Raw genomic sequence first — 57,671 nt, 5'->3', positions numbered from 1 at the left:
TGGATCTCTTTGTGGAAATTACGTGAAGGCGCGCAACCGCAGGCTGTTCGTCACGACGAAGACCGAAGAGAAGGCCATCGCCGCTCCGGCAATCATAGGGTTGAGCAGCCCAAACGCCGCAAGGGGTAGGGCGGTCACGTTATAGCCGAAAGCCCAGAGGAGATTGCCCCTGATGGTGGTCAGGGTGCGCCTGGACAGCCGGATCGCGTCGGCGGCCACCTTGAGATCTCCACGAACCAGGGTGAGATCGCTCGCCTCGATCGCGGCGTCCGTGCCGGTTCCCATGGCCAGGCCCAGGTCGGCGGTGGCGAGGGCGGCGGCGTCGTTGACCCCGTCCCCGACCATGGCGACCGAGCGGCCCTCGGCCTGAAGACGCTCGATGACGTGCACCTTCTCCTCGGGCAGCACCTCGGCGTACACCTCCTCGACCCCCACGGCGCGGGCCACGGCCTCGGCGGCCGTGCGGTTGTCACCGGTCAGCAGGACGGGGTGGAGGCCGAGCGCGCGCAGCTCGGCGACGGCCTCGGCGCTGGTGTCCTTGATCTTGTCGGCGACCTCCAGGACGGCTCGTGCCTCGCCGTCCCAGGCGACGGTGATGGCGGTCCGGCCGGCGGTCTCGGCGGCTGCCTTGAGTCGGGCGAGTTCCACGGGGAGGTGGATCTCCCACTGGGCGAGGAGTTGTTCGCGGCCGACGAGGACGGCGTGGCCGTCGACGATGCCCTGGACGCCGAGTCCGGGGACGTTGGCGAAGTCCTCGGGGGTGGGGAGGGTGGTGCCGGTGCGGTCGGTGGCTCCGGTGGCGACGGCCTGGGCGATGGGGTGTTCCGAGGAGTGTTCGAGGGCTCCGGCGAGGCGGAGGACCTCGTTCTCGGTGGTGGTGCCGGTGGTGTGGACGTCGAGGAGGGTCATGCGGCCGGTGGTGACGGTGCCGGTCTTGTCGAGGACGATGGTGTCGACGCGGCGGGTGGTCTCCAGGACTTCGGGGCCCTTGATGAGGATGCCGAGCTGGGCGCCGCGTCCGGTGCCGACCATGAGGGCGGTCGGGGTGGCGAGGCCCAGGGCGCAGGGGCAGGCGATGATCAGCACGGCCACGGCGGCGGTGAACGCGGCCGTCACCTCGCCCGTGGTCAGCAGCCACGCGGCCAGGGTGCCCAGCGAGATCACCAGCACCACCGGGACGAAGACCGCGGAGACCCGGTCCGCGAGGCGCTGCACCTCCGCCTTGCCGCTCTGGGCGTCCTCGACGAGCTTGGCCATCCGGGCGAGCCGGGTGTCGGCGCCGACCCGGGTCGCCTCGACGACGAGCCGGCCGGAGGTGTTCACGGTGGCGCCCGTGACGGGGTCGCCGACGCCGGTCTCGACGGGTACGGACTCGCCGGTCAGCATGGAGGTGTCCACGGCCGAGGCGCCCTCGACAACGGTGCCGTCCGTGGCGATCTTCTCGCCGGGCCGGACCACGAAACGGTCGCCCACGGCGAGCCGGGCGACCGGGACGCGTACCTCCGTACCGTCCCGGAGGACCGACACCTCCTTCGCGCCCAGGTGCATCAGCGCCCGGAGCGCGGAACCGGCCTTCCGCTTGGAGCGGGCCTCCAGCCAGCGGCCCAGCAGGAGGAAGGTGACGACCCCGGCCGCGACCTCCAGATAGATGGTGGACGTGTCGCCGGTGTGCCGGACGGTGAAGTCGAAGCCGTGCCGCATGCCCGGCAGGCCCGCGTCCCCGAGGAAGAGGGCCCACAGCGACCAGCCGAAGGCGGCCAGCGTGCCGAGTGAGACCAGGGTGTCCATGGTGGCCGCGCCGTGCCGGAGGTTGGCCCAGGTCGCGCGGTGGAACGGCAGCCCGCCCCAGACCACGACCGGGGCGGCGAGGGTCAGCGAGAGCCACTGCCAGTAGTCGAACTGGAGGGGCGGGACCATCGCCAGCAGGACGACGGGGACCGCCAGCACGGCCGAGACGGTCAGTCGCTGCCGCAGCGCGTCGGCGGAGCCGTCGTCCTGGACGTCCGCCCCCGCCGTGTCGCCCTCGGCCGCGTCCGCCGGGGCGGTGGGGGCCGGGGGAGCGGGCTCCTGCGCGGTGTAGCCGGTCTTCTCGACGGTGGCGATCAGGTCCTGTACGGAGACGTCCTCGCCCCGGTAGCTGACCTTGGCCTTCTCGGTGGCGTAGTTGACGGTGGCGGTGACGCCGTCCATCCGGTTGAGCTTCTTCTCGATCCGGGCCGCGCAGGAGGCGCAGGTCATGCCGCCGATCGCGAGTTCCGTGGTCGAGTCCTCCGGGGCGCGGGTCCCGGCCTCCGTGGTGCTGTGCATGTTCCGTGACTCTCCAGACGCCGACAGTTCCGGGGGCGCCGACAACTCCGAGAACGCCGACCGGGCCGTGCCCTACCAGTATCTGCTGGCGGGTCCGGCCCGGCTGGGGGAGGGGCGTCGCGGACGTGGCGGACGCACCCGTGGCGCGGGGGTGCTCAGGCGAGTCCGACGAGCTCGTAACCGGCCTCGTCGACCGCGGCGCGCACCGCGTCCTCGGCCAGCGGGGCCGCGGAGACGACGGTCACCCGGCCCGTGGAGGCCACGGCCTTCACCGAGGTGACACCCTCGATGCCGGAGATCTCCTCGGAGACGGCGCCCTCGCAGTGGCCGCAGGTCATGCCGGACACCTGGTAGACGGTGGTCACGCCGCCCGACTGCGTACCGGCGTCCGCGTCGCTGTGGCAGGAGCCGTTCGGCGTGCAGCAGGAGCCGTTGGCCTGGGGGAGCTGGGTCTCGGCGGTCATGGTCTTCTCCTCTTCGGCGGGCAGGTAGGTGTGCGTCGCCGGAGCCCCGGGAGACCCGGTGCGTTCCGACGTGCTCCACTGTATACCCCTAGGGGGTATGAATGCGAGTCTCCTGCCGTCCATTTGTTCCGGTGCCGCGCGCGCTGTGTGCCAGCGATCTCAGCCAGGCCAGCGCGATCAGTGTGATGACCACGATCCCGCCCACCGAGAAGAGGGTGAACAGATGCTGCTGCTGGGTGGTGGGGGTCGGGAGGTAGCCCTGTGCGAACAGGTCGCGGCTCAGGTTGGTGTCGGTGAGCCGGAGGACCAGCCAGAGCGCGATCCCGTGCATCGAGTCCCAGAGAGCGTGCAGGACGGAGACGCCGAGGTAGGCGCCGATCACCGGCGCGGCGAGGCGGAACCGCCCGTTCGGCCTCCGGTAGGAGAGCAGCACGCCACCGGCGATCGCGGTCCAGAGCCCGTGCCCGAAGGGGGCCAGCACCCCGCGCAGCACCTCGGTCTCCAGCAGGGCCCGCAGGTCGATGCCCTGCATCGTGACGGCCGCGTTGAAGGCGTACCCCGCGCTCTCGAAGGCGGCGAAGCCGAACCCGACCGCCGCGCCGAGCACCAGCCCGGCCCGCATGCCGCGCACCTCGGGATGGCGGCGGAGCACGAACATCAGGGCCAGGAGCTTCACCGCCTCCTCGATCAGGCCGACCCCCAGGAAGATCCAGACCGAGGGGTGCAGCAGATACGACTCCGCGACCGAGGCGCCCAGCACGCCCAGGATGCCGCCGGTCAGCGAGCAGCCGAGGATCAGCGGGGCGCCCAGGTCCCGGCCGTGCCGCTCGTACGCCCACAGGACGAAGACGGCCGGGACCAGGAAGCTGCCGAGCAGGATGAGCGTCGGCAGCAGATTGGTGTTCCGGGTGGTGTACGTGACGATCGCGGTCAGCAGCCACAGGAGGATGCCGCCCCACAGGCACCGCTTCCACAGGCCGCGACGCGGCTGCGCGGGCCCGGGTGGCCCCCGGTGACCGGCGGGCGGCGGCTGCCGGCCGGGCGCTCCGGTGGGTGGGGACCGCCATCCGGGAGGGGGCTCGGTGGGCGGTGACTGCCATCCGGGGGCTCCGGTGGGCGGTCGGCGGCCGGGGTCGCTGGGCCAGTTCACTCGGACTCCCTCGCGATGGGCGCGTATCCCCCGATTTGTCCGCATCCTATGGCGAGGGCTGCGGTGCGGCATGCGGGGTGAGGGAGACGGTGGCGAAAGGTCCGTCCTCCAGGACAGTCCTCAGCCGCAGGTGCGCAGGAACGCGCGGGTGCGGCGGGCGATGGGGAGGGGCCGGTCGGGCGGACAGGGGTACATGTCCTGTTCGACGATGGCGAAGAGGTCCACGTCCAGCCCCCGGGCGGCGGCCAGCACCGGCTCCAGCGCGGGCACGCCGCCCGGCGGCTCGCACATCACGCCGCGCGCCACGGCCGGTCCGAACGGCACCCCGTCCGCCACCACACCGGCCAGGATCTCCGGGTCGACCTGCTTGAGGTGGAGGTAGCCGATCCGTTCGCCGTACGTCTCGATCAGCTTCACGCTGTCGCCGCCGCAGTAGGCGTAGTGCCCGGTGTCCAGGCAGAGCGAGACCAGGTCGGGGTCGGTGGAGTGGAGGAAGCGGGCGACGTTCTCCTCGGTGTCGATGTGCGTGTCCGCGTGCGGATGGACGACGACGCGCAGTCCGAAGCGGTCCCGCACCTCGCGGGCCAGCCGCTCCGTCTGTGCGGTGAGATCGCGCCACTGCCCGGCGGTGAGCTCCCGATCCTCCAGCACCTCGCCGGTCCTGTCGTCGCGCCAGAACGCGGGGATGACGACCAGGTGCCCGGCCCCCGTCGACCGGGTGAGTGCCGCGATCCGGGCGACATGCGCCCAGGTCCGGTCCCAGACGCCCGGTCCGTGGTGCAATCCGGTGAAGACCGTCCCCGCCGAGACCGAGAGCCCGCGCCGTCCGGTCTCCTCGGCGAGCCGGGCCGGATCGGTCGGGAGATAGCCGTACGGACCCAGCTCGATCCACTCGTAACCCGCCTCCGCGACCTCGTCGAGGAAGCGCCGCCAGGGCACCTGCTTCGGATCGTCGGGGAACCAGACCCCCCAGGAGTCGGGGGCCGAACCGATGCGGATACGGGACGGGGCCGCTGCGGAGGAGGTCATGCGGTCCAGGGTTACGGCACGGTGACCGAGTGTCAATCATTGGTCCGTATGTCCGGACAAAGCATTGACAGGGGGGCGGGGGCGGGCTAGATCTTGGGGCGGTCCGCCGGGACGGTGGACGAGGTGGGGGAGACGAGGGGCGAGGGCCGAGGAACGAGAGGCGGTGTCGGAGGGATGGGCATGTCTGATCGGTACGACGTCATCACCATGGGCCGTATCGGTGTGGATCTCTACCCGCTCCAGACCGGTCTGCCCCTGTCCCGGGTCGAGACCTTCGGGAAGTTCCTCGGCGGTTCACCGTCCAACGTCGCCGTCGCGGCGGCCCGGCTCGGCCGGCGGACGGCGGTGGTGACGCGTACCGGACGCGACCCCTTCGGGAGGTATCTCCACGAACAGCTACGGGAGTTCGGGGTCGACGACCGGTGGGTGACGCCGGTCGACGCGTACCCGACACCGGTCACCTTCTGCGAACTCTTCCCGCCCGACGACTTCCCGCTCTACTTCTACCGGCAGCCCAAGGCCCCCGACCTGGAGATCCACCCCGCCGAGCTGGACCTCGCGGCGATCCGGGCCGCCCGGGTCTTCTGGGCGACCGGCACCGGCCTCTGCGCCGAGCCGAGCCGCTCCGCCACCCTCGCCGCCCTGGCCGCCCGCGACCGCTCCGGCATCACCGTCCTCGACCTGGACTGGCGCCCGATGTTCTGGGACCCCGCGCGGGACGCCGACCCCGGGCCCCTCTACCGCCGCGCCCTCGCCCTGGCCACCGTCGCCGTGGGCAACGTGGACGAGTGCGAGATCGCGACCGGTGAGCGCGAACCGTACGCGGCGGCCCGTGCCCTGCTCGACGCGGGCGCCGAACTCGCCGTCGTCAAACAGGGCCCCGAGGGCGTCCTCGCCGTCCACCGCGACGGCACGGCCACCCGGGTCCCGGCGCTGCCGGTCGAGGTGGTCAACGGCCTCGGCGCGGGCGACGCCTTCGGCGGGGCGCTCTGCCACGGACTCCTCGCGGGCTGGCCCACCGGGCGCGTCATGCGGTACGCGAACGCGGCGGGCGCCCTCGTCGCCGCCCGGCTCGCCTGCTCGTCCGCCATGCCGTTCCCGCACGAGATCGAGGTGGCGCTCCGCGAGAACGAGAAGAGCGCGCAGCGGGGGGAGAGCAACCGGACCGCGACGAACGAGGAGAGCCGGGCATGACGACCGACGGCCGCACCGGCCACCGCCACCACCTGCCCGCCGGGAGCGCGGCGCGCGGCGCGTACGCCCTGGACATCGACCCGGAACGGGCCGGCTGGGACCGCTCCGCCCTGCGCGTACTGGAGCTCGGCCCCGGCGGTGTCCACACCTTCGACACCGGGGACAGCGAGTGGATCGTGCTGCCGCTGACCGGTGGCTGTACGGTGCGTACCTCAGGTGAGATCTTTGAACTACTGGGCCGGGAAAGCGTGTTCAGCGGCGTGTCCGACTTCGCCTATGTACCCCGCGACGCCCATGCACAGATCGCCTCCGGCGCCGGAGGCCGCTTCGCCCTGGCAGGAGCGAAGTGCGAGCGACGACTCCCCGCTCGCTACGGCCCCGCGCCGGAGGTTCCCGTCGAACTGCGCGGCGCCGGGAACTGCTCCCGGCAGGTCAACAACTTCGCCGCCGCCGACACGTTCGCGTGCGACCGGCTGATCGCCGTGGAGGTCCTCACCCCCGGTGGCAATTGGTCGTCCTACCCGCCGCACAAGCACGACGAGCACCGCCCCGGCGCCGAGTCCGTCCTGGAGGAGATCTACTACTTCGAGGTGGAGCACGACGGTCTCGGCTACCACCGGGTCTCGCCCTCCCGGCCCGGCGGAACGGATCTGCTCGCCGAGGTCCGCTCCGGCGACGCGGTCCTGATCCCGGACGGCTGGCACGGCCCCTCCATCGCCTCCCCGGGGCGCACCCTCTACTACCTCAATGTGATGGCCGGACCGGGGGAGCAGCGGGAATGGCTGATCACCGACCACCCGGACCACCGCTGGATCCGCGACACCTGGCCCCACCAGCCGGTCGATCCCCGGCTCCCCCTCCACCGCCCCGAGGCACGCCCATGACGACCGGCACCCGCAGGCTCACCACCGCCCAGGCCCTGGTGGCCTTCCTGGCCCGCCAGTACACCGAGCGCGACGGCCGCCGACAGCGGCTGATCCCCGCCGTCTGGGGCATCTTCGGCCACGGCAACGTCGCCGGGATCGGCCAGGCGCTCGTCGAGTCCGCCGCCGAGATGCCCTACCTCCAGGGCCGCAACGAACAGGCCATGGTGCACGCGGCGGTCGGCTACGCCCGCCAGTCCGGGCGGCTCTCCGCCCACGCCGTCACCACCTCCATCGGCCCCGGCGCCACCAACCTCGTCACCGGCGCCGCCCTCGCCACCGTCAACCACCTCCCGGTCCTCCTGCTGCCCGGCGACACCTTCGCCGCCCGGCCCGCCGACCCGGTGCTCCAGCAGATCGAGGTCCCGGCCGCGGGCGACGTCACCGTCAACGACTGCCTGCGCCCGGTCTCCCGCTACTTCGACCGGATCACCCGCCCCGAGGCGCTCGTCCCGGCCGCCCTCCAGGCCGTACGGACCCTGACCGACCCGGCCCTGACCGGCGCCGTGACCCTCGCGCTGCCGCAGGACGTGCAGGCCCAGGCGTACGACTGGCCGCGGGAGTTCTTCGCCGAACGCGTCTGGTACGTACGCCGACCCGCCCCGGACCCCGGCGAACTCGACCGCGCGGTCCGGGCGGTGCGCGCGGCCCGGCGGCCACTGATCGTGGCGGGCGGCGGCGTCCGGCACAGCGGGGCCGAGGAAGCACTGGCCGCCCTCGCCGACGCCACCGGCATCCCCGTCGCCACCACCCAGGCGGGCAAGGGCGTCCTGTGCCACGACCACCCCGCCGAGGTGGGCGGCATCGGCCACACCGGCACCGCGACCGCCGACGCCCTGGCCCGCACCGCCGACCTGGTCATCGGCGTCGGCACCCGCTACACCGACTTCACCACCGCATCCGGCACCCTCTTCGCCCACCCGGACGTCCGCTTCCTCAACCTCAACATCACCGGCTTCGACGCCCACAAACTCGGCGCGCTCCCGCTGGTCGCCGACGCCCGCACCGCCCTCGAAGCCCTCACCGCAGCCCTGACGGAAACCACCCGCCACCGCGTCGCCCCCGCCCACGTACGCGAGTACACCGCCGCCAAGGAGGCGTGGGAGCGGCGCGTCACCGCCGCGTTCGCCGCCCCCGACCCGGCCGCCCGCCCCACCCAGGCCCAGGTCGTCGGCGCCCTCGACGCCCTGGTCACCGGCGACGACATCCTGATCAACGCGGCCGGATCGCTCCCCGGCGACCTGCACAGGCTGTGGCGGGCCCGCTCCCCGGACCAGTACCACGTGGAGTACGGCTACTCCTGCATGGGCTACGAGATCCCGGCCGCGATCGGCGTCCAGCTCGCCGCCCCCGGCCGCCCCGTCTGGGCGCTGGTCGGCGACGGCACGTACCTCATGAACCCGACCGAGATCGTCACCGCCGTGCAGCGGGAGCTCCCGGTGAAGCTGGTCGTCCTCCAGAACCACGGCTACGCCTCCATCGGCGGGCTGTCCGCGCAGGTCGGAGCCGAACGCCTGGGCACCGCGTACCGGATGCGGGCCCCCGACGGAACGTTCACCGGGGAGCCGCTGCCCATCGATCTCGCGGCCAACGCCGCCTCCCTCGGGATGCGGGTCCTGCGCGCCGAAACCGTGCGTGACCTGCGCGAAGCCCTGGCCGAGGCCCGATCGTCGGACCGCCCCACTTGTGTCTACGTCGAGACCGAAACGGCAGACACTCTGTCGGGCCCCCCTCCGGCACAGGCGTGGTGGGATGTTCCCGTAGCGGAGACGGCCACCCGGCCGTCGGCCCTGAAAGCCCGGGAAGAGTACGACCGCCACGTCGCCGACCGTCGCCACCACCTCTGAAGACGCCATTGAAGGAGTACCTGTCATGAAGACCGTCAACCACTGGATCGGTGGCAAGACCGTCGAGGGCGCGTCGGGCAACTACGGCCCGGTCACCGACCCGGCCACCGGCGAGGTCACCACCCAGGTCGCGCTGGCCTCCGCCGAGGAGGTCGACGCCGCGGTCGCCTCCGCCAAGGCCGCCTACGCCACGTGGGGCACCTCCTCGCTGTCGACGCGTACGGCGATCCTCTTCCGCTACCGCGCGCTGCTGGACGCCCACCGCGACGAGATCGCCGCGCTGATCACCGCCGAGCACGGCAAGGTCCACTCGGACGCGCTGGGCGAGGTCGCCCGCGGCCTGGAGATCGTCGAGCTGGCCTGCGGCATCACCACCCAGCTCAAGGGCGAGCTGTCCACCCAGGTCTCCAGCCGGGTCGACGTCTCCTCGATCCGCCAGTCGCTCGGCGTCGTCGCGGGCATCACCCCGTTCAACTTCCCGGCCATGGTGCCGATGTGGATGTTCCCGCTCGCCGTCGCCTGCGGCAACACCTTCGTCCTCAAGCCCAGCGAGAAGGACCCGTCGGCCGCCAACCTGCTGGCCGAGCTGGCCTCCGAGGCCGGTCTGCCCGACGGTGTGCTCAACGTCCTGCACGGTGACAAGGTCGCCGTCGACGGCCTGCTCGCCCACCCCGACGTGGCCGCGGTCTCCTTCGTCGGCTCCACCCCGATCGCCCGCTACATCCACCAGACCGCCACCGCCAACGGCAAGCGCGTCCAGGCGCTCGGCGGCGCGAAGAACCACATGCTGGTGCTGCCGGACGCGGACCTCGACGCCGCCGCCGACGCCGCCGTCTCCGCCGCGTACGGCTCCGCCGGCGAGCGCTGCATGGCCATCTCCGCGGTCGTCGCGGTCGGCTCCGTCGGGGACGAGCTCGTCGCGAAGATCAAGGAGCGCGCCGAGAAGATCAAGATCGGCCCCGGCAACGACGCCACGTCCGAGATGGGCCCGCTGATCACCGCCGCCCACCGCGACAAGGTCGCCTCCTACGTCACGGGCGCCGCCGCCCAGGGCGCCGACGTCGTCCTGGACGGCACCGGCTTCACCGTCGAGGGCTTCGAGAAGGGCCACTGGATCGGCCTCTCCCTCCTCGACAACGTGTCCACCGACTCGGACGCGTACAAGGACGAGATCTTCGGCCCGGTCCTGTGCGTGCTGCGCGTCGACACGTACGAGGAGGGCGTCGCCCTCATGAACGCCTCGCCGTTCGGCAACGGCACCGCGATCTTCACCCGCGACGGCGGCGCCGCCCGCCGCTTCCAGCTGGAGATCGAGGCCGGCATGGTCGGCGTCAACGTGCCGATCCCGGTGCCGGTGGGCTACCACTCCTTCGGTGGCTGGAAGGACTCGCTCTTCGGCGCCCACCACATCTACGGCAACGACGGCGTGCACTTCTACACCCGCGGCAAGGTCGTCACCACCCGCTGGCCGGACCCGGCCGACGCCCCGGCCGGCGTCGACCTGGGCTTCCCCCGCAACCACTGAGCGGATCGCCCCGTCCGCTCGTCCCCGGCGTCCCTGACCGGCGCCACGCGGAAGGGCCGGAGGAGAGCCCGTGCTCCCCTCCGGCCCTTCGGCCGTTCCGTCAGCGGTCGGAACCGGCCTCCTCGGTGATCATGTAGATCATCGGAACCGCGCCCACCCGGCCCGACACCAGGAACGCGCCCACCATCGTCACCACCATGACGACCGTGCCGAGCCACACCATCGTCTCCACCGGCAGCGTGTACGCGCCCACCACCCGCACCACGCACTCGCCCAGCAGTGCCGCGCCCCACACCATCGAGAACCGGTTCTCCGCCCGCCGGAAGGCCGCCGAGGCCGCCGCCGAACCACCCGCGAGCCGCCGCCAGGCCGCGTCCCGGGCCGGAACACCCTTCACCAGCCAGGGCCGCACCGCGTCGGTCATCATCGGCCGCCCCTTCAACGCCGTCACCAGGACGGCGAGCCCGATGAGGCTGCTCACCCCGCTGTCCTTGGCGAGCATCAGCCGCGGATCACCGGTCAGCAGGCTGGTCACCAGACTCACCGCGTTGACCGCCAGGATCAGCGCCGCCAGCCCGTTGAGCCGCCGCTCGCGCAGCACCCCCCACCCGGTCCGCACCGCCGGCAGCGCGCTGCTCCAGGCCAGCGCGGCGAAGAGGCTCAGCCCCGCCCCCTTCAGCACGTAGTACGAGGCGAGCGGAACGGCGACGTCCACGAGCAGCGGAAGCAGACCGCCCAGCACCGTCCGGCCCCGCGAGGGCGCGGCGGCAACGGCCGGGGCCGCCGCGTACGTCGTGGCGGGGGCGGCGAGGGTGGCGGCCGGGCTGCTCATGACGGGGTCCTCCTCCGTGGCGGCGGGCTCCTCGGCGGCCCCGCTCTCGATACGTACAGACTGGCCCCCGGGCCCCGGTGCCCGGCAGAGCCGCGTGTACCGGACTCCGTATGACGAATGTCAGGTCCCGCGCATGACGGGCCGCGGTAATCCGTTCGCTGTGCCCGGCGCCCCGGTGTTCTGATGAGGCCATGACCGTCCCGACCGGCCCGAACACCACTCACGCCCCGGCTGCCCCGGACACCCCGAGCGCCCCGGACACCTCGTACGTCCCGCCGTACCAGATCCGCGCCCGGCACACCGACACCACCGTCACCGTGTACCAGGCGTACCGGCCGGACCTCGGCCTCCCGGCCGCCCGGGACGGCCGCTTCCCGGAGGCGTGGAAGCGGGACCGGATGACCTGGATCAAGCCGAGCTTCCTGTGGATGATGTACCGCTGCGGCTGGGGCACGAAGGAGGGTCAGGAGACCGTGCTGGCCGTCGAGATCACCCGCGCGGGCTTCGACTGGGCCCTGGACCACGCCGAACTCTCCCACTACGCCAGGGGAGTCCACCCGGACCGCGACACCTGGCGGCGGAACCTGCGCCGCGCACCGGCCCGCGTCCAGTGGGACCCCGAGCGCGACCTCCGCCTGGACCGGCTGCCGCACCGCTCCCTCCAGCTCGGCCTCTCCGGCGAGGCCGCCCGCCGGTACGCCGACGAGTGGACGGTCTCGATCCGTGACGTCACCCCCCTGGCCCGCCGGATCCACGGACTCGTACGCGACGGCCGTCTCGACGAGGCGGCCGCGCTGCTGCCCGTGGAGTCCCCGTACCCGCTGGGCGGCGCCCCGGTACCGGACCGGGCGGCGACACGACCGTAGGCGGCGACACGGCCGTAGGGATGGAAAATCCGGGCAAATCCCCCAGGTTGTTCCCAGGTCCCACTACGCTCCGCGCATGATCCCGCACGCCTTGATGCCCCTTGCCGCGTCCGGTCTGAAGATCGACTGGACCAGGATGCCGACCTACAACACGATCATGTCGGTGGCCGCCGGCGCCGGACTGCTGCTCGTGGTGGCGCTGGGCTACCGGCTGCTCGCCCCCGGGCGGGAGGTCTCCTTCGAAGGCTGGTCGCTCGCTTTCGCGGCACTCGGCTTCACCCTCGTCACCACCGGCCTGCACATGACCCTGACCTGGCCGCTCGCCGGGCAGGGCTTCCCGTTCGACAACGTCATCTTCGGCGAACCGGCCCTGGCCTTCGGCGTCTTCCTGCTCACCGCCTCCTTCTACCTGTGGAAGCGCGGCCCCGAACTCCTCGGCGACGACCGGGTCGTCCGCGCGGCCCGGATCACCGGACCCATCTCGGTGTTCGTCTTCGGCATGGGCCTCGCCTGCTTCGGGATCGCCGCGGCGGGCTGGAAGTACACCCTCTTCGCCGCCCCGCCGGAGGAGCCCATCTCCGGGGAGTTCGCGAAGTGGCCGCTGCTGGAGGCGAGTTTCATGTCCGGGCTGTACGTCCTGGTCGGGATCGGGGCGCTCCTCCTGCCGTTCGCGCTGCGGCGGCCCCGGGGCTGGATGGCCCCGGTCATCGGCGTGGTGTGGGCGATCGCCGGAATCGCCTTCCTGCTCTTCGGAGGGCTGAACTACTTCACCCACATCGGTCTCATCGTCAACACCATGTGAGGCGGAGACGCCCCGCGGGGCGGAGGGGCGGGCCCGGCCCGGCGCTCACCAGCCCGTGGCGCCCACGACCTCGGCCGCGATCTCCGCGACCGTACGCCCGTCCGTGGCCACCCGGACCGTGTCCGCCGGTACGCCCTCCGCCAGGAGCCGGGCCCTGCGCCTGCTGTTCGCGACCTCGTACTCCAGCCCCGAGCCGATCTCCCGCCCCGCGAGCCGCTCGTACGTCGTGGCGTCGGAGGCGGTGAGCAGTACGCGGACCAGGCGCACGTCCGGCCCCATCGCCCGTTCGAACATCACCGCCGATTCCGGCAGGACGCACACGGTGTTGGTGTAGACGAGGCGGTGGTGGCCGAGCGCCGCGTAGTTCGCCCAGAGGGCCGTCAGATTGCGCTCGGTGATCCCGGCCCGGTGCGGATCGCCGGCCGGCGCCGGATGGACCTGGCCCACCAGATCGCCCTCCAGGAGGGCGTGGGCCGTCCCGGTGCCCCGGAGCAGCGCCGAGACCTCCCAGGCGACGGTCGTCTTGCCCACCCCCGCGCGCCCGCCGATGAGCAGTGCCTCGGCCGGCCGGTGGTGGTCCGTGTGCTCCGTGTGTCCCATGCGCGGCAGTGTGCCGGTCGGCCCGGCCGGACGCGACGGACTTTCCGGCGGGGCTTTATGGAGGCTCTTCCGGTGGGCCTTCCGGAGAGTCTTTCGGAGGGTCTTCCGGTGGGCCTTCCGGCGGGGCCGGTTCTGCTGCGCGCCGCCCGGCCCGCCGTGGGGCCGGGCCGGACGGCGCGGGGCTCAGAGCTCCGAGACGTGGTACGGCGAGACGGTCATCCAGCCGTTGCCCGCGGCGCCGTTGCGCTTGCCGCTGCTGGACCTGGCGAGGCTGTACCAGGACTCGACGTAGTCCGGGTCGTCGGTCCACCAGCTGGTGGGGATGGCGTCGAGCACCGCGTCGGCCAGCGGGATGTACGCACCCTGGTCGGTGATGGTCAGCAGGACGGTGGCGATGGCCTTGGCCAGGGCCTGGTAGTTGGTGTCCCCGTCGTCCTCCATCATGACCGCGTCGGCCAGGTCGTACTTGTAGTTGGACCAGTTGACCAGGACCTGGCCCGGGTAGTAGGTGGTGTCCGCCTTGTTCAGGTACGGCATCTCCACGGTGTCCACGCGCGGCTTGCCGTCCTTGCCGAAGCCGGTGACCAGGGTGAAGATCTCGGCGTCGCCCTTGAAGAACGGCTCCTGGACGTCGGCGACCCGCACCGAGTCGACCCGGGTGGTGTCGATGCCCGAGGCGGCGGCCAGGGTGCTCGCGGTGGTGGCGGGCGCGGGGGCGTTGAGGCCCTTGGCGGCCAGGGCCCCGTCGATGACCTTCAGCCCCTCGGCGACCGCCTTCGCCCCGTCGATACCGACGAGGTAGACGGGGCGGGAGGTGGGGGTGTCCAGGGCCAGTCGGTGTGCGGTGCCCCGGCTGTCGTACGCGGTGAAGGTCGTGGCGCCGTCGTCGTCGGACGGGGCGGCGGCGACCAGCGGGGCGGTGCCCGCGGCGAGCCGTCCGCGCATCGAGGCGTTGGCCAGTCCGACCCGCAGCAGCGGACCCGCGCCACTGCCGAGCCCCTTGGCGGCGGCGACGCCCCGGTCCGCCTCGGCGATCCCGGCGGCGAGGTTCCGCCCGGCCGGTGCGGCGGCGCGGCCGGTCAGCCCGCCGAGCCCGACGGTGTCCGCCGCCAGGGCCGCCCGGCGGACCTCGCCGCGCCAGGCCGGATCGGCCAGCGAACGTGCGAGCGCCCGGGCGGTGGCGTCCTCGATGCCGGAGACGGAGGAGGCGGCGGCCGGTGCGGCGGCGGAACCGCCGGACGCCGGGTGCGCCGGGGCGGCCAGGGCGGTGCCCTGGAGCGGAACAAGTGCGGTCGCGGCCAGCGCGACCCCGATCAGGGCCGTGCGCAGCGGTGTGGAAGCACTCAAGACGATGTCTCCTGTGAAGAGATGGAGCACGACGGGGGGTGTCGAAGCGGCCACCGGTGTCCGGCGGTGGGGACGGAGGAGCGGCACATCGATCTATGCGAGTAGACCGTGATTGAGTGTCCATGACAAGACTTGCTTTTCTCTCCGGGTTCCGATCCTCGGACCGGACCCGACAGGCCGAACTCGCCATTCCTGACTGGTCATTCCGTCATATTTCCGGCCGTCGTTGCCGCATCGAGACCCATCCGCAACGGCTTCGTCTGCTTCCGGACGCCCGCCTTGAACGTCACATTCACAGCTGGCCGACAGGGCCACGAAGGCATCGAGGGGGACGAACGACGATGGAACGCCGAGCACCAGAAGACCGGGCAGCGGAACGCGGAACACGGGAACGCGGAACACGGGAACGCCGGGTCGCGGGAAGCCGGGCGGCGGGAAGCCCGGCCACGCACCGGAGGCGGTACGCGCGTACCCGGCAGGGGGCGCTGGGGGCGCTGCTGGCGGGCGGCATGCTGCTCACCGGATGCTCGGCCCCCACGACCACCACCGACCGGGCCGCCTCCTCCGACCGCCGGGACGCCCCCGTCCCCGCGTACGGAGCGCCGGGCGGCGCCGAGAAGCCGGGCGGTGCCCGCGGGAAGGACGGGGCGGCGGAGAAGGACGGGGTGGCCGAGAAGGACGGGTCGCGGGAGTCCGCCCAGCCCGACTACCTGTCCACCTTCGCGCTGGACGTCGACACCGCCTCGTACGGCTACGCCCGCCGCACCCTCGGCAGCGGCCGGCTGCCGGACCCCGCCACCGTGCGGCCCGAGGAGTTCGTCAACAGCTTCCGCCAGGGCTACCGCCGCCCGGCCGGCAAGGGCTTCACCGTGAACGTCGACGGGGCCCGCGTCGGGGACGGCGGCTGGTCCCTGGTGCGGGTGGGCCTCGCCACCAAGGCCGCCCTCACCCGCGACGAACGGCCGCCCGTCGCGCTCACCTTCGTCGTCGACATCTCCGGCTCGATGGCCGAACCCGGCCGCCTCGACCTGGTGAAGAAGTCCCTGGGCATCCTCACCGACGAACTCCGCGACGACGACTCGATCGCGCTGGTCACCTTCAGCAGCAGGGCGACGACCCTGCTGCCGATGACCCGGCTGCGCGACCACCGGGGCAGGATCCGCGACCGGATCGACTCCATGGAGCCCACCGCCTCCACCAACGTCGAGGCCGGTGTCCGCCGAGGCTACGAAGAAGCGGTCGAGGGCCGCGTCGAGGGCGCCGGCAACCGGGTCGTCCTGCTCTCCGACGCCCTCGCGAACACCGGCGGGACCACGGCCGGGGCCATTCTGGAACGCATCGAATCCGCCCGTCGCGCCTACGGCATCACCCTCTTCGGGGTCGGCGTCGGCAGCGAGTACGGCGACGCCCTGATGGAGGAGCTCACCGACAAGGGGGATGGCCACACCACCTACGTCGCCGACGAGGAGCAGGCCCGCAAGGTCTTCGTCGACCAGCTCCCCGCCCACCTCGAACTGACCGCCCGCGACGCCAAGGCACAGGTCGCCTTCGACCCGAAGACCGTCAAGCAGTTCCGGCTCATCGGGTACGAGAACCGCAAGGTCGCAGACGAGGACTTCCGCGACGACCGGGTCGACGGCGGCGAGGTCGGCCCCGGCCACACGGTGACCGCGCTGTACGCCGTACGCCTCAGGCCCGGCGCGGCGGGGCACGTGGCGACGGCCACCGTCCGCTGGCTGGACCCCACCAACCGGGCACCGCACGAGCGGAGCGGCACCGTCACCACCGGAGCGATCGACGTCCCGCTCTGGGGAGGGGCGAGCAAGCGCCTCCAAGTGACGGCCTTGGCCGCCTACTTCGCCGAGACGCTCCGGGGCGGGAGCCTCCCCGGCACCCCCCGGCTCGGCGAACTCGCCACCCGCGCCGCCACCTTGGCCACCGCCACCGAGGACGCCTCGGTGCGCAAGCTGGCGGCGGCGATCGGCCAGGCCGACCGGATCAGGAACGGCGGGACGGACGACAGCGGCTCCGGGGCGGAACGGGAGGGCGAACTGGACTGACCGCCCCGCCCCGGAAACCGAGCGGCCGCGCGGCCGACGAACCCGACCGCGCGGCCGTCCCGTCACCGGGTTCGAACCGGCTGTGCGTTCCGCTCTCCATCGGCCTCGACCGGGCTGCGTGTTCCGCTCTCCACCGGCGTCGATCCGGCCGCGTGTTCCGCTCTCCGCCGGCCTCGATCCGGCCGCGCCGCGTTCCGCGCCCCATCGCCTTCAATCCGGCTGCACGGCCCGCCCGGCACCGCGAGGATGTCCCCCATGCTGCCCTCTCTCCTCCTGATCCTCGCCGTGATCACCACCGGCCTGTACGCCGGGTTCATGCTGACCTTCCTGATCGCGGTCATGCCCGGCCTCGCCGCCCTGCCCGACGAACAGTTCACGGCCGCCATGCGCCGCTTCAACGAGAAGGTGCCGGGCCCGCTCTTCCTCTGCCTCTTCCTCGGGGTGATCGCGTTCCCGGCGGCCGTGGTCGTCGTCGGTGTCGGCGACGACCACGGCGGCGCCGGCTGGGTAGCCGCGATAGCCGCCCTGGTCTGCGCGGTCGTCGGCCACCTGGTCACGATCGCCGGGAACATCCCGCTGAACGCGGCGCTGGCCCGGTCCGAGGGCGGCGACGACAGCGCCGCCCGTACCGCGTTCGAAGCGCCCTGGAACCGCCTCCACCTGCTCCGTACGCTCCTGACGCTCCTCGCGTTCGCCCTGCTGGCCGCCGCGGGAGCCGGATTCTGAACGGCGGCGGGGAGGACCACCGTTCGCCGTCCGTTCGTGTCGTGGAGCTGTAACAGTCGACTCCCGCACACAACCGTCGCGCAGCACGGACGGTCTGAATCTGCGCGGTGCCGAAGCCGGCACGACGGCCCGGCGCCGCCCAGCAGACGACCGAACCCGAACGAAGGAGCCTCCGTGGCATCCCGCGCCCTCGGAACCACCGTGGTCCTCGCCATCACCGTGGCGACCGCCGTGATCACCCTCCCCTCCGCCCAGGCCACGACGCCCGACCGCGCGTCGGCGTCCGTGGGCCGGGCCGCGGCCGCACCGGCCACGAGCCGCGAGGACTTCAACGGCGACGGTTTCCCGGACCTGGCCTTCACCGCGCCCGGCGGGACCGTCGACGGCAAGGCCAAGGCCGGTTACGTGGGTGTGGTGTACGGCTCCGAGAACGGACTGCAGACCTCCACCAAGCAGGTCTTCAGCCAGAACTCGCCCGGCATGCCCGGCGGCGCCAAGGCCGAGGGCGCCTTCGGCAGCTCCATGACCTCCGCCGACCTCGACCACGACGGGTACACGGACCTGGTGGTCGGCGCGAGCGGCGAGCAGAACGGCACGCCCCGGCTGGCCGGTTCGCTCACCGTCATCTGGGGCGGCCCGCAGGGGCTGTCCGGCGGTGCCACCCTTCTCTCCGGCGACGAGGAGTTCGCCCGCATCGGCACGCTCGCCGCGGCCGGCGACTTCGACGGCGACGGCAACATGGACGTCGTCACCCTCCAGGGCAGCGACATCCACCTCCTGTCCGGCCCGTTCGAGCGTGACGGCAGCGCCGCGTCCACCCGGCGCATCCGCGACATGAACGACCTGCGCTACACGGACATCGCCGTGGGCGACTTCAACGGCGACGGCCGCGACGACCTGGCCTCCGCCGTCCACGACGGCGACGAGTACGACGCCCGCCGCGTCCTGATCCACCAGGGCGGCGCGGACGGTCTCGCCGCCACCCCCACCACCGTCAAGCGGGCCAACGGCTACCGCCTCCAGGGCGGCGAGACCATCGCCGCGGGCAACATCAACGGCGACCGGTACGACGACATCGTGGTGGGCCGGATCGTCGAGGGCTACGACAGCGACCTCGACTACCCGCTCGCGCTGGGCGGTATGGTCACCTACGTGCCGGGCAGCCTGGCCGGTCCGCAGGGTGCCAAGGCCCAGGTGTTCAACCAGGACAGCCCCGGCGTCCCGGGCGTCGCCGAGGTGCACGACCAGTTCGGCGCCTCGCTGTCGATCGCCGACGTGAACGGCGACGGCTTCGGCGACATCGCCGTCGGCGTCCCCGGGGAGGACATCGGCAAGACGAAGGACGCGGGCTCCGTCCTCGTCCTCCCCGGCACGGCCACCGGTCCCACCGGGACCGGCACCATCGGCTTCAACCAGGACACCCCGGACGTCCCCGGCGTGGCCGAGGCCGGTGACCTCTTCGGCGGCGCCGCCAAGCTCGTCGACGCCGACCACGACGGCCGCGCCGAACTGGCCGTCGGAGCCCCCGGCGAGAACGACAAGGCCGGCTCCCTGTGGGTCTTCCCGTCCTCGGTGAAGGGCCCGACGGCCAAGGGCTCCTTCACCTTCGGCCACGGCGTCCTCGGCACGGTCGCGAAGGCCGCCGCCCTGGGCTCCTCCTTCAACCGCTGACCACACCCCGGGCGGCCTCCCCGGCAACAACCCCGGGAGGGCCGCCCGGGCTCAGGCGCGCGGCTGCGGCCGTACGGTGAGGATCTGCTCGGCCTGCCCGACCGGCCCGTGGATGTCGTGCAGCACGGTGCTGGTCAGCCCCTGCCCCGTCGGCCCGAAGGTGACGGTGGTGTCCAGACCGGTCCACGGCCCTTCCGGCTGCCGGTGCAGATGGATCGTCAGGTCGACGTTGGGGAACATCCACTCGGCCGGGTCCTGCTGGACGGCGATCCCGTTCGCGGTGTCCACCAGCGTGATGTACGAGGCCAGCGCGCCGCTCTCCTCGCCCGCGACCAGCGCGAGGGGCGTGGAGAGCCAGGCCGCCGTACGCCCCCTGCGGACCGGGGGAGTCCGGCGCACCTCGATGGACGCGATGTACCCCCCGTCCCACTGCCCGTCCATCTCCCACCGGGGCAATTCGTCCGGCGCGGGCATCGGCTCCCGGGGGCTGTCGGCGACGGACGAGGTGTCCAGGGACGCCAGCAGCCAGGCCCGCGCCCGGACCACCGCCCGGCCGCCGATGACGAGGGTCGCTTCGAGGAGCTCGATGGTCCGCCCCGGCCGGACGGTCTCCACGGTGACCTCGCACTCGTCGAGCGCGATCCGCCCCAGGATGTCGTACCCGATCCGCCCGACGACGAGCCCGCCCGCCCCACCCGGACGGCCCGCCAGATACCGCTCGATCTCGTGCGCCATCAGCCCGGCCACCGGACTGAAATGCTGCTCACCCGGACTCCACGCCCCACCCGCATGCGCCGTGGGCTTGAACCGGCCCGCCCCCGTCCGCTCGTAGTAGCTCTCGCGGGCGGCGGCACCTGTGCTCACGGGACGGATCTCCTCGGCCGGGACATACACGGATAGTTGCCTACCCCACGCATCCTAGGGAGCACGAACCCCCCGGGTCACCGTGGGCTGGGCCACAGCCGGGGTACCCCGAGCCGCCCCGACCAGCAAAAAGACCCTCCCGAAGGAGGGTCCTCGATCGTGCGCCCCCGGCAGGACTCGAACCTGCGGACAAGTACTTAGAAGGCACTTGATGGATAGGGGAGTGGGGTGGCTCTGACCTGCACGGACGTCATGTGCGGATGATGGGCGACGAAAACTTCGGCCGTTTTCGGGACGGAGGCAAGCTGGCGCACGCACCCAGAGGTGACAGGCCCCGGACTCGGCTGCGCTGTGTTGGGATGCCCAGGTTGGGGCGCGAGGCCATGCGACTGCTGTTCAGCATCCCGTTGTGCCAGCCCCGTAGGTAGCGGAGGCGGAGAGATGCCCTGGGATCTGCAACGGCCACGTCGGACTCCAATGCGGCCTGGCCGATCGCGGTGTACTCGGCGCGACCCGGATCGCTCCATGTGACGGTCCGCAGTTCGGGTGCCTCTATCCGGAGCAGGTACGCCGGATGCAGACATTGGACTTGGAGGACCCCTGCACCGCAGCCTCACGTGATGCCGGAGGCTGCGATGCGTGAGTTTCCCGCTAATGCTGCCGCTACATGTCCCGTACGTGAACAGGAGAGCCCAGTTCACGGATTCGTTCGGCAAGGCCATCAGCGGCCTGGCTGCTGACGACCATTTGAATGCTGCCCTGCAGGAACGAGACGTCGCCTCGATCGATGACGTCGTACAGCTGCCGGAAGAGCTGGCTCAGTGCCTCGGAGTTGCCTGTGTTGTTGAGCATGCTCTGGGTCACAGAAAAGGCGAGCTGCTTCTCCAGCGGCGCTGGCGCGTCCTCGTCCTCATCGCCGCGGCTCTGACCTCCATGGCTCTCGCCGTCACCTTCAGGGTTGGACTCGGATTCGGGCGCTGTATCCGTCCCGTCAGATGACGGTTCGTCGGCGTGAGGTGACGGAAGCAAGGGCTTGCCTAGCCTGAGTCGCTGGCTTGAGAGGTTGATCTCAGAGAAACCTGTGACCGCTACTTCCTCTCCTTCGCTGTCAACGATGCGTAGCAGGCTTGCCTGGACAGCGTCGAAGAGTGCCTGTCGTAGGTCGTTCTGTCCGCTGTAGAGGAGGGGAAGTCGAGGGGTGTTCCAGAACGAATCCCGCAGTTCGTCTAGCGGACGCCCGTAGTCGGATTCCCGGAGGTTGTGAAGCAGAGCTCTCTCTGTGAACGTCCCTTGGTCGAACGACTTGCCCTTTTCGACGAGCGCCTTCCACACGATGGCACCGTTGAGGGCGGTCTCCGTCTTATCGTCGAACGTCACTTCATCGATGACACGCGGCGCGTCGTCGTCAGGCTGAGCCAGGAACAGCACGTGCTGGAAGGCTCGCTTGATCGTCGTCTCGAGGTTACGCTTCGCCTCGTTGCGCTCAGCCACTGCCTTGGACTTCATATCGCCATCGTCTTGCGTCTCTTGGACACCAAGGACGCGCTCTGCAGCCAGGTATGCGGTCGCGAGACGGCGAGCAGCGTGTCGCTGTTGTGTGTTGGCCACAGCGAAGACCGCCGAGGAGGCCCACCTCGTGGGCAATTTCTCGGCTCCGAGCCCGACTGCCGCTTGGACTGCGTCGCGAGTGGCGCGATCTGCGCCATTGCGCAGGGTGAACTGCGCGGGATCAAGCACGACCAAGCGGGTGACGCGAGCATCATCGATGCTGGCACTCGCCAGTACCTCCCGAGGCGTCTGACCCTCTACAGAAGCCCGGACGAACTGCTTACGGTCGAACGGACCTGTGTCGGTGAGCCGTTCGGCGAAGTCGGCAATTACTGTGTCGCGCTCGGCGTCGGTGATGGTGTCACGCATCGCTCGCTGGAGCATGAGTAGCGTTTGCTCGGTGGACAGGAAGTACCGGGCCTGCTGCCCTTTCTGGCCGGGTGTGGTCTCGATGCTAACCAGGCCGGTCTCGGGGTCAGTGACATCTTTGATGACGGCATCAGCATCGGCGAACATGTAGGCGGGATCGGGGACGGCCGTCGCTGCCTTGACCTCTGCATCGGTAGCGCCACGGCGTCCCTGGCTTCGACCGGACACGATGGAGGTGAGGAAAATGGCCGTGGCCGCCCGCTCGGCGGCTCGTGGGTTGGAACGGTGCCAAAGCACGTCTTCATCGGCACCGCGGTTCGTGTCGAGGAGCCGAGCTGTTCCGCTTGTGTCCTTAACGCCAACGATGTCGTTCTGGGCCAGGGATCGGTAGTTGTTCTGGGTCTTGGTGTCACTGATGAGCCCGGAGCCGATGATGGACTCGCGGACCTGGGTGCTGGACAGGGGAAGGTCGCCCGGCCCGATGAGGAGCGGAGCCCAGGCTCCGGTTTTTCCTCGCTGCTGGAGGGCGAAGACGGTGGCGGCGAAGACCTTTATGGTCGAGCGGACCTTTTGGAAGCCGGTTCGGTTGGCCCATTCGTGTTCAGCCATGTGCATGAGCTGAGGGTGGAACGGATAGGTGCGGCTGACTTCCTCGCCGAAGTTCGCCGTCCATGGGGCGTGGAGGGCGTCATAAACCTTGGCCTTCCAAGGTCCGTTGCTCATTGCCTCGTTGTACTCGCGGACCGTGGCGTCGACGACCTCTTTGGCCGGCGGCTGAGCGAAGATGCGGCGACGGAGGATTGCCGCGAAGTCGTCGTTCTCGTGGACGCCGACGGGCTTGCCGTTCCGGTCGAGCAGCCGCTCGAGGTCGAGGCGTCGGCGCTCTCCTTCCGGACTCAGGGAGATGGAGTCCTTGTCCGAGGCGATCATGACGGCCAGCATCGCTGTGCGCTGGGTCTTCGTGACAGCGTCCAGGAGGGCGCGCATGAACGCCTGGTCCTGAGCCGTAAGGGCTTCGTCGCCGACGCCGTCCAGGCCGTTGCCGAAGTAGTTCATGATCTCATCGACGATTATCAGGACGGGCCTGTCGAGAGACCTGATGGCTTCGGAGATCTTAGAAACGTTGCTGAAGTGTTCGCGATAGGTGATGTAGCGCGAGTAGTCGCCGTCGAAGAGGCGCCAGAGGAAGCGCTCGTAGAGGCTCTTCGCCGGGCCGTCATGCTCCTCTACGGTCGCGCCCGGTGTCATGTTGTCACACGGAAGCACGACGACGTGAGGATTCTCAAGATTCTTCGGAAGCGGTCGGCCGAGGATTGTCTCGGCGTGTTCGAGAACGGCCTTACCAACGTCGGTTTTGCCGAGCTTGAGGGGGGCCTTGGCAAGGTGATACGCGCCGATGCAGGCGTGGGACTTACCGCCGCCCATGCCCTGGTCGAGCCGCAGGAGCGCGGGGGACTTGGTGTGTTCGTCGCCGCCGCCGAGCCTGATCGCGATGCGTGCCAGGAGGTCGGTGAGCGCCCCGGTGGGGTGGGTGATTTCGCCGTAGTACGAGGCATCTGCGTACTGGGGGCGCTGATCTTCTGTTCCATACACAGCGTGGTACAGCGACATCTGCACATCAGCGATGGACCCCGAGGCGTCCAGGATCTCAGGGCGGATCCGAAGCGCCTTCCACCACGGCGTCACACCGCTCTGCTTCACCACAACTCCTCGTTTCCTGATAATGGTCTTGATTGCTGCGTTGATTTGCGCTGCTCACCAAAGGGTGGGATGACCCTTTTCGGCAGCCTCGCGTGATGTGCGGATCTGCGCGCTCGCGATGTTTCGTGCTGCGACGTCGACGCCGCGCCGACTGCGCTGTAGACCGTTCCATGCGGCAACGTCGGCCTCGCCCTCGGGCAGTCTGTTCGCCAGGTAGGCGATCGCGGACCACAAGTACTCGTCGTCGTTGTCTCTGGCGGCGTCCACGAGGACTTCGGCGACAGCGTCCAGTCCATCAGGCCAAGACTTGGCCATGGCGAAGGCTACGTCGATGACGGAGGAGTCCGGCGTAATGGTGCTCTTGAACTCCTTTGTGGTGAGGAGGCGACAGCCCTTATCTCCCTGGTGCAGGAGATTCTTGACGTCACCCATATCCAGGTCGCCGGCCAGGACTTGCCATCGAAGTTCCGACTTGGGTGCCAGCTGTCGGCCGTAGAGGCGTACCCACCACAGGGCGAAGCGCGTGCGCGCGTCGAAGGAGTCCAGCGGCAAGGAGACGACCTTGATGTCTGCGGCGTCCTGGACGGCCTTTCGGGCAACGATCAGGAAGCGCTCCAGCCCCACGACATCGCCCGTTACATCCAGGATCTGCGAGTAGCGTCCTGTCACTTCCATCGCCGGTCCGGCGGATGCCATGAGCATGTCGGTGTGCGCAAGGCCCGACCGGTCCCAGAGTTCGACCCTCGACTTGACCTCGGCTTTTACCTGCGCCTCTACGGCGGCGAGGCGCCCTTCCCGACGGTCCAGGGGCGCAGGGCGGCAGGCCATGGTTAGAGTCGTGACGATGTTGGCGGCCGTCGCAGAAGCCCCTCCGGCCTCGGTCTTGGCGGGCCACGACCCTGTGAGGATCAAACCGGCTGCCGAGATCGCGCTGAGCAGGCGATGCCAGACTTCAAGGTCACCGTGTCCGAAGACGATGGTGACAACGCCGTCGTCGGTGACGACACGGCGAGCCTCTGCGAACGCTCGGGCGATGCTGCTGTCGTAATGCTCACGTGTGCGATGGTCCCCAGCGGGCCCGCCACCCCGCTTGACGATAATCTCCTCTGCCTTGTCCTGGACGCCCCCGGGGTGCGTAGTCATGGACAGCATCGGGTCGGCCGTGTTCATGGCCCGCTTCGCCCAGACGAAGAAGACGTCACTGGAGTCGCTGTAGTCGATCATGTCGTCGTACGGAGGGTCGGTGACGACAGCATCGAGCCAGTTGGGCCGGAACGGCAGCATGGTGGCACTGCCGCGTTGCACGGAGGCCGGCAGGGCTGAGGCTCGCTGCCGAATGTTCCGCAGTGCGGTGACAGTCTGCTTCGAAAGGGATTCCCAGGAACCAGGCCCAGACGACAGCCCGCTTTCGAACCAGTCGTAGGAGAAGGAGACTGCCGACTGATTGACGAAGATGTCGCCAACCTGCGCTCCGCCTGCCTTTTGCAGGCGGGCTCCCCTAGTGGAGCGGCGGATCTTGCGCATCATTGCCGCCGTGGCGTAGCCGGCGAGAGTGCGAGCGTAGTCGGGGGAGACGCCAGCCTTCAAAGTCTCCTGTGTCACATCGTTGATAGCGCGGGCCAGCCGGACCAGTCCCAGCGTTTGGCGCGCTTCGCATAGGTCACCATAAGTGCGGTCCCCGTAATTTACAGACTGAATCGTCCAGGTATTCCCTGAAGGGATAAGTTCGTCCGGGCGTGCTGGCATCAGGCCGAAAGGCGGCTCATGTTCCAGTGCTTCCGCCGCCTGCTTCGCCGCAGAAAACTCTCGATCGGTAGGCTGTCGAAAGACCTTCGTCTTATCTTCCGGGTCAATATCGGCTGCCGCGAGGAGCATGTCCTCACGCATGCCTTCGGCGCTCAGGCGAGTGTGCACTGCCTTGGAGTGGACATGGTCACAGAACGGGCAGACAGCGACGCGACCGTTTGCTGAGTACTTGCTCTTGCCTGCTTGGACACGTGTCGGTGTGCCGACCGGCGGACCGTCGTGGACGAGAGCTTCGCAGACGCCCGTACTAGAGTCTGCATGGATACGGAAGCTCTGGCCGCTGTCTCCCTTTTTAGGGCGTGGGCGCCGCAACTCCAGTTCGCCGACCAGCGGAAAGCGTCTACCGCATTCCTGGCATGGAAGGGTTGAAGCCCAAAGGTAACCCCAGGGATAGGCGCCGGCGGACTTGGGATAGAACTCGTCCATCGACTTGCGGAAGCGGCGGCCGACTTCCTGGAGAAAGGTCTCTACGTCAGTGACGATGCGGTCCCTGTCCCCTTCGAGGGGCAGGGCTCCGTCGGTCTTCTGGAAGGGCAGAGACGGTTCCTGGCTCCAGTCCCGGAAGGGAAGGTCGGCGAGAAGGGAGCCTCCGAGAGCCGCGAACGGGGAGTAGTCGATGCCGAAGGCTTCGGCCTGGAGTCGACTTGCTTCGAGCGGGATCATGGCGCGTCCGGAAAACGGGTCCAGCACCCGAGGGCGCCGACCGTATTCCTGCTCAAGGATGGCCTGGATCTCGTTCGCGCCGTCCGTATGGCCCTTGAGTGCCTTACGGACGAGATTCTGCAGGTCGCGCTGCTCAGCCTCGTCGTCAGGCCAGGGCAGAAGACTGGTGAGTACGGCCGCCTTGGCTTGGGCGACGGGACGCTTCGCGAACCACACCCAGAGGCTCGACTCGGTGTTACCGCTCCCCCAACTCTCGGAGCACGCATCACTGACCTCAGCGCAGGGAAACCAGCGTTCGATCATGCGTGTCATGTGGAGCTCTCCTGAGTACGGTCACGGGCAGTGCGCAGTGAGGACCCGGGGATCCGGAAGACGGCGTCGCCTCGGATGTCACCAGCGAACACGTTAATGGGGTCGCGGAAGCTACCAAAAAGCGCTCCCAGGCTGTCGTTGCACTGATCCACGACGTACAGCCAGTAGTCCCTCCGGTGCTGCATGGCCATGAGCACCTCGTTACCCGTCAGACGGATTCCTCGAGATGCTGCCGAGTCCCATACCCCCTTGACCTCGACCAGTTGCTGGTCACGGCCCCTCACCGCCCGCAGATCGTATCCCCGATTCTCCGTGTGCACGTCCGAGACGACCCACCCCGCCTCCTGGAGGAGGCGCTGCACGTGACGCATGGCGATGCGCTCGGAGTCCTTCTCCTCGACCGTCTTGTCGACCGCACTCGCATAGACCCGCATGCGGCCTACACAGGTAGGTGTGGTGATCTCCACCTTGCTCAGGCGCTCCAGCTCCTCCAGGCGCCGCTGTGCCTGAGCGCGCAAGCGATCACGCAGCGCTAGGCGCTCATCACGGTTCGGGATCTGGTGCGTGAGATCGACGGGTAGGTTCTCCAGGTCACGTCGGGCGGAGGCAAACCAGTCGTCGCGAACCTCCTGGTACTTCTTACGGGTGTCACTGGCGAGCTGGTTGGCACGCTCCTCGGCCAGCTGTCCGCGGGCCGGGTGCGGCACACCCCCCGACTTGGTCGTGGGCACTAGGTTGGCCAACGTCTCCCAGCGGACGGGGTACGCGTCGCCCGTCTCGTCGATGCGGATCAGCCCTGCCCAAGCAGTTCGGCGTTTCCCCCCAACCTCGGTCAGGGTGGCCTCGTAGGCATGCAGCTCGTAGCCGGTGATGCTGGTGGGATCCTCGGCTGCGCCCCCACGGTAGAGGTCGGGGGCAAGCCCATCAGCGACGTACCCGATGAGATCGCCGAACGCGAGGCTGCCGGGACCAAGAGGCAAGGCCCGGGACGTATCCGCGTTTCCTGCGTTGTCCTTCAGAGCCTGGCTGCTGGTGGCCACCAGAGCCTGGTCCCCACCCCCGAGCCCTGCAGGGAGGGCGGCGTCTGAGGTGAGGAGCAGAATGCCGTCACCGGCCGCGGTGTTCTGCACACGCAGAAGGTCGGCGGAATCGAGCCGTTTGAGGAACGCCTCGACGATGGCGGGGTTGATGCGTTCGAGAAGGTCTTGCTGGAGAAGGGTCAGCGCTGCCATGGCTTCGACCTTGCTGGCCAGCTCGGCTTCCTGCGCTCGGGCCTGCTGGGCCCGCCTGCGGAGGTCCGCCACGGTAATCCGGCGGGCGGCTTCTTCCGCGGCCTGCCGCCGCTCCGCGTCATCGCCGTAGAGGGCCTGGAGCCACTCCTCATACCGGATGCCGGCGAGCTCGGCTACGAGGGAGAGGCTGTCGAACATCTGACCGTCGAGCTCGTTGGCAGCAGTGACGAACCGATCGAGAAGGCGATGCAGGGTCGCGCCTTCCCGGGTGTCGACGGCGACGAGGTTGAACAGTTCAACATCTCGGGTCTGGCCGACACGGTGGATGCGGCCCATCCGCTGTTCAAGCCGCACCAGGGACCACGGGATGTCGTAGTTGATCAGGACGTGCGCCACCTGCAGGTCGATGCCTTCGTTGCCTGCGTCGGTGGAAACGATGATCTGGAAGTCGCCGCGCATGAAGGCGGCTCGCACCGCGTCGCGCTCGTTGTTCGGCTGCCGGCCGGAATACATGCGGGCGGTGTAACCCTCACGCTCAAGCCGCTCGGTGATCCACTCCGCAGTGTCCGCGAACTCCGTGAAGATCACTGCCTGCTGGTCGCTGCCGGGGTCGATGCCTTCGGGCGCCAGGCACCCATCGATAAGCACTCGCCACTTTGAGGGAGAGATCATCGGATCCTGGAGGATCTGGTCCACCTGCTCGACAAGATCAGAGATGGCCTTGCGCTCGGCGCGGGATGCGGCCGAGTCCGCGTTGACGACCTGAGCCTCCTCGCGGCCGGCGTCGTCCTCACCGTAGGGATCTGCCTGCACGGAGGCTTCGGCCGCGGCAAGCCGCCCCATATGCTCCTGCCGGCGCCTCAACGTCTCGCGCAGCGCGAAAAGAGAGGAGGCAGCCCGCTTGCCGTAGACCATGCGAGCAAGCGGCTGGGCATTAGGCAGCATGTAGCGGTCCACCATCGCCAGTGCCTGGGTGTAGACCGAGAGCTCCTGGCGGCTCAGCGGAATACGGTGATTCGTGGCCCGGCGGCGCTTGAAGAGACGACTTTGGCCGTCGTAGTCGACCAGGTCCTCCTTCATCCGACGAAGGAAGTGGATCGGTCCGGGCGTGAGCTTGGACAGTTCCTGCGACTGATCGTCGCCGGGATCCGGGTAAATGTCGGGGTCCACCAGATGTAGAAGATGGCGGAACAGCCACTCGGATCCGCGATGCGGCGTCGCTGTCATGAGGAGAGTGCGAGGCGCCCGGGACAGGAGCCGACCCACCCTGTGATACGTCTGCGCCGTGGGGGTCAGCCTGTGAGCTTCGTCGAATACGACGATGTCCCAGCCCGCGCGGTCCGGACGGATGGCCTCCTGTACGGCGCCGTTGACTGCCGCCAGCTCAAGTGACACAACCCACATGTCGTGAGTCACATCGAGGGCGTGCTCACGGACGGTGTCGGCGGTGATCCGGCGAAGCCCCCCATCGAAGAACCGGTCGAAGTCGGCCTGCCACTTGGACACCAGGTTGGCTGGCGCGACGATCAACGCCTTGCGGATGAGCCCGTACCGCTGCATCTCACGGAGATAGAGCCCGGCCATGATCGTCTTACCAGTGCCCGGCTCGTCGGCGAGCATGAAACGCAACCACGGCTGCGGCAACATGGCCCCGTAAACCGCGTTCGCCTGATGCGCATAAGGGTTCAAGGGTGACGACGCGAGGAGGGTGCTGCTCGCATTGGTCGCGGCGGCGCCCATCCACTGAGTCCACATGCCAGCCAAGATTCGAGCGGAGGGAGCACCGCCGTCCCTCACCAGCACCTGCACCCGGGCTGCTTCCTCGGCAGTCAGCTCGGCTTTGTGGAGAGCTTGGTGATCATCGATGACGTACAGAGACCACCCTCCATCAGGCAGCTTTCGCGCCAAGTCGACGGTCACCCAGCCGGGCACAGTTTTCGGCAGGCTGACGCGCTGCCCCTGCTCGAATGCCGTCGCCACGAACCTACTGCTCCCCGCTATGTGTCACGCTTGCTCCGGTCGACCGTCGATGTCGACGGTGCGACTACACCACCCTAGTACCGGGTGTCTGCGACTCGGGTGTGTCGCTTGCCGAGCCCGAAGAAGCAGAACGTAGCCGCAAGGCTCTGAGGGCCTTCCGAGGAAGATCCTTCGATCCGCCCCCGGTCGAAGCCTCCAGGACCTGCGCCCCCTGGCGCAGGTCCTCTCCCGCCCCTTCGGGGGCGGGTACGGCGGAAGCACTGCTTCCGCCCCAACTTGCTCCGCCCGGGGCGGGGCCGGTGGGCACCTGCGGCGGTGCGGGCCAGTCGTTCGGCTGAGGCGGGATTGTCGAGGCAGGGGTGGGGTGCTGCGGGGCGGGTGCCATGTGGGGATCCTTCGGTGGGGCGGCGGGAGGGGAAGTCCGTGCTTCGTGGATGTCTCGACGGGTCTGGAGGCTGTCCGGCAAGGCGGAGGGGACGAGCCGGTCGGTCCGGGTTGGGGCAACCCGGACCGACCGGAATGGGGTTGACCTGCGGTTATTTCCGGTCAGTGGTGCTCGAGGTTTCGGACGGCCCCTTGGGGACCGTTCCGTCGAGGCGGTTTACAAGCTCCGTGAGCCGTCCTAGGAATTCTGAGCAACCCGTCGACGCGCCGTGCCAGCAGGTTCGGTCACTTTAGGGTCGTCCCGGTTGGCGAAATCACCACCGGAAATCTCTACGCGGTCCGCATCGCTCACGGCAGACAGGAATGCCCTTCCGGACCGGTCGGCGCGCAAGCTACAACACCACCCATGCCGCCACGCCCCCTCGCCATCGGACCCGCCGGACACGCCGCCGCCCACGCCATCGAACGCACCCGTACCGCTCGCGGCTACTCCCAGCGCCAGCTCGCAGCCCGCGTCACCGCGCTCGGTCGTCCCATGACCTTCACCGCACTCTCCCGCATCGAACGCACCGTCCGCCGCTGCGACATCGACGATCTCGTTGCCATCGCCACAGCCCTCGGAATCGCCCCACAGATGCTTCTCGTCGACGCCCTCGAGTGCTCAGGGGCGGCCGGGCTGGGCGAAACGTAGCCGACGATCCCCGGTTTCCCTAACCGGGGATTCCCCGGATCATTATGGGTCCCGGAACGCCCGTCGATCCGATCCCTGCCAGAGTCATGCCCATTTACCGAAAGGGAAACCTTGCGTCGATCCCCGATAACCGCCGCCCGTCGCTCCGAAGAAAAGCTCACCGTCGACGAGCTCTGCGAAGAGCTGCGGATTTCCCGGTCTACCTTCTACGACTGGCGCCAGAAGGGACGCGCGCCCCAGTGCGTGAAACTCCCGAACGGCAGCCTGCGCGTCCGCCGCAGCGACCTGGAGAACTGGCTCATCGACTGTGAGGCCGCTGCGTGACCAACCGGTCCTACAAGGTCCGCTTCTACAAGACGGAGGTCTACAAGGGGAAGCGCGGCACCACCCACACCGTCCGCTGGTCGGTCGACGGCCGGCGACACGGCGAGACGTTCAAGAAGAGCGCGCTCGCCGAGTCCTTCCGCGCCACCCTGCTCGTCGCCGCCAACAACGGCGAGCCCTTCGACCTGGACACCGGCCGCCCAGCCTCACACGCCGCGCCCTCCACCGAGATCACCTGGTACGAGTTCGCCCTCCAGTACGTCGACATGAAGTGGTCCCGCATCTCGGCGAACAACCGCATCAGCACCGCCAAAGCCCTGACCAAGGCCACGCTCGCCCTCCTCCGGGCCGAACCTGTCCAGTACGAGGGCGTCGACGTCCGCAAGGCGCTGCGCGAGTACGCCTTCAACAAGAACCGCCGGGACGAGGCCCCGCCCGAGTACCGGGCGATCCTGGCCTGGGTCCGGCGCAACTCGCTCCCGATGAGCGCCTGGGAGGACACCAAGCACGTCGATGCCGTCCTCCATGCACTCGACACCGTCCTCGACGGCACGCCGGCTGCCGCCAGCTCAGCCAAGCGCTACCGCCGCATCCTCAACGTGGCCCTGCGCCACGCAGTCCGCCAGAACGTCCTCCGGACCAACCCCATGCCCAAGGGGAAGGAGGACAACGCTGCCCCGAAAACCTCCGGCGCCGTCGACAAGCGCTCCCTCCTCAACCCCCACCAGGTGGCCGCGCTGCTCATTTGGATCGCCGGCCGCCCTCGCACCGGCCGCCAGCTCACCGTGTTCTTCGCGACCCTGTACTACGCCCCGAGGAAGCGGTCGCCCTGCGGGTCGAGGACGCCGTCCTGCCCGCGGCCGGCTGGGGCGAGCTCCGTGTCCACACGGCAGAGCCCGAGGTCGGCAGCCACTGGACCGACGACGGTGAGGTCCACGAGACCCGTAACCTCAAGGGGCGCGCATCCGGGGACACCCGCACCGTCCCCGTCCACCCCGACCTGGTCGCGAGCCTTCGGGACCTGATCGCCCGCGATCAGCTCAAGCCCGGCGACCTGCTCTTCCCCGGAGAGAAGGGCGGCCTCCTGGCCGGCTCGGTCTACCGGCGCATCTGGGCCAAGGCCCGCGAGGCCGTCCTGCCCGAGCACGAGTACGACTCGCCCGTCGGCAAGCGCGTGTACGACCTCCGCCACACCTGCCTGACCACCTGGCTCAACAACGGCATCCCGCCCGCCCAGGTCGCCGACTGGGCCGGCAACAGCGTCCCGGTCCTGCTCTCCACCTACGCCCGCTGCATCACCGGCCAGATCGCCGAACTCCAGCAGCGCATCGAAGGGCCCCAGTCCTTGCCCGGTCCACGGTTGCCTTCGCGCGTCGGCCCTGTTCGTGCCGCAGTCTCTTCGGCGAGAGATGCTCGCGCACGGTGACGCTTCGGCGCGATGCTTATCGTGCGTTGCCGACCGAGCTGCGCCTTGAAGGCCGTTGGGTCCGATATGCCGTCGCGTGACGCGGCCGGTTACTGCGACCAGCGGGAAAGGTGCCCGAGAAGCCTTGCAGCTGGCTGCGGGAGGCTCTGTCAGGGGCGGATGGCACCATGCCCCGCATGAATCTCGCACACCCGCTCGACGGCCTGGACGCTGTGCCCTGGGCATCTTCCTCCCACGCGTACGGCAGCGCGGAAGACGTTCCCGACCTGCTCCGGGCTCTTACAGGTACGGACGCCGCTGCGGCGTCCGAAGCGCTGTCGGAGCTGTACGGGAGCGTGCTGCATCAGGGGACGGTCTGCGCGGCCAGCATGGAAGCGGTGCCGTTCCTCGCCAGGATCGCGGCGGCGGGCCACCGTACGGTTGACGTCGTCGGGCTGCTCGGCGGCATGGCCGAGAGCGAGGACGAGTACGGGGTGGCGACGGGCGGTGTCCGGGCGGCCGTGGCCGCGCAGTTGGAGCTGCTTCTGCCGTTGCTGGCCGATGCCGAGTCGGACGTCCGGCGGACCGCCGCCTGGGCGGTTTCACACACCCGCGACGGCAGAACCGTCCTGCCCGCCCTGGAGATCCGCTGGGCGGAGGAGACCGAGCCCGCCGTCCGGGCCGAGATCCTGGCCGGGATCGCTCGGCTCGACCCGCAGCGTGGAGCGGCTGAGGCGGCTTCCGTCCTGGACCCGTCCCAGCCTGCCGTGGTGCGGCTGGCCGCCCTCTTCGCCTGCCTCGACTCAGGCGCTCCGTGGTCTGATTCCCTGCACGCGACGATGCTGTCGCTCTTGCCGGCCGACTCCTTGCGCTCCGACTTCGACCTCGAACGCGGCGAGCCGCTGGCCGCTGTCGTCGAGGCTCTCCTGGGGCGGGATCACGGACCGGAGCGGGAGGCGGCGTTCGTCCTGGTCGACGCGGCCCTGCGCGACAGTCGGGCCGAGGTTCGGGCCGAAGGCACCTGGGCAGCCGACCGCGCCTGCATGCTCTCCCGCAGTGCCCCGCAGCAGTTGGCGGAGAGCCTGCGTGCCGCGGCTGTCGACGACAAGGCCGTGGTGGACATAGCCTCTCTCTTGGGGCGGTTGGCCCGCGCCGCCGAACCAGCTGCGGACGCGCTCGCCCCTCTCGCCGGACGGAACCTGGACCGGGAGGACGATCACGCCGACCGCGCTCTGGCCGCACTCGTGCTCGTCGCACCCGAGCAGGCCGCCCCGCTCCTCGCCGCCGGCCTCAAGCACCGCCCGCGCGCCCTCGACGCAGCGACCGGACTGTGGGACGAGGAGAGCGTGGCCTTCCCGTTCGACAGGGAACTCCTCGATGCCGTTCGCTCCCGCCTCTCACAGCCCGCGGCGCTCAGCGGCAACGAACCGTGGCAGCTGACCAGCCTGTTGGCCGGGTGGGGCGCCGAGGCGGCGGCTGCGCTGCCCGAGCTGTGTGCAGCGATCCCCCATATTCCCGGCCAGGCCACCCGTGCCCTTGCTTCCGTCGCGGCAGACTGCGCTCCAGCGGATCGTGACACGGCCGTCACCGCGCTGCGAGCGGCAGCACAGCGGGACGTCCTCCCGGCGGCGAAGGCCCTGTACGACCTCACGGGCAAACCCGCGCCGCTACTGCGATGCCTCGAACAGGAACTCGGCCGGGGTGGCCGCGACCCGCGCGACGCAGCCAGGACCGCTGCCGTACTCGGTTCCTGCGGAGCGGCTCTGGCACCACTCCTGCGTGAGGCGCTCAGTGATCCGGGCAAGGACACCACGCCCGCGCTGGACACGGACACGGCCCTCGCCGAAGCTCTGTGGCGCGTCACAGGAGACCCTGAACCTGTCGTCGCCGTCCTCGCGTCGGTCTTCGACCGTGCCGCGCAGAGCCAGTGGGCCCGCTGGGCGGTGGTGAGGGCCGCCCGGACGACCGCGCTCCTCGGCCCTGCCGGTCGCCCGCTCACCGCCAGGCTGGAAGCGGCCCTCAGCGACCCGGTGCAGGCGTCGGCCGTCGTCCTGGCCCTCGTAGCCGTGGCGAACCCTGCCGCTCTGGACCAGGCCGCACTCGCCTCCGCCGTCCTGGCCTCGGCCGAGTGGGACGCCGATCCGGCAGGGGCCTGCGACGCCCTGGAGGCCCTCGGAGGCGCAGCCCTGAACGGCGACCACCTGCGCCGGCTCGAAGTCCTCGCAGACGGCGACGCCCGGGTCGTCCGCTCGGGAGTCGAGAACCGCATCATCCGCCAGGACGAAGCCTTCCGGGGCCGCGCCCGGGCGCTCCTCGCCACGTTCAGGAACGCCGCGACGTCCTGAGCGGACGACCACGAGTGTCGTGCCGGCGGCGCGGGACGTTCCCCTGCGCCCGGCCTACTCGGGCGCCCCGGTCGACTTGGGTTCCGGCATGTGAACGGGCATGACGCCGAGAACGAGGTTCTCCATGGCCTCGGGCATACGGCCGAATCGGGCTGGCCAGTCGTTGACGACGTACAGTTCACCGTCCTCGTCCAGCCCGAGGAACGCGTGGCCGCCAGCGAGTTCTCCGACCGGGAAGAGGTGGTGGCCGATCTCCTCGCCCCATCCGCCGAACCGGTCGGCCTCGCCCAGCGCCAGGAGCGGGTCCAGGTCGAAAGGCTCCCTGGCGCAGGTGATGCCGGCGCCGCCGTGCCCGACCGTCAGCCCGCCGAACTCGCGCAGGAAGCCCTCGGCCGCGGCATGGGAGCGGAAGCCGTCCTGCTCCAGTCGCTGTTTCCAGCCCGCCGTATCGACGGTCCGTCCGGGGTGCCAGCCCGCTTCCCGCAGGACCCGCTCCACCTCGGACGACCAGGCGTGCGGCTCCGCCGGCCTCGCGGCGCCATTGGTGCGCACTAGGCCCGCCGCGAACACGACGGCCTCCGCCGGTTCGGGCGTCGCCAGCCGGACGACGTCTCCCCGCCTGTCGCGGCCCACGACCTCGTACCTGTCGGGGCGGGCGAACATCGCCGGAAGCGGTGCGCGTCCCCACTCCTCCCATCTGTTCCCCGTGGACACGCTCAGCTGCTGCATCGAGACCCAGGGGTACATCGCGCCGAGCGTGGTGTCGCGGCCGGCCGCCTCGATCAGGCGTCCAAGGGACGGCGGCCCCTGCCGCTCGTCGGCAGGCCGAGGGCGGTACGTCTTCAACAGCTTCGACCAGGCTGCCGCGTGTGCGGGCGACGCGGAGGTGGAATCCATGCGCCGACCTTGACGGCGCCGAACGCTTCCGTCAATGGACGGCCCTGTGGCCACCGACATCAGCCGTGTGACGATCCCGGTGTGAACGCTCCAGAAGATCTCTCCGCCGCCGAGCGCGCATTCATGCTGAATCCCTTTGAGATCGACATCCTGCCGGGCGTCCGCGGCGATCTGGACGAACCCCTCGCATCGGCGCCGCCTGGAGAGCTGGTTCCCATACTCCTTCCCCTGATCGACAAGGGGTGGATCGATGTGTGCCGCGTCATCCCCTGAACGCCCCCGAGCGGAGGCAGCGGCTTCCAGCCCGGCCCGCCCCTCGCCCGCGAGGAACTGCTGAACGCCCTGACCGACGCGGACAGCTGGGAGTACCCGGAAAGCGGTGACTGGATCGGCTGCGTGACGCTCACGCACACACCGGCGGGCCGTCTGATCTCCTGGTGAGCCCCCTCTCCTCTTCAGCGGTCCGGAGAAGAGCCCAGTTCGCCCGAGGCAGACGGGGAAGAGCGCGAAAGGACTGGTCACGGCCCTGGGGCTATGTCAACGTGGACGACCGCCCGAGCCCTCGACCACGTGGAGGCGCCCCTGTACCCCCAACACTCCAGCGATTCCCGTCCTCCCGAACCTCCGTACTGGGTCACTCCTCGCCACTTGGCGGGCGATGACGAGGCCCTGGCTGACCAGGTCGGCGCGGCCCTCGCCGCCGCAGACTGGCGGATGTGGCCGACCGCCCGTGACACCCTCCTCTACACGAGCCCCAACGGGCTGTGCGGCGCCGAGTGGACGCGCGCCGCCTGCTCGTTCGAACTGGGAGACCTTCCGGTTGCCTGGCAGATCTCCGCCCGGTCGCATCCCGGCAGCACCCTGCCGGAATGGAACGCGTACTTCACCGCTGGCGTCCCCCACGAGACCCTGACCGACTTCCTTCTCGCTCTCGACGCCCGCACGGATCCGGCCTTCTGCTTCGACAGCCCAGAGGCTGTCCTGGCGGCGGTCTGCGCCCAGGGCTGGGCCCGCGACATCGACCGTCCGCGCACCGCCGCTCTTGCCTCCGGACTCACGGCCGGAATCTCCCTGGAGGAAGTGCCTTCGCTCGTTCGCGATGCCGACCCGCGGCCCGGGAGACTCGGCTGGCAGGCGTGGGCCGAACCCCGCGTCGGTGATGCCTACCTGTGGTGTGCGGCCTTCAGCGGCAGTACGCCGCATGACCTGGTCGCGATCTTCGCCTCCTCCCTCGCCTCGCCACACCCTGTGCAGCGCTCAAGCCTGCCCGCCGGGGTCGAAGGGCAGCTCACCGTCATCCACCCGGGGACCCAACGGCAGCGAAAAGCACGCGGACCGGAGTGAGGCAGGGCAGCGGGCGGCCCCGAAACTTCGGGAAGTTTTCGGGAAGTCCAGCCGCCAAGGGCCGTCTCTGACCGGATCCAGCCGGACAGATCCAGCCACCGGAGGTGCCCTGGCCGGCACCTCCTCCGCTGACCGAAAACCACCCCTGACCAGCAAAAAGACCCTCCCGAAGGAGGGTCCTCGATCGTGCGCCCCCGGCAGGACTCGAACCTGCGGCCAAGTGCTTAGAAGGCACCTGCTCTATCCACTGAGCTACGGGGGCCGGGTGGTGGCCTCGGCGGCCTGGAGCCCTGGGGCCGGGCCGGTCGGTGACCTGCCGGGACAAGGATAGGGCTCCGATCACCTTGTCCTGGTTGCTTCACCTGCGTGGCACGATGTGGAGGTTCGGTGAAGCGAACCGATAATCGCAGGTGGGTGGGATTCGTGCAGCGCTTTTGACGTCTGGCGCGCCGGGTGTTGTGCACTCGTTATGCCTGCACCCCCACTCGTCCGCTCTGTCCGGACTTATTTCCCGGGCGAACCGGCGCGCAGAGGTGTCTATACGCTTCAAAAAGGCTCCAAAGTTGGGCATTCTTCGCATGTGGTGACCTTGGACGTACGGCCTCAGCTCATCGACGCACTCTCCGCCCTCCGCGACCGTGTCGCTGCCGTGCGTCTTCCCCTTCCGTTGCCGGGGGCCGAGCGCGCCCGGCAGAGCCGGAGCGAACTGCTCGCCCAGCTCGACGACTATCTGCTGCCCCGGCTCAGGGACCCCGAGGCGCCGCTTCTCGCGGTCGTCGGGGGATCGACCGGGGCGGGCAAGTCGACCCTGGTCAACTCGCTGGTGGGACAGTCGGTCAGCCGGGCCGGGGTGCTCCGGCCCACCACCCGGACGCCGGTGCTCGTCTGCCACCCGGACGACCACCACTGGTTCGCGGGGGTGCGCGTACTGCCGCAGCTGACCCGGATCTGGCTGCCGCCCCAGGAGGCGGGGGGCCCCGGCCGGTGCGAGGAGTTCGACGGGGTCGACCCGCTCGACGGGGCCGGGGAGGACGACGCCGGCGCACTGCGGGTCGAGACCGCGCCCGGACTGCCGCGCGGGCTCGCGCTGCTCGACGCGCCCGACATCGACTCCCTGGTGGTCCGCAACCGGATGCTGGCCGCCCAGCTGATCTGCGCCGCCGACGTCTGGGTGATGGTGACCACCGCCTCCCGGTACGCGGACGCCGTGCCCTGGCACCTGCTGCGCACCGCGAAGCAGTACGACGCCTCGCTCGTCACCGTGCTCGACCGGGTGCCCCACCAGGTGATCGGCGAGGTGTCACGGCAGTACGGGGCGCTGCTCACCCGGGCGGGCCTCGGCGAGGTGCCCCGCTTCACCATCCCCGAACTGCCCGAATCGGCCTGCGCCGGCAGTGGACTGCTGCCCGCCACCGCCGTGGCCCCGCTGCGCGCCTGGCTCAGCCACCGCGCCCAGGACCCGGCGGCCCGCCAGCAGGCGGTCGGGCGTACGGCGGCCGGGTTGATCGACTCGCTGGACGTCCGGATGCCCGAGCTGGCCGGGGCCGTCGCCGCCCAGTACGCGGCGGCGGTACGGCTCACCGGGGTGGTGGAGGACGCCTACCGCGCGGAGAGCGCCAAGGTCCGGCGCCGGCTGCGCCGCGGCGGGGTGCTCGCCGGGGACGCCCGCACGAGATGGCGCGGCTACCCCCGGTACAGCACCTCGGCCGAGCTCCTGGACGCACTGGTCGAGAGTCTCTCCGCACTCCTCCAGTGCGCCGTGGCGGCCGCCGACGAGGAGATCCGTACGGCCTGGCAACGCGACCAGGCGGCTCGGGAGTTCGGCTTCGAGGGGGTTCGCCGGGAGGAAGGGGGGTGGGGTCCTGCCGAGGACATCCGGGGCCGGATCGCCCTGTCCGTACGCCGCTGGTGGCGGGTGCTGGAGGAACTGGCCGAGGAGGAGGTGCGCGGCATGGAACGCAACGCGGCGCCCGACACCGAGACGGTGACGGCGCTGCTGGCCGCCGCGCTGCTCGGCGGCCGCCGCACCCGGGGCGCGGGGGAGCAGCTCGCCGAACGGATCGGTGCCCAGGGCGCGCTGCGGCTGCGCGACCGGGGCGGGGCGCTGCTCACCGACTGCCTCGACCGGGTGCTGGACGACGAGCGCGACCGGCGGCTGGCCCCGCTCGACGCCCTCGACGTGACCCCGGAGCCGCAGGCCGAACTGATCGCCGCGCTGTCCGTACTGCAGAAGGAGAGGTGGCAGCATGACTGCCGTCACTGACGAAGGGGCCGGTTCCGCCGGGAACCCGGGGTCCGGCGAGGGGCCGGAGGGGGAGACGAAACCGGGTCCGGAGCGGGAGAAGGAACGGGAGCGGGAGCGGGAGAAGGAGAGCGAGCGGGCCCGGGGGGAGGGGCGGGGCTGGAACGACGGGCTCATCGCGCGGCGGGCCGTGGACCGGGCGGCGGAGACCGGATCCGCGTCCGCCCCCGCATCCGGCCTCGGATCCGCGTCCGTCCCGGACGACGGGGACGCGGCTCCGCCCCAGGTCGAGGCGTACGTACCCACGAGCGGGCCGCTCCGGCCCCGGCTCGACGCGCTCCGTGAACTCGTCGGGCTGTCCCGGGCGCGGCTCGACGGGGACACCCTCGACGAGGCGGGGCGGGTGCTCGACGAGGCGGCGGCCCGGCAGCGGCTCTCCTCCCGGCACACCGTCGTCGCCGTCGCCGGGGCCACCGGCAGCGGGAAGTCGACGCTGTTCAACGCCCTCGCGGGGGCCCCGATCTCCGAGACCGGGCTGCGCCGTCCGACCACCGCCGCCCCGATCGCCTGCTCCTGGACCGACGGCGCCGCCGGGCTGCTCGACCGGCTCGCCGTCCCCGGCCGGCTCCGGCGCAGGCCGCAGCAGACCGGCGGGGGCGCCGACGAGTCCCTGGACGGCCTCGTACTCGTCGACCTGCCCGACCACGACTCGGCGGCGACCGAGCACCGGGAGCAGGTGGACCGGGTGCTCGCGCTGGTGGACGCGGTGATCTGGGTCGTCGACCCGGAGAAGTACGCGGACGCGGCCCTGCACGAGGGCTATCTGCGGCCGCTCGCCGGGCACGCCGAGGTCACCTTCGTCGTCCTCAACCAGATCGACCGGCTGCCCGGCGACGCCGCCGACCAGGTCCTCGACGACCTGCGCCGGCTGCTCGACGAGAACGGCATGGCGCTGGGCGAACACGGCGACCCGGGTGCCGTCGTCATGGCCGTCTCCGCGCTGACCGGCGACGGGATCGACGAACTGCGCGAGGTGCTGGGCCGGTTCGTCCAGGAGCGCAGCGCGGCGGCGCGCAGGCTCTCCGCCGACGTGGACGCCGCGGCGGCCAGGCTCCGACCGGCGTACGTGGCCGAGGGACGCGTCGGGCTCGACGAGCGGGCCCGGGAGGAGTTCGCCGACCGGCTGGCCGAGGCGGTCGGGGCGGCCGCCGCGGGCCAGTTGGCCGAGCGCGAGTGGCGCCGCAACGCCGGACGGGCCTGCGGCACCCCGTGGCTGCGGCTCTGGCGCTGGTACGAGTCGACCCGGCGCCCCGGGAGCCGGGATTCCCCGGCCCGGCCGGAGCCGCCCGAGCAGCGGATCACCGCCCGGCAGCGGGTCGAGCAGGCGGTGCGGACGGTGGCGGACGAGGCCGCGCACGGGCTGCCCGGCCCGTGGGCGCAGGCGGTCCGGGAGGCCGCGGCGCACGGCGCGAAGGAGCTGCCGGAGGCGCTCGACGCACTGGTCGAACGGGCCTGGACCGAACGGGTGTCGGGGGCAGGGGGAGTCGGCAGCTGGGGAGCCTCCGGCGCGCCCCGGGCCCGGGACGGCGCCGCGGGGTCCGGTGCTTCCGGAGCGTCTGGCGCCTCCGGTGCGTCCGGCGCCTCCCTCGCGCAGCGGGCGCTCGGGGCTTCCGGCGCGGTGCGGGGCGGCCGGGTGGGTGGAAGGCCGCCGAGGCCGAGGTGGTGGCCGGTCGCGGTGCTGGCGCAGGTGGTGATGACGCTGCTGCAGTTCACCGGCGCCTTCTGGCTGGTGGGCCAGTTGGTCGGTCTGTTCGCGCCGGGCTATCTCACGCCCGCCCTGGTGATGGTGGCCGGGGTGGTCGGCGGCCCGTTGGTGGAGTGGTCCTGCGCGGCGGCGGCGCGCGGCCCTGCCCGGCGGTACGGGCAGGAGGCCGAGCGGCGGCTGCGGGAGGCGGCGGCGGCCTGCGGCCGGGCCCGGGTGCTCGATCCGGTGGCCGCGGAACTCGTGCGCTACCGCGAGGTACGGGAGAGGTACGCGGCGGTGACGGAGATTTCCACAACCGGCGGGTAGTCCACAGGCCCCGGCAGGATTTCCGCCTTCCCTTCACTCTGGAACAGGTGACCGCGACCACGCGGTGGCCGTTTCGAAGACCGAAGGGAAGGCGGATCCATGAACGAGACTTTGGTGACCCTGGTGGGCAACGCGGCGACGGGAGTGGAGTTCCGGGAGACCGCGACCGGCGGAATGGCGCGATTCCGGTTCGCGGTGACGCCGCGCCGCTGGGACCGCGAGAAGCAGCTCTGGGCGGACGGGCACACCAGCTTCTACACCGTGTGGGCCTGGCGGTCCCTCGCCTGGAATCTGTCCGGTTCCGTTTCGATCGGTGAACCGCTCGTGGTGCACGGCAGGCTGAAGGTGCGTGAGGAGGAGCGGGAGGGGCAGCGCCGTACGTCCGTGGACGTCGAGGCGGTGGCGGTGGGCCACGACCTGTCCCGGGGAACGGCGGCGTTCCGGCGGCTGTCGAAGGCCGAGCCGTCCCCGGCCGTACAGGCGGGGAGCGCGGACGCGGAGCGGTCCCCGACGGAACGTCAGGAAGGGGTACCCGCACTCGCGTCGGCCCCCTGAGCAAGCCGGACCAGGGCCCCGGTGGCGGGTGCGGGGGCAAGGAGCGGGCGCGTTCGCGACCGGGCGTCGCGGTGGGAAGGAAGTGCCGCGAGGGGCGGGAAGGAAGTGCCGCGAGGGGTGGTGGACGGGGCCGGAAGGTGAACGGCGGTGTTTCCGGGATAACGATTCCGATTCGGAATGGTTGTACGACGGTATGACGGGGGACTGTTCATCTCTTCGTCCTTAGGATTCCGAGTACTCACGGGGCACTTGAGTCGACTGGCGGGGCAATCCCCACACGCGCATCAGGCGCGGAGGGCCCCGCCCGGAGGGGAATTCTGTGTTTTCTGCTTCTTCAGCGACCGCTTCGTCGTCCTCGGAGGCGACGGCCATATCTCCGAGGCGGCGCGGCATAGCCCGGCTGGCCGCGTCGGTGATGGCATCCGGTCTGGTCATGGCGGGCGCCTTCGTCGGCGCGGGCAGTGCCGTCGCCGACGAGACGCCGCAGCACCAGGGCGGCGCGTCCGCGGTGCTGGACGGCTTGAAGACCTTCGACCGTGCCGTCCTGCACAGCAACGGCCGGAACCAGCAGCTGCCCGCCGGTCTCTTCGAGATGACCGTCGACGGCGGCGGCAAGCTCAAGACGTACTGCATCGACATCCACAACCCCACCCAGGACCAGGCGAAGTACCTGGAGACCCCCTGGAGCCAGACCTCGCTCAACAGCAACAAGAACGCGGGCAAGATCCGCTGGATCCTCGAGCACTCCTACCCGCAGGTCGACGACCTCGCGGAGCTCGCCAAGGCGGCCGGCACCGGCCCGCTCACCGAGAAGACCGCGGCGGCGGGCACCCAGGTCGCCATCTGGCGCTACTCGGACGGTGTCGACGTCGACGCGACCGACGCCCAGGCCGAGAAGCTGGCCGACTGGCTGGAGAAGAGCGCCACCGACCAGGAGGAGCCCAAGGCGTCCCTCGCCCTGGACCCGGCGGCGGTCTCCGGCCGCTCCGGTGAGAAGCTCGGACCGGTCACCGTCCACACCAACGCCGGACAGGTCTCCGTGACCGGTCCCGTCGACGCCGCCAGCGGCGTCAAGGTCACCGACAAGGCCGGCCAGCCCGTCACCACCGCGGCCAACGGCGCCGAGCTGTACTTCGACGTCCCGGCGGGCACCGCCGACGGCACCGCCTCGCTGACCGTCCAGGCCACCACCTCGGTCCCGGTCGGCCGGGCCTTCGCCGGCGTCACCAAGAGCCAGACCATGATCCTGGCCGGCTCCAGCGAGTCCACGGTCTCCGCGACCGCCACCGGCACCTGGGCCAAGAAGGGCGCCATCCCGGCCGTCTCGGCCCAGAAGAACTGCGCCAAGGGTGGCGTGGACGTGACCGCGAGCAACGAGGGTGACGAGGCGTTCACCTTCCAGCTGGCGGGCAAGGAGCACACCGTCGAGGCGGGCAAGACCGAGACGATCACCGTCCCGGTCGCCGAGGACCAGGCGTACGACATCACGGTCACCGGCCCGAACGGCTTCTCCAAGACGTTCAAGGGCATCCTGGACTGCAAGACCAGCGGCAGCGGCAACGGCGGCAACGGCGGCACCGACACGCAGACCGGCGGCGACAAGACCCCGGCCACGTCCGGCGGCAGCTCGACCGGTTCGACCGGCGGCTCGGGCGACCTCGCCGAGACCGGTGGCTCCAGCGCCACCCCGGTCATCGCGGGCGTCGCGATCGCCCTCGTCGTCGTCGGCGGCGGCGCGGTCTTCCTCCTGCGCAAGCGCAAGGCCCAGCCCACCGCGCAGTAGCGGCGGGCGGGAGCAGCAGTAGCAAGGGCGGACGCGCGACAGCGGGCCCCCGCCGTCACCCCGGCCCCGGGCCGGGGTGACGGACGGACGGCGGACCGTCACCACCGCCCGTCGACGACCCCGGCACGCCGCCCCGGCGCGCCGGGGTCGTCCCATGTCATCCGGCGTCCCATGTCATCCGGCCGCGCCCCGGGTACGTGCCGACGCGCAGGGTGCCGGACGGCGCCGGTGGACGCCTGGCGGGGCGTACCGGGGCGTTGCGGGGAAGCGTGCCGGGGGTGCCGGGGCGCCCCGGGCGGCAGGGTCCGCCTCCCCGCCGGAGGGCGTCCGGGCGGGCCCGGAATACACCGTGGGCCGTACTGGTTTCCATCCGGGTACCCCCGTCAGGCAAGATGGGTGTATCTGCCCACTCATCGATTGCCGGACGGTTTCTCTTGGCTGAGTACATCTACACCATGCGCAAGACGCGCAAAGCGCACGGCGACAAGGTGATCCTCGATGACGTCAACCTGAACTTCCTGCCCGGCGCGAAGATCGGTGTCGTGGGCCCCAACGGTGCCGGTAAGTCCACGGTGCTGAAGATCATGGCCGGCCTGGAGCAGCCGTCCAACGGTGACGCGTTCCTGTCGCCCGGCTACAGCGTCGGCATCCTCATGCAGGAGCCCCAGCTGGACGAGTCGAAGACGGTCCTGGAGAACGTCCAGGACGGCGCCGCCGAGATCATGGGCAAGCTCAAGCGGTTCAACGAGGTCGCCGAGCTCATGGCGACCGACTACTCCGACGAGCTCATGGACGAGATGGGCAAGCTCCAGGAGGACCTGGACCACGCCAACGCGTGGGACCTGGACGCCCAGCTGGAGCAGGCCATGGACGCGCTGGGCTGCCCGCCCGGCGACTGGCCGGTCGTCAACCTCTCCGGTGGCGAGAAGCGCCGCGTCGCGCTCTGCAAGCTGCTCATCGAGGCCCCCGACCTGCTCCTCCTCGACGAGCCCACCAACCACCTCGACGCCGAGTCGGTGAACTGGCTGGAGCAGCACCTCTCCAAGTACGCCGGCGCCGTCGTCGCGGTCACCCACGACCGCTACTTCCTCAACAACGTCGCCGACTGGATCCTGGAGCTGGACCGCGGCCGCGCCCTGCCGTACGAGGGCAACTACTCCACGTACCTCGACAAGAAGGCCGCCCGCCTCAAGGTCGAGGGCCGCAAGGACGAGAAGCGCGCCAAGCGGCTCAAGGAAGAGCTGGAGTGGGTCCGGTCCAACGCCAAGGGCCGCCAGACCAAGTCCAAGGCCCGCCTCGCCCGTTACGAGGAGATGGCGGCCGAGGCCGAGAAGATGCGGAAGCTGGACTTCGAGGAGATCCAGATCCCGCCGGGCCCCCGGCTCGGTTCCATCGTCGTCGAGGTCGAGCACCTCTCGAAGTCCTTCGGCGACAAGGTCCTCATCGACGACCTCTCGTTCACGCTGCCGCGCAACGGCATCGTCGGCGTCATCGGTCCGAACGGCGCGGGCAAGACCACGCTGTTCAAGATGATCCAGGGCCTGGAGACCCCGGACTCCGGCTCCATCAAGGTCGGTGACACGGTCAAGATCTCCTACGTCGACCAGTCCCGCGCCAACATCGACCCGAAGAAGACCCTCTGGGCCGTCGTCTCGGACGAGCTGGACTACATCAACGTCGGCCAGGTCGAGATGCCCTCGCGCGCCTACGTCTCCGCGTTCGGCTTCAAGGGCCCGGACCAGCAGAAGCCGGCCGGCGTCCTCTCCGGTGGTGAGCGCAACCGCCTCAACCTGGCGCTGACCCTCAAGGAGGGCGGCAACCTGCTCCTCCTCGACGAGCCCACCAACGACCTCGACGTCGAAACCCTCTCCTCGCTGGAGAACGCGCTGCTGGAGTTCCCCGGCGCCGCGGTGGTCATCTCCCACGACCGCTGGTTCCTGGACCGGGTCGCCACGCACATCCTCGCGTACGAGGGCGACTCCAAGTGGTACTGGTTCGAGGGCAACTTCGAGTCGTACGAGAAGAACAAGGTCGAGCGCCTCGGCGCGGACGCGGCCCGTCCGCACCGCGCCACGTACAAGAAGCTCACGCGGGGCTGATCGTCTTGGCCCGTCACCTCTACAGCTGTCCGCTGCGCTGGTCGGACATGGACGCCTTCGGGCACGTCAACAACGTGGTCTTCCTCCGCTACCTGGAGGAGGCGCGGATCGACTTCATGTTCCGGCTGGCGCCCGGGGACGGCTCGCCGTCCTTCTCGGGCGGGTCCGTCGTGGCCCGGCACGAGATCGACTACGTACGGCCGCTGGTCCACCGGCACGAGCCGGTGACCGTCGAGTCGTGGGTCACGAAGATCGGTGCCGCGTCGCTGACGATCGCGTACGAGATCAAGGACCCGGACCAGGTGTACGTGCGGGCCTCGACCGTCGTCGTGCCCTACGACCTGGCCGAGTCGCGCCCCCGGCGGATCTCCGCCGAGGAGCGGCTCTTCCTCCAGCAGTACATGGCCGAGGAGCCCGCGGCAGCATGACGGTGCCCGTACGGTCGCTGGAGTTCGCCGACGCGAGGGAGGCCGAGGATCTCGCGGCCTTCCTCGGTCGGCTCCTCCACTACGACCGGGCCGCCGCCGTGCGGATGCAGGCGGGCGGCAGCGCGCTGGCCGTCTTCGGCAGGCCGCCGTCGTTCGAGGTCCTAGCGGTCCGGGCGGCCCGGCTGGCCGGACCGGACGGTTTCGACGTCACCGTGTCCGCCGGTGAACTCCTCGAATCCCTCGGGGAGTCCACCGGCACCGGCGCGCTCCCGGCCCCCGTCACCGGCCCGCCGTGGACCGGGGTCCTCCCGCCCCGCAGCGGCTGGCACGAACAGCCGGGGCTGCCCGGCCCGGTGGACCTGCGCACCGCGCTCTCCGCCGCCGTGACCGAATTCCGCGACCGGGACGCGGCGCTCCCCGAGCCCCACCGCACCCGGGCGGAGCGGGACCGGATCGGCCGCGAGATCTGGTCGCGCCCGGTCGGCCCGACCCGGCTCCCGCTGCGCGCCGTGCACGCCGCCCAGTCGCTCGGCTTCCTCCGCGCGGCGCCGGACTTCCCCGTTGCCCTGCTCGCCGCCGGTTCCTGGCTGCGGCTGCGCACCCCCTTCGGCTCCATCGCCCTGCGCGCCCCCGGCAGCGGGCTCGGCGACCTCGCGGTGACCGTCGGAGGCTGACACCCCCTACGGGGCGGCCAGCGCCCGGTCGACCAGACGGAGCGCCGCCAGGTCCTGCGCCTCCTGCGCCGGATCGCCCATCCGCAGAGTGAACGTGGCGCTGGTCGCGGCCCGCGCCCCGTCCGGGGTCACCCCGCTCTCGGAGACGACTCCCAGATGCGTACCGCCGTGGAACCAGACCCCGCCCCGGACGCCGGGGACCGGGCGCCAGGCGATGCCCAGCCCGTACCGGACGCCCGGCGCCGGGCTCCAGTCCTCGGCCGCCACCGTCTCCTTCATCGCCGCCAGCTCGGCCGGGCGCAGCAGCCGCCCGCCCATCAGGGCGCGCAGGAAGACGCCGTGCTCGTGCGGGGTGCTGATGACGGCCCCGTCCGCCCCGCCGCCGGACGCCAGCGTGGTGTCGGTCGGCCGCTTCTCGCCGGGGAACCAGGTGTACGCGCGGGCCGTCGGCTGCGGCAGGTACGGGGAGGTGCCGGGGGTGGACGTCCGGCGCAGCCCCAGCGGCTCGACGATCCGGTCGTGCAGCTCCTGCTCCCAGGGGTTGCCGGTCACCGCCTCGACGACCAGGCCCGCGAGCAGGTAGTTGGTGTTGGAGTAGCCCCAGCGCGGCCTGCCCGGCTCCGGCAGCCACTGCGGCGGGCGGCTCAGCGCGGCGGCGAGCTGGTCGGCGGGGGCGGCGGGGCGGAACCGGGACCGGCGGTAGCCCTCGGGGGTGAACGCGTCCGCCGCGTCGGGGGAGACGGCCAGGTAGTCGTTGAGCCCGCTGGTCTGGCGGAGCAGATCGGCCACGGTGATCCGGCGGCCGTCGTTCCCGTTCCCCCGCACGGTGCCGGGCAGCCACCGCTCCACCGGATCGGTGAGCCCCAGCCGCCCCTCGCCCACCAGTTGGAGGACGAGCACGGCGGTGAAGGTCTTGGTGTCGCTGCCGATCCGGTACGAGGAGTCCCAGGGCACCGGCTCGTGCGGGGCGCGCAGATCGGCGGCTCCGGCGCGGGCGACGGTCCGGCCGGCGGCGCTCTGCACCTCGGCCAGGACGCCGGTGGCGCCGGTGGCCCGGATCGCGTCCACCGCGCGCTGGAGGCCGGTTCGGGGTCCGGCGGCGGCCGACGCGGGGGCGGCGGCCGTGGTGACCAGGGCGGCGGCGGTGGCCGCCAGGCCCGTGCGGCGGCTGATCACCGGACCTCCCCGGCGGCCGGGCAGGTCAGGTCGGCGGCGGGCAGGGTGCCGTCGCGCAGGTAGTCGTCGACGGCCCGGTCGGCACAGGGGACCGGGGTGAGCCCGTCCGTGCCGCGCCCGAACACGCCGTGCGAGCGGATGTCGGCCGTCACCAGCCGGGAGCCGGTCAGCCGCCGGTGCAGGGCGAGGGCCCCCTCGTACGGGACGTTGTTGTCCCGGCGGGCCTGGAGCATCAGGACGGGCACGTGGTTGCCGATCGCCGTGGCGGGCTCGCGGGAGGGGCTGGTCCAGAACGCGCACGGCGCCGTCATCCCGTTGACGAACGGGCCGAAGACGGGCTGGCCGGACCGGCTGCGCTCCATGTTCCGCCAGTACGTCTCCGGGTCCTTCGGCCAGCCGCCGGCCGGCCAGCCCCGGTCCCCGCACATGAAGAGCGCCCCGCCGAGCATGCTGTCCGCCAGCTCCGGCGAGCCGAGCAGTTCGAGCAGTCCGGCCAGCTCCGGGCCGGGCTCGACCGGCCTGCCCGCCGCCGCGTCGGTCAGATCGCGCACGGTGGAGGCGAGCGCCGCGTCGTACTCCGTGTGCTGGACGAACTGGCGCAGCACCAGCCGCAGCAGCGGGGCGTCGAGCGGGAGGCCCGAGACGGTGACGGGGCGGTGCTCCGCGCCGTCGAGCAGCCGCTGGACGCTCGCCCGGACGCGGGCGGGGGTGGTGCCGAGCCGGTAGACGGCGTGGTGCCGGGCGGTCCAGGCGGCCCATTCGTCCAGGCCCGCTTCGAGCGGCGCGCCGGACCGCTGGAACAGTTCGTACTGGGTGGCCGCCGGGTCGGTGGAGGAGTCGAGGACGACGCGGTCGGCGCGGCGGGGGAACATCTGGGTGTAGACGGCGCCGAGGTCGGCCCCGTACGAGACCCCGTAGTACGACAGCTTCGGCGCGCCGAGGGCGGCCCGGATCGCGTCCATGTCGCGGGCGACGTTCCTGGTCGTGGCATGCGGCAGCAGCCGGGCGTTGTCCTCGTGCCGCAGGCAGCGCTCCGCCGTGTCGCGGGCGGACCGTACCGAGCGCTCGAAGTCCGCGCGGGGGCTGGTGACCGGGCCGGGCGCGGGCGCCGGGGCGGCCGGGTCGCAGCCGATCGGGGTGGACCCGCCGAGGAAGCGCGGGTCGAAGCCGATCAGGTCGTAGCGCGCCGCGACGTCCTTCAGCGCCGGGCGCAGCGACAGGGGGTGGGCGAGCCCGGTGCCGCCCGGCCCGCCCGGGTTGGAGAGCAGGATGCCGCGCCGCTCGCTCCGGGGTGCGGTGGCCCGTATCCGGGAGATCGCGATCCGGATCACCGGGCCGCCGGGGTCGGCGTGGTCGAGCGGGACGGTGACCTTCGCGCACCGTGCGCCGGCTTCGGTCAGCTCCGGCTGGTCGGCCGGACAGGGGCCCCAGTCGAGCCGTTGCCGGGCGGTGGCGGGGGCGGTCCCGGGGTCCGGGGCGGCCGACGCGGGCACGCCGCCCGCGAGCAGACCGGCCAGACCGAGCCCGGCGGTGACCAGTGGAACGAGGCGCATCGTGCTCCCAGCGTCGAGGTACGGCTTCCGTCCTCGACGCTAGGGGCGCGCACCCCGGGGAACCATCGGGCCACCCGGCGGAGCCGACCGGGGGAAAACCCCACCCCAACTGCCGTTACTTGCCCGGCTGTTCACCGTCCGGCCAGATCCCGATGTGGTCCCGCTCCAGCTCCAGCAGCACCCGGTGCTCCATACCGAGCGCCTCGGTGTAGTCGGCGGGCAACTGGAGCCGCCCCGCGCGGTCGAGCATCGCGTACTCCCGGGCCACCTGGGACTCCAGCCCCGTCGCGGCGTCGACCTCGGTGCGGCGCAGCACCTCCGAGGAGGTGCGGCCGTCGCGGATCGCGACCGTACGGCGCACCTCGTCGGCCACCGCCTGGTCGTGGGTGACGATGACGATGGTGGTGCCGAGCTCCTCGTTGGCGCGGCGGAACGCGGCGAAGACCTGCTCGCCGGTGGCCGAGTCGAGCTCGCCGGTCGGTTCGTCGGCGAGCAGCACCGACGGGTTGTTGGCGAGTGCCACCGCGATGGCCACCCGCTGCTGCTGGCCGCCGGAGAGCTGGGCGGGGCGCCGGTCGCGGCAGTCCTCGACCTCCAGGATCCGCAGCAACGACTCGGCGCGGGCGGCCCGTTCGGCGCCCCGCAGCCGTTCCCGGCCGCGCAGCTGCATCGGCAGGGTGACGTTCTGGAGGGCGGTGAGGTAGGGGAGGAGGTTGCGGGCGGTCTGCTGCCAGACGAAGCCGACGACCTCCCGCCGGTAGCGGAGCCGTTCCTTCGGGCCCATCGACAGCAGATCGCGGCCCGCGACCGTCGCCGAACCCGCGGTCGGCACGTCCAGCCCGGCCAGAATGTTCATCAGGGTCGACTTGCCGCTGCCGGACGCGCCGACCAGGGCCATCAACTCGCCCTCGGACACCAGGAGATCCAGGCCCTGGAGGGCCTGCACCTCCACCCCGTCGGCGGAGAAGATACGGACCAGCCGGTCGCAGGCGATCAGCGCGTCGTGCCCGTAGGAGGGCCGGTCGCGGCGGGCGGCGGCCCGCTGTTCGAGCTCGGCGAGGCTGAGGCTGGTGTCGTCCGACGGCGACGTCATCGCGGGTCTCCTGACCTGAGTTCGGTGATCGGTCCGCGGCGGCTCGCCCACCACGCCTGGGCGGCGGCCGCCCCGACGGTGAGGACGACGACGCCGAGTGCCGGGAGCGTCAGCGACCACGGGGCGGGCCGCAGCAGGGCGGCGTCCGGTGCGGCGTCGTCCGTCCCGTTGAAGAGCGCCAGCCCCGCGAGGTCGACGCCCGGCGCCAGCAGCGCGATCGTCGCCCAGCCGACCAGCACCCCGCCGAAGGCCGCGGGCAGCGCCTGGGGCAGCGATTCCAGGCCCAGCAGCCGCCTGCCCTGCCGGGAGGTGAGCCCCATGGTCCGCAGCCGGGCCAGCAGCGCGGTGCGCTCCGGCGCCGTCCGCAGCAGCGACAGCAGGACCGCCAGCAGGGCGTAGCCCGCCCCGACCCCGACCGCCGCCGCGTAGATCCCGCGCGTGCCCCGCTGCATCGGGGTGTCGACGAAGGCCGCCCGCTCCTCGGCGCGTATCCGTACGGAGATGTCCTTGCCCGCCGCCCGGGCCGCGGTCCGCAGCGCCTTCGGGTCCGGGGCACCGGCCACCAGCAGGGTGGTGGTCCACTGCCGGGTGAGCACCGCCGAGTCGACGAGCAGGAAGTCGTGGTCGGGGACGGCGGCGGTACGCGGCATGATCCCGGCCACCCGCACCCGGAGGTCCCCGGCCGGGGTGGTCAGGTCGCGCGGGCCGTCGCCCAGCTCGGCGGCCACGGACGGCGACGCGATCACCGGTACGACCCCGGTCCCGGCCCCGCCCTTGCCCCTGCCCCGGTCCGCGCGCAGCCGGTCCGGCTGGAACGTCCCCAGCTCCGCCGAGCGGGCCAGCCGCGCGTACGCGTCCGGATCGACGCCCAGCACGGTCGCGTTCTTCATGCTGCCGGTACCGTCCGCGCCGGGCGGCAGCGGCACCCCGGACACCACCTGCACCTCGGCCAGCCGCCGCACGCCGTCCGCCGCCCGGACCTCCCGGATCAGCCGGGCCGGGAGCGGCGCCGCGTCGAGCAGCCCGCTGATCCGGGCGTCCGCGCCGACCTCCAGCACCGCCGCCCGGTCCCGGGCCTCCGAGACCCCCGCGAGGACCGAACCGCCGAACGCCGCCGTGGTCAGCGCCAGCAGCAGCGCGAGCAGCGGCAGCGCACCGCCCGCCGAACCCCGCCCGGCCCGGGCCAGCGACAGGAAGCCGATCGCCCCGCGCCGCCGGGCGACGGCCCGCGAGGCCAGCCGCAGCGGCAACGGCAGCAGCCGCACCAGGACCAGTGCCGCGATCAGCCCGACGAGCACCGGCGCGGCGCTGACCAGCAGATCGCCGCCGCCCTCCGCCGTACCGCGCCGCCGCAGCCCGACCACCGCGCCCACCGCCAGCACCAGCACGGTGAGCTCGGCGACCGTACGCAGCCGGGACGGGCGGGCGGTGATCAGATCGTCACGGGCCCCGGGCAGCCGCGGCCGGCGGTGCGGCGCCACCGCCCCCACCGGCACCGCCACACAGACCAGAACGGCGACGGCGACCGGCCCGGCCACCGCGAGCCCCGGCCGGGCCGACCCGAAGAACGGCAGCGCGGCCAGCAGCCCCAGTGCCGCCGCGGGCACCGCGACCACCGCCGTCTCGGCCAGCAGCCGCCCGGCCAGCCCGGCCAGCGAACCGCCGCGCGCCCGTAGCAGCGCCAGCTCCTCCCGGCGCCGCCCGCCGATCAGCCCGGCCGTCATCAGCAGCACCACGGCGGCGACGGCCCCGACCCCCACCGCGGCGACCGTGACGACCGGCCCGATCGCGGTGCGCAGCGTGTCGTACCCGGCGAGGATCTGGTCCAGGCCGGTCGTGAACACCGCGTTGTCACCGGCCGTCGCGCGCAGCCGCACCAGCCCCGGACCGCCCTCCAGCGAGGCGAGCGCCGTGCGCAGCCCCGGCACATCGGCGGCGGTCAGACCGGAGGCGTCCGGCGGGAACCGCCAGAACATCTCCGGCTCACCGGTCGAGCCGAGCAGGGCCGGCGCGGCGTCCTGCGGCAGCAGCACGGTCGCGGTCCAGTAGTGGCGCGGCGGGTCCAGGCTGGGCGGGTTCGAACCCGGCTCCGGCACCAGCGCCGGGGTCCGGAACAGCGGCTCGGCCGACCAGTAGGTGCTCCGGGGCTCCCTGGGGGTGATGATGCCGGTGATCCGTACGGTCAGATGCTCCCCGGCCCGGGTCGGCACGGAGACCGTCGCCCCGAGCCGGGCGCCCAGCGCCTTCGCCGTCGCCCCGGTGACCACGCCCTCCACCTCGTCGGTGTCCTCGGTGACCAGGCCGCGCACGGCGGGCCAGGCCCCCGAACGCAGCGTGGCGTGGTCGCGGAGGTCCGACGGGGTGGCGTAGCTCAGTTTCGGGTCGACCCCCTCGGGCCGGGGCAGCCAGGGTTCCGGCGTGGCCATCGGCTGGGCGGTGCGGAAGCCGTACGAGGAGTCGGCGGCACCCGGCCGCACCTCGGCGGGCATCGCGGCGCGCGCCTTGTCGTGGACGGCCTTCAGCGCCGCACCGCGCACCGCCGCCTCGCGCTCGGCCGGGGGCAGTTGGAGGCTGGGCTGCGGGCTGATCAGCTCCAGGACGCTGCGCCCGGCGCCGGCGGAGGTGATGTCCTGGCGCAGCCCCTCGGTCCCCTGGTGCTCCACCGCGCGCGGGAAGACGGCCGAGAGGAACGCGGTGACCAGCACCAGCAGCGCCAGCGCCCAGGCGGTGCCGGGCGCGGTGCGCAGCCGGGTGCGCACCCAGGGCGCGTCGGCCGGGTGCCGGCCGGTGCGAACGGAACGCGAAGTCATGTCAGCTGTCCCCCTGGACACGCAGCGAGGTGACGGTATCGATGCCGCGCAGGGCGAGGAACACCACGGTCAGCAGCGGAAGCACGGCGACCCCCGCGAGCAGCATCGCGGTCTGCCCGGCGGGCAACCGCACCAGCACCCCGGGGACCGGCGCGGTGGCCTGCCCGGTGAGCACGACGAGCGGCACGACGGCCCGGTTCAGCACCGTCCCGAGGACCGTCCCGACCAGCAGCGCGATCGTGATCAGCACCCCCTGCTCGACGGCGATCATCCGGGTCAGCCGTCTGCGCGGGGTGCCCAGCGCCCGCAGTACGGCGAATTCGCCGTTCCGCTCCCGCTGCGCGCCGACCGCGCTCACCGCGAAGCCGACCGCGGCCAGGGCCGCCGCGGTGACCGCCATCGCGGGCAGCGCGGACTGTGGTCCGGCGCCCAGCGGATCGCCGGTCAGCTCCCGGGCGATCTCGTCCCGCACCAGGATCCGTGCCGGTTCGCTGTCCGGCCGGGCCCGCAGCGCGGCGGCGGCCTCGGCGGTCCGCCCGGGTGCGGTGGCGAGCCACCACTCGTTGGCGGTGAGCACGGCGCCGGGGCGCTGGGCGAAGACCTGGCCCAGCGCCCGGAGGTCGATCAGCAGGGCGCCGCCGTCCCGGGCCGCCACAGGGGCGGAAGATTCCATACCGACACCGGTGGTGGGCAGTTGCCGGACCGTGTCCGCGATCTTCACCCGGACCTTCTCACCGGCCAGCGTGACATCGACGACCTGCCCCTTCCGGGCCCCGGCCGCCTTCAGATAGGCGTCGGTGGCGAGGGCGTTCGGCACCGGGGGCTTCGGGCGGGGCGCGGTGACCCGCATCGAGTAGGCCGGGGTGGAGTCCCAGTCGTTCGGGGCGTAGGTGATGTCGTAGCCGACGGTCAGCGGGCGGTCGGCGGAGGCGGACGCGGTCAGCGGCTCGGCGGGCGCGGGTTCGCCGCCGGAGCCGGTGCCGGACAGTGCGGCCCGCCAGCCGAAGCCCGCGGGGACCGGGACCGCCCGCCCGGTGCCGTCCGGGCCCGTGGCCCGCAGGCCCTCGACGGTCAGCCGGTGCCGCTCGTTCCCTTCGAACGGGCGGTTGCCGGTCAGCTCGAAGCCGGTGACCGTGAAGTCGGCGCCGTCCGCCACCCCGACGGTGAAGGGGTGCGCCCTGCCGTCCGTCGGCACCGCCCCGGCCACCACCCGGTACGGCAGCCCGTAGCCGTCCTCCACGAGCACCGAGAGGACCGGGTCGTCGCCCGTCGCCCGGTGCTTCGCGTCCGTGGTGATCCGCGCGTCGAACCGGAACCGGGTGCTGCGCCCGGGCAGCGGCAGCCCGGTCCGGGCGGGCCGCGGCGCGGCGAGCGGTTCGAACAGCCGCTGACGGGGCTGGTCGGTGAGGTCGTCGCGGATCAGCATCCGGTCGGGGGCGTGCGCGGTGTCCAGGGCGAGGACCGTGGCGGTGCGCGCGTCGGAGAGCTCGGTCTCCGCCCGGAGCGCGGGCGCCGCGTCCCGTACCCCGGGCAGCCGGGCGTAGCCGACCGCGGCCGCCGGATCGTCCTGGACCCCGGTCAGCACGCGCAGGGACGCACCGGTCCGGAAGTCCGCCTGGTCGCTCTGCGAACGGTCCCAGGAGGCGCGCTGCCCCACGGCCAGCATGCCCATCGCCACCGCGAGGACCAGCAGCAGCACCGGCCCGGCACCCCGCAGGGGGCGGCGGCTGAACTGCCAGCCGGACAGCGCCGCGATCAGCCCCCGGCCGCCCGCCGCCGCCCGCTCCGCGAGCCGGGCCGCCGGCGGCAGCAGCCGCAGCGTCAGCACCGTGCCCGCGAGCAGCAGCAGCGCGGGCGCCGCGACCAGCAGCGGATCGATCCCCAGATCGCCCCGGCGGTCCCCGCTCAGCACGCCGCCGCCGAGCTCCGAGGCCCGCCGGTCCAGCTGCCAGTACGCCACCCCCGCGATCACCAGCAGCCCGATGTCGGCGCCCGCCCGCAACGGCCCGGGCAGCGACGCCGCCCGCCCCGCCGGACGGTCCCCGGCCCCGGCCGACAGCGCGGGCGCCACCACCGCCAGCGCGCACGCCAGCGCGACACCCACGGAGACCAGCCACACCGCCCCGGTGGCCCCCGCCTCGATCCGCACCCCGACCCGGGCCAGCGCGCCCCGGTCCGCGAGCAGCCGGGTCAACGGCCCGGCGAGCAGCGGGGCCACCAGCGCGGCGGGCAGCGCCAGCAGCAGCGCCTCGATCGCGGCGAGCGCCGTGATCCGGCCGCGCGAACCGCCCCGGGCCCGCAGCAGCCGGGTCTCCCCGGCCCGCTCGCTGCTCAGCAGCCGGGCCACCAGCAGCAGCGCGTACCCCGCGAGCAGCACCAGCTGCACCGCCACGATCATCAGCGTCGAACGGGAGACCAGCAGCGCCCGGTCGATCTGCTCCAGCACCCGGGGCAGCGAGGTCCGCGCGGAGGCCCCGCTCTTGAACTCGGGAGCGGACGTCACCCGCTTCGGGGCGGCCTCGGCGGAGGCCCGCAGCCCGTCGATACGGCCGGTGGTGACCGTACGGAAGTCGGCGGACGCCAGCCAGGACATCGTCCCGGCGCTGACCCGCCCGGACCCGGGCACGGCCGCCCCGGTGAGCAGCGGTCCGTACGTGGTGAAGGCGAGACGGCGCACACCGCGCCCGCCCAGCTCGTCGAGCTGCCAGTACGGGTCGGCCGGGTCGGCGACCTCGTACACCCCGGTCACCAGGACGGGCAGCGGCTTGTCGGTCAGCCGGTCGGTGACCGTGAACCGGGCGCCGGGCTCCAGCTTCAGCGCCTTGGCCGCGGGCAGCGGCAGCGCGGCCTCGACGGGCCCGCCGTCCGCCCCGCCGTCCGGTGCGGGCGCTCGGCCCGAGGTGATCCGGACGCGGCTGCGGTCGAGCGCGGCGAAGTGGGCGAGATCGGGGTCGTCGGAGCGGAGGCTGGGGGCGCGCAGCCCGGTCGGCAGCGCGTACGCCCCCGAGGTCTCCAGCGTCCGCACGGTCACCGGCAGACCGTCGAAGGCCGCACCGGCCGCCTTCCGGGCGACGGCGTCGGCTGCCTCCCGCCGGTCGGGCGGCACCTGCGCGGACACCACGAAGGAGGCGTCGGCCGCCGAGCGGTGGGTGAGGGCGTTACGGAGCGCCGCGTCGCCCACCGAACCGGAGAAGGCGGTCAGCGCCGCCAGCACCGATGTGGTCAGCAGCACGGCGAGGACGGCGGCGCAGAGCAGCAGCCGATGGGCCCGCACCCGCAGAAAGACGAACCCCGTCACTCACGTCCCCCTGAGCCCTCAGCACTCTCACGCCCCCCGGCGTGAGCTCGATGCTTTCAAGGGCTGGAGGCTCTTGGAAACCGCTTGCGTACGTACTTGATTCGATTGTGACCGTTTATCGGTGCTGGAGGGTCGAATTCCGGCTTCAGCCCGAAGTGTTGATCATCGAGGCGGCGGCGTAGGTGAGGTAGTCCCACAGCTTCCGGTCGTGCTCCGGCGCCAGCCCCAGCTCGTCGAGCGCCACCCGCATATGGCCCAGCCACGCGTCATGCGCCGCTCGGTCCACCCGGAAGGGTATGTGCCGCATCCGCAGCCGGGGATGCCCGCGCCGCTCGCTGTACGTACGGGGGCCGCCCCAGTACTGCATCAGGAACAGCGCGAACCGTTCCTCGGCCGGGCCGAGATCCTCCTCCGGATACATCGGCCGGAGCAGCGGGTCCTCGGCAACCCCCTGGTAGAAGCGGTGTACCAGGCGCCGGAAGGTCTCCTCGCCGCCGACCTGCTCGTAGAAGGACTGCTCCTGAAGCGTGTCGCGCGGAATCTCTGTCACCCGACCATGGTCGCAGACGCACCGGCCGAGGACCGGGGTCCTAGGACCTGTCTTCAAACTGCCGCCTGCCGTGCGGCGCCCGGCACGCACGCTCGCCGCGTTGTCGGGGTCACCCCGATACATCCAGTATC

At 71.5% G+C, this 57,671-nt stretch carries 40 protein-coding genes and 2 tRNA genes; 22 read left to right on the top strand and 20 right to left on the bottom strand.

Features of this window, described 5'->3' with window-relative positions; genetic code table 11:
- Positions 1–18: 18 nt before the first annotated feature.
- From ACF08W_RS33305 to ACF08W_RS33290, 4 genes are all read right to left on the bottom strand, one after another.
- A complete protein-coding gene (locus ACF08W_RS33305) occupies positions 19–2,307 on the bottom strand; it encodes a heavy metal translocating P-type ATPase (RefSeq protein WP_392281580.1) in 2,289 nt (762 codons plus the stop codon).
- 155 nt (positions 2,308–2,462) lie between these two features.
- Positions 2,463–2,771: a heavy-metal-associated domain-containing protein gene (locus tag ACF08W_RS33300; protein ID WP_385210252.1), complete on the bottom strand. Its 309-nt coding sequence runs from the start codon at positions 2,769–2,771 to the stop codon at positions 2,463–2,465.
- Positions 2,772–2,859: 88 nt separating this feature from the next.
- Positions 2,860–3,747 carry a PrsW family intramembrane metalloprotease gene (locus ACF08W_RS33295; protein ID WP_385210397.1) on the bottom strand — a complete coding sequence of 296 codons (888 nt, stop codon included), beginning with the start codon at positions 3,745–3,747 and terminating at the stop codon, positions 2,860–2,862.
- A 294-nt stretch (positions 3,748–4,041) separates the two neighbouring features.
- Positions 4,042–4,950: a sugar phosphate isomerase/epimerase family protein gene (locus ACF08W_RS33290; RefSeq protein WP_392281579.1), complete on the bottom strand. Its 909-nt coding sequence runs from the start codon at positions 4,948–4,950 to the stop codon at positions 4,042–4,044.
- A gap of 180 nt (positions 4,951–5,130) precedes the next feature.
- Here ACF08W_RS33290 and iolC point away from each other — a divergent pair, with 180 nt between their 5' ends.
- Genes iolC through ACF08W_RS33270 form a run of 4 tightly spaced genes read left to right on the top strand, consistent with a single transcriptional unit; the run spans position 5,131 to position 10,439 of the window.
- Positions 5,131–6,144: a 5-dehydro-2-deoxygluconokinase gene (gene iolC / locus ACF08W_RS33285; RefSeq protein ID WP_392281578.1), complete on the top strand. Its 1,014-nt coding sequence runs from the start codon at positions 5,131–5,133 to the stop codon at positions 6,142–6,144.
- Positions 6,141–7,028: a 5-deoxy-glucuronate isomerase gene (gene iolB / locus ACF08W_RS33280; RefSeq protein ID WP_352275440.1), complete on the top strand. Its 888-nt coding sequence runs from the start codon at positions 6,141–6,143 to the stop codon at positions 7,026–7,028. The genes iolC and iolB overlap by 4 nt, the downstream gene beginning before the upstream one ends.
- Positions 7,025–8,914: a 3D-(3,5/4)-trihydroxycyclohexane-1,2-dione acylhydrolase (decyclizing) gene (gene iolD, locus ACF08W_RS33275; RefSeq protein ID WP_392281577.1), complete on the top strand. Its 1,890-nt coding sequence runs from the start codon at positions 7,025–7,027 to the stop codon at positions 8,912–8,914. Before iolB ends, iolD begins: the two co-directional genes overlap by 4 nt.
- 25 nt (positions 8,915–8,939) lie before the next feature.
- On the top strand, positions 8,940–10,439 hold the full coding sequence (locus ACF08W_RS33270; protein ID WP_385210263.1) for a CoA-acylating methylmalonate-semialdehyde dehydrogenase: 1,500 nt from the start codon (positions 8,940–8,942) through the stop codon (positions 10,437–10,439).
- Between the two features lie 100 nt (positions 10,440–10,539).
- Here ACF08W_RS33270 and ACF08W_RS33265 read toward each other — a convergent pair whose 3' ends face one another.
- Positions 10,540–11,271 (bottom strand): VC0807 family protein, encoded by a 732-nt coding sequence (locus ACF08W_RS33265; RefSeq protein ID WP_392281576.1) that lies wholly within the window; start codon positions 11,269–11,271, stop codon positions 10,540–10,542.
- Positions 11,272–11,462: 191 nt separating this feature from the next.
- On the opposite strand from ACF08W_RS33265, the gene ACF08W_RS33260 reads away from it, so the two are divergent.
- On the top strand, positions 11,463–12,137 hold the full coding sequence (locus ACF08W_RS33260; protein ID WP_392281575.1) for a DUF4291 domain-containing protein: 675 nt from the start codon (positions 11,463–11,465) through the stop codon (positions 12,135–12,137).
- Positions 12,138–12,213: 76 nt separating this feature from the next.
- Entirely contained in the window at positions 12,214–12,939 is a 726-nt protein-coding gene (locus ACF08W_RS33255) for a DUF981 family protein (RefSeq protein WP_352275435.1), read from the top strand.
- A 45-nt stretch (positions 12,940–12,984) separates the two neighbouring features.
- Here the strand turns inward: ACF08W_RS33255 and ACF08W_RS33250 are convergent, their stop codons facing one another.
- Together ACF08W_RS33250 and ACF08W_RS33245 are read right to left on the bottom strand one after the other, a co-directional pair.
- Entirely contained in the window at positions 12,985–13,539 is a 555-nt protein-coding gene (locus ACF08W_RS33250) for a hypothetical protein (RefSeq protein WP_392281574.1), read from the bottom strand.
- Positions 13,540–13,722: 183 nt separating this feature from the next.
- Positions 13,723–14,886 (bottom strand): DUF3103 family protein, encoded by a 1,164-nt coding sequence (locus tag ACF08W_RS33245; protein ID WP_392281573.1) that lies wholly within the window; start codon positions 14,884–14,886, stop codon positions 13,723–13,725.
- Positions 14,887–15,395: 509 nt separating this feature from the next.
- On the opposite strand from ACF08W_RS33245, the gene ACF08W_RS33240 reads away from it, so the two are divergent.
- The 3 genes from ACF08W_RS33240 to ACF08W_RS33230 all read left to right on the top strand — a co-directional run bounded on the left by ACF08W_RS33240 (position 15,396) and on the right by ACF08W_RS33230 (position 19,343).
- Entirely contained in the window at positions 15,396–16,946 is a 1,551-nt protein-coding gene (locus ACF08W_RS33240; RefSeq protein WP_392281572.1) for a VWA domain-containing protein, read from the top strand.
- Between the two features lie 246 nt (positions 16,947–17,192).
- Positions 17,193–17,672, top strand: coding sequence for a DUF1772 domain-containing protein (locus tag ACF08W_RS33235; protein WP_392281571.1), 480 nt, complete (start codon positions 17,193–17,195; stop codon positions 17,670–17,672).
- Positions 17,673–17,846: 174 nt separating this feature from the next.
- Entirely contained in the window at positions 17,847–19,343 is a 1,497-nt protein-coding gene (locus ACF08W_RS33230; protein ID WP_385210285.1) for an FG-GAP-like repeat-containing protein, read from the top strand.
- A gap of 51 nt (positions 19,344–19,394) precedes the next feature.
- Here ACF08W_RS33230 and ACF08W_RS33225 read toward each other — a convergent pair whose 3' ends face one another.
- The 5 genes from ACF08W_RS33225 to ACF08W_RS33205 all read right to left on the bottom strand — a co-directional run bounded on the left by ACF08W_RS33225 (position 19,395) and on the right by ACF08W_RS33205 (position 29,818).
- Entirely contained in the window at positions 19,395–20,207 is an 813-nt protein-coding gene (locus ACF08W_RS33225; protein WP_392281570.1) for a thioesterase family protein, read from the bottom strand.
- A 162-nt stretch (positions 20,208–20,369) separates the two neighbouring features.
- A tRNA-OTHER gene (locus ACF08W_RS33220) sits at positions 20,370–20,509 on the bottom strand.
- Between the two features lie 361 nt (positions 20,510–20,870).
- Positions 20,871–23,825 (bottom strand): DUF499 domain-containing protein, encoded by a 2,955-nt coding sequence (locus ACF08W_RS33215; RefSeq protein ID WP_392281569.1) that lies wholly within the window; start codon positions 23,823–23,825, stop codon positions 20,871–20,873.
- Positions 23,826–23,879: 54 nt separating this feature from the next.
- The gene (locus ACF08W_RS33210; protein WP_392281568.1) at positions 23,880–26,606 is read right to left on the bottom strand and encodes a DUF1156 domain-containing protein; all 2,727 of its coding nucleotides are present in this window, start codon (positions 26,604–26,606) and stop codon (positions 23,880–23,882) included.
- Positions 26,603–29,818, bottom strand: a complete 3,216-nt coding sequence (locus ACF08W_RS33205) for a helicase-related protein (protein ID WP_392281567.1) — start codon at positions 29,816–29,818, stop codon at positions 26,603–26,605. The genes ACF08W_RS33210 and ACF08W_RS33205 overlap by 4 nt, the downstream gene beginning before the upstream one ends.
- Before the next feature lie 790 nt (positions 29,819–30,608).
- Here ACF08W_RS33205 and ACF08W_RS33200 point away from each other — a divergent pair.
- The 4 genes from ACF08W_RS33200 (at position 30,609) to ACF08W_RS33185 (ending at position 34,967) form a co-directional block, all read left to right on the top strand.
- On the top strand, positions 30,609–30,893 hold the full coding sequence (locus ACF08W_RS33200) for a helix-turn-helix domain-containing protein (RefSeq protein ID WP_392281566.1): 285 nt from the start codon (positions 30,609–30,611) through the stop codon (positions 30,891–30,893).
- Positions 30,894–31,004: 111 nt separating this feature from the next.
- On the top strand, positions 31,005–31,217 hold the full coding sequence (locus ACF08W_RS33195; protein ID WP_383621955.1) for a helix-turn-helix transcriptional regulator: 213 nt from the start codon (positions 31,005–31,007) through the stop codon (positions 31,215–31,217).
- The gene (locus tag ACF08W_RS33190) at positions 31,214–32,242 is read left to right on the top strand and encodes a hypothetical protein (protein ID WP_392281565.1); all 1,029 of its coding nucleotides are present in this window, start codon (positions 31,214–31,216) and stop codon (positions 32,240–32,242) included. Before ACF08W_RS33195 ends, ACF08W_RS33190 begins: the two co-directional genes overlap by 4 nt.
- Positions 32,243–32,819: 577 nt before the next feature.
- On the top strand, positions 32,820–34,967 hold the full coding sequence (locus ACF08W_RS33185; protein WP_392281564.1) for a hypothetical protein: 2,148 nt from the start codon (positions 32,820–32,822) through the stop codon (positions 34,965–34,967).
- A 54-nt stretch (positions 34,968–35,021) separates the two neighbouring features.
- Here ACF08W_RS33185 and ACF08W_RS33180 read toward each other — a convergent pair whose 3' ends face one another.
- Positions 35,022–35,864 (bottom strand): SUKH-3 domain-containing protein, encoded by an 843-nt coding sequence (locus ACF08W_RS33180; protein ID WP_392281563.1) that lies wholly within the window; start codon positions 35,862–35,864, stop codon positions 35,022–35,024.
- 81 nt (positions 35,865–35,945) lie between these two features.
- Here ACF08W_RS33180 and ACF08W_RS33175 point away from each other — a divergent pair, with 81 nt between their 5' ends.
- Both ACF08W_RS33175 and ACF08W_RS33170 read left to right on the top strand, forming a co-directional pair.
- Positions 35,946–36,137, top strand: coding sequence for a hypothetical protein (locus tag ACF08W_RS33175; protein WP_392281562.1), 192 nt, complete (start codon positions 35,946–35,948; stop codon positions 36,135–36,137).
- A 297-nt stretch (positions 36,138–36,434) separates the two neighbouring features.
- A complete protein-coding gene (locus tag ACF08W_RS33170) occupies positions 36,435–37,208 on the top strand; it encodes a DUF317 domain-containing protein (RefSeq protein ID WP_392281561.1) in 774 nt (257 codons plus the stop codon).
- Positions 37,209–37,397: 189 nt separating this feature from the next.
- Here the strand turns inward: ACF08W_RS33170 and ACF08W_RS33165 are convergent.
- Positions 37,398–37,470, bottom strand: a tRNA-Arg gene (locus ACF08W_RS33165).
- 327 nt (positions 37,471–37,797) lie between these two features.
- Between ACF08W_RS33165 and ACF08W_RS33160 the strand changes: the two genes are divergently transcribed.
- From ACF08W_RS33160 to ACF08W_RS33130, 7 genes are all read left to right on the top strand, one after another.
- Positions 37,798–39,471, top strand: coding sequence for a dynamin family protein (locus tag ACF08W_RS33160; RefSeq protein WP_392281586.1), 1,674 nt, complete (start codon positions 37,798–37,800; stop codon positions 39,469–39,471).
- Positions 39,455–41,521, top strand: a complete 2,067-nt coding sequence (locus ACF08W_RS33155) for a GTPase (RefSeq protein WP_392281560.1) — start codon at positions 39,455–39,457, stop codon at positions 41,519–41,521. Before ACF08W_RS33160 ends, ACF08W_RS33155 begins: the two co-directional genes overlap by 17 nt.
- Before the next feature lie 99 nt (positions 41,522–41,620).
- A complete protein-coding gene (locus ACF08W_RS33150; RefSeq protein WP_385204003.1) occupies positions 41,621–42,076 on the top strand; it encodes a single-stranded DNA-binding protein in 456 nt (151 codons plus the stop codon).
- A gap of 319 nt (positions 42,077–42,395) precedes the next feature.
- Positions 42,396–43,859, top strand: coding sequence for a Cys-Gln thioester bond-forming surface protein (locus ACF08W_RS33145; RefSeq protein ID WP_352275419.1), 1,464 nt, complete (start codon positions 42,396–42,398; stop codon positions 43,857–43,859).
- A 434-nt stretch (positions 43,860–44,293) separates the two neighbouring features.
- Entirely contained in the window at positions 44,294–45,958 is a 1,665-nt protein-coding gene (gene ettA / locus ACF08W_RS33140) for an energy-dependent translational throttle protein EttA (RefSeq protein WP_352275418.1), read from the top strand.
- Between the two features lie 5 nt (positions 45,959–45,963).
- Positions 45,964–46,386: a thioesterase family protein gene (locus tag ACF08W_RS33135; protein ID WP_352275417.1), complete on the top strand. Its 423-nt coding sequence runs from the start codon at positions 45,964–45,966 to the stop codon at positions 46,384–46,386.
- Positions 46,383–47,060 (top strand): hypothetical protein, encoded by a 678-nt coding sequence (locus ACF08W_RS33130; protein WP_392281559.1) that lies wholly within the window; start codon positions 46,383–46,385, stop codon positions 47,058–47,060. Before ACF08W_RS33135 ends, ACF08W_RS33130 begins: the two co-directional genes overlap by 4 nt.
- Positions 47,061–47,066: 6 nt before the next feature.
- Here ACF08W_RS33130 and ACF08W_RS33125 read toward each other — a convergent pair whose 3' ends face one another.
- The 6 genes from ACF08W_RS33125 to ACF08W_RS33100 form a co-directional block, all read right to left on the bottom strand.
- Positions 47,067–48,236 carry a serine hydrolase domain-containing protein gene (locus ACF08W_RS33125; protein WP_392281558.1) on the bottom strand — a complete coding sequence of 390 codons (1,170 nt, stop codon included), beginning with the start codon at positions 48,234–48,236 and terminating at the stop codon, positions 47,067–47,069.
- Positions 48,233–49,789, bottom strand: coding sequence for an alpha/beta hydrolase (locus ACF08W_RS33120; protein WP_392281557.1), 1,557 nt, complete (start codon positions 49,787–49,789; stop codon positions 48,233–48,235). Before ACF08W_RS33120 ends, ACF08W_RS33125 begins: the two co-directional genes overlap by 4 nt.
- 115 nt (positions 49,790–49,904) lie before the next feature.
- Positions 49,905–50,882 (bottom strand): ABC transporter ATP-binding protein, encoded by a 978-nt coding sequence (locus ACF08W_RS33115; RefSeq protein WP_352275412.1) that lies wholly within the window; start codon positions 50,880–50,882, stop codon positions 49,905–49,907.
- The gene (locus ACF08W_RS33110; protein WP_392281556.1) at positions 50,879–53,692 is read right to left on the bottom strand and encodes an FtsX-like permease family protein; all 2,814 of its coding nucleotides are present in this window, start codon (positions 53,690–53,692) and stop codon (positions 50,879–50,881) included. Before ACF08W_RS33110 ends, ACF08W_RS33115 begins: the two co-directional genes overlap by 4 nt.
- A 1-nt stretch (position 53,693) precedes the next feature.
- On the bottom strand, positions 53,694–56,990 hold the full coding sequence (locus ACF08W_RS33105; RefSeq protein ID WP_392281555.1) for an FtsX-like permease family protein: 3,297 nt from the start codon (positions 56,988–56,990) through the stop codon (positions 53,694–53,696).
- Positions 56,991–57,135: 145 nt separating this feature from the next.
- Positions 57,136–57,540 carry a globin gene (locus ACF08W_RS33100; RefSeq protein ID WP_352275406.1) on the bottom strand — a complete coding sequence of 135 codons (405 nt, stop codon included), beginning with the start codon at positions 57,538–57,540 and terminating at the stop codon, positions 57,136–57,138.
- Positions 57,541–57,671: the final 131 nt, after the last annotated feature.

Source organism: Streptomyces sp. NPDC015144 (genome assembly GCF_043079735.1).
Taxonomy (GTDB): Bacteria; Actinomycetota; Actinomycetes; order Streptomycetales; family Streptomycetaceae; genus Streptomyces.
Note: the sequence above shows the minus strand (reverse complement) of the source record. Positions and strands in the feature narration are given on the sequence as shown.

What these genes read in the sequence shown, in the direction of transcription:
- ACF08W_RS33305 (WP_392281580.1), bottom strand. Translation starts at nt 2,307, where the DNA reads ATGCACAGCACCACGGAGGCCGGGACCCGCGCCCCGGAGGACTCGACC.
- ACF08W_RS33300 (WP_385210252.1), bottom strand. Translation starts at nt 2,771, where the DNA reads ATGACCGCCGAGACCCAGCTCCCCCAGGCCAACGGCTCCTGCTGCACG.
- ACF08W_RS33290 (WP_392281579.1), bottom strand. Translation starts at nt 4,950, where the DNA reads ATGACCTCCTCCGCAGCGGCCCCGTCCCGTATCCGCATCGGTTCGGCC.
- iolC (WP_392281578.1), top strand. Translation starts at nt 5,131, where the DNA reads ATGTCTGATCGGTACGACGTCATCACCATGGGCCGTATCGGTGTGGAT.
- iolB (WP_352275440.1), top strand. Translation starts at nt 6,141, where the DNA reads ATGACGACCGACGGCCGCACCGGCCACCGCCACCACCTGCCCGCCGGG.
- iolD (WP_392281577.1), top strand. Translation starts at nt 7,025, where the DNA reads ATGACGACCGGCACCCGCAGGCTCACCACCGCCCAGGCCCTGGTGGCC.
- ACF08W_RS33270 (WP_385210263.1), top strand. Translation starts at nt 8,940, where the DNA reads ATGAAGACCGTCAACCACTGGATCGGTGGCAAGACCGTCGAGGGCGCG.
- ACF08W_RS33265 (WP_392281576.1), bottom strand. Translation starts at nt 11,271, where the DNA reads ATGAGCAGCCCGGCCGCCACCCTCGCCGCCCCCGCCACGACGTACGCG.
- ACF08W_RS33260 (WP_392281575.1), top strand. Translation starts at nt 11,463, where the DNA reads ATGACCGTCCCGACCGGCCCGAACACCACTCACGCCCCGGCTGCCCCG.
- ACF08W_RS33255 (WP_352275435.1), top strand. Translation starts at nt 12,214, where the DNA reads ATGATCCCGCACGCCTTGATGCCCCTTGCCGCGTCCGGTCTGAAGATC.
- ACF08W_RS33250 (WP_392281574.1), bottom strand. Translation starts at nt 13,539, where the DNA reads ATGGGACACACGGAGCACACGGACCACCACCGGCCGGCCGAGGCACTG.
- ACF08W_RS33240 (WP_392281572.1), top strand. Translation starts at nt 15,396, where the DNA reads ATGCTGCTCACCGGATGCTCGGCCCCCACGACCACCACCGACCGGGCC.
- ACF08W_RS33235 (WP_392281571.1), top strand. Translation starts at nt 17,193, where the DNA reads ATGTCCCCCATGCTGCCCTCTCTCCTCCTGATCCTCGCCGTGATCACC.
- ACF08W_RS33210 (WP_392281568.1), bottom strand. Translation starts at nt 26,606, where the DNA reads ATGACACGCATGATCGAACGCTGGTTTCCCTGCGCTGAGGTCAGTGAT.
- ACF08W_RS33200 (WP_392281566.1), top strand. Translation starts at nt 30,609, where the DNA reads ATGCCGCCACGCCCCCTCGCCATCGGACCCGCCGGACACGCCGCCGCC.
- ACF08W_RS33185 (WP_392281564.1), top strand. Translation starts at nt 32,820, where the DNA reads ATGAATCTCGCACACCCGCTCGACGGCCTGGACGCTGTGCCCTGGGCA.
- ACF08W_RS33180 (WP_392281563.1), bottom strand. Translation starts at nt 35,864, where the DNA reads ATGGATTCCACCTCCGCGTCGCCCGCACACGCGGCAGCCTGGTCGAAG.
- ACF08W_RS33155 (WP_392281560.1), top strand. Translation starts at nt 39,455, where the DNA reads ATGACTGCCGTCACTGACGAAGGGGCCGGTTCCGCCGGGAACCCGGGG.
- ACF08W_RS33150 (WP_385204003.1), top strand. Translation starts at nt 41,621, where the DNA reads ATGAACGAGACTTTGGTGACCCTGGTGGGCAACGCGGCGACGGGAGTG.
- ACF08W_RS33130 (WP_392281559.1), top strand. Translation starts at nt 46,383, where the DNA reads ATGACGGTGCCCGTACGGTCGCTGGAGTTCGCCGACGCGAGGGAGGCC.
- ACF08W_RS33120 (WP_392281557.1), bottom strand. Translation starts at nt 49,789, where the DNA reads ATGCGCCTCGTTCCACTGGTCACCGCCGGGCTCGGTCTGGCCGGTCTG.
- ACF08W_RS33115 (WP_352275412.1), bottom strand. Translation starts at nt 50,882, where the DNA reads ATGACGTCGCCGTCGGACGACACCAGCCTCAGCCTCGCCGAGCTCGAA.
- ACF08W_RS33110 (WP_392281556.1), bottom strand. Translation starts at nt 53,692, where the DNA reads ATGACTTCGCGTTCCGTTCGCACCGGCCGGCACCCGGCCGACGCGCCC.